At 31.8% G+C, this 57,671-nt stretch carries 64 protein-coding genes and 1 riboswitch (1 of these 65 running past the window's edge); of the genes, 9 read left to right on the top strand and 55 right to left on the bottom strand.

Annotation, left to right across the window (positions count from 1 at the left end; translation table 11 throughout):
- From HMPREF2578_RS00315 to HMPREF2578_RS00305, 3 genes are all read right to left on the bottom strand, one after another.
- Positions 1-954, bottom strand: the 5' portion of a protein-coding gene (locus HMPREF2578_RS00315) for a degradosome RNA helicase CshA (RefSeq protein ID WP_017174792.1). It extends 558 nt beyond the left edge of the window; the window shows 954 of its 1,512 coding nt (coding positions 1-954); the start codon lies at positions 952-954; its stop codon lies beyond the left edge, outside the window.
- A 231-nt stretch (positions 955-1,185) separates the two neighbouring features.
- The gene (gene murF, locus HMPREF2578_RS00310) at positions 1,186-2,541 is read right to left on the bottom strand and encodes a UDP-N-acetylmuramoyl-tripeptide--D-alanyl-D-alanine ligase (RefSeq protein ID WP_017174791.1); all 1,356 of its coding nucleotides are present in this window, start codon (positions 2,539-2,541) and stop codon (positions 1,186-1,188) included.
- A gap of 15 nt (positions 2,542-2,556) precedes the next feature.
- On the bottom strand, positions 2,557-3,627 hold the full coding sequence (locus HMPREF2578_RS00305; protein ID WP_017174790.1) for a D-alanine--D-alanine ligase: 1,071 nt from the start codon (positions 3,625-3,627) through the stop codon (positions 2,557-2,559).
- Positions 3,628-4,002: 375 nt separating this feature from the next.
- Between HMPREF2578_RS00305 and HMPREF2578_RS00300 the strand changes: the two genes are divergently transcribed.
- Positions 4,003-5,187, top strand: coding sequence for an FtsW/RodA/SpoVE family cell cycle protein (locus tag HMPREF2578_RS00300; RefSeq protein WP_017174789.1), 1,185 nt, complete (start codon positions 4,003-4,005; stop codon positions 5,185-5,187).
- 160 nt (positions 5,188-5,347) lie between these two features.
- Here the strand turns inward: HMPREF2578_RS00300 and HMPREF2578_RS10940 are convergent, their stop codons facing one another.
- From HMPREF2578_RS10940 to csoR, 3 genes are all read right to left on the bottom strand, one after another.
- Entirely contained in the window at positions 5,348-5,485 is a 138-nt protein-coding gene (locus HMPREF2578_RS10940; RefSeq protein ID WP_002437525.1) for an Lmo0850 family protein, read from the bottom strand.
- 112 nt (positions 5,486-5,597) lie between these two features.
- Positions 5,598-5,807 (bottom strand): putative copper chaperone CsoZ, encoded by a 210-nt coding sequence (locus tag HMPREF2578_RS00295; protein ID WP_017174788.1) that lies wholly within the window; start codon positions 5,805-5,807, stop codon positions 5,598-5,600.
- A 15-nt stretch (positions 5,808-5,822) separates the two neighbouring features.
- Positions 5,823-6,116 (bottom strand): copper-sensing transcriptional repressor CsoR, encoded by a 294-nt coding sequence (csoR, locus tag HMPREF2578_RS00290; RefSeq protein WP_002437530.1) that lies wholly within the window; start codon positions 6,114-6,116, stop codon positions 5,823-5,825.
- Positions 6,117-6,278: 162 nt separating this feature from the next.
- On the opposite strand from csoR, the gene cls reads away from it, so the two are divergent.
- Positions 6,279-7,763: a cardiolipin synthase gene (cls, locus tag HMPREF2578_RS00285; protein WP_017174787.1), complete on the top strand. Its 1,485-nt coding sequence runs from the start codon at positions 6,279-6,281 to the stop codon at positions 7,761-7,763.
- A 34-nt stretch (positions 7,764-7,797) separates the two neighbouring features.
- Entirely contained in the window at positions 7,798-8,445 is a 648-nt protein-coding gene (locus HMPREF2578_RS00280; protein ID WP_017174786.1) for an HD domain-containing protein, read from the top strand.
- 57 nt (positions 8,446-8,502) lie between these two features.
- Here the strand turns inward: HMPREF2578_RS00280 and yidC are convergent, their stop codons facing one another.
- The 7 genes from yidC to HMPREF2578_RS00245 form a co-directional block, all read right to left on the bottom strand.
- Complete coding sequence (gene yidC, locus HMPREF2578_RS00275) at positions 8,503-9,372, bottom strand: membrane protein insertase YidC (RefSeq protein ID WP_017175145.1); 870 nt, start codon at positions 9,370-9,372, stop codon at positions 8,503-8,505.
- Positions 9,373-9,461: 89 nt separating this feature from the next.
- Positions 9,462-10,100, bottom strand: a complete 639-nt coding sequence (gene thiE / locus HMPREF2578_RS00270; protein WP_017175144.1) for a thiamine phosphate synthase — start codon at positions 10,098-10,100, stop codon at positions 9,462-9,464.
- A gap of 2 nt (positions 10,101-10,102) precedes the next feature.
- Complete coding sequence (gene thiM / locus HMPREF2578_RS00265) at positions 10,103-10,891, bottom strand: hydroxyethylthiazole kinase (protein ID WP_017175143.1); 789 nt, start codon at positions 10,889-10,891, stop codon at positions 10,103-10,105.
- The gene (gene thiD / locus HMPREF2578_RS00260) at positions 10,884-11,705 is read right to left on the bottom strand and encodes a bifunctional hydroxymethylpyrimidine kinase/phosphomethylpyrimidine kinase (protein WP_070508187.1); all 822 of its coding nucleotides are present in this window, start codon (positions 11,703-11,705) and stop codon (positions 10,884-10,886) included. Before thiD ends, thiM begins: the two co-directional genes overlap by 8 nt.
- Positions 11,698-12,387 carry a thiaminase II gene (gene tenA / locus HMPREF2578_RS00255; protein WP_070508186.1) on the bottom strand — a complete coding sequence of 230 codons (690 nt, stop codon included), beginning with the start codon at positions 12,385-12,387 and terminating at the stop codon, positions 11,698-11,700. The genes thiD and tenA overlap by 8 nt, the downstream gene beginning before the upstream one ends.
- A 76-nt stretch (positions 12,388-12,463) precedes the next feature.
- Positions 12,464-12,566, bottom strand: a riboswitch (TPP riboswitch).
- Positions 12,567-12,778: 212 nt separating this feature from the next.
- Complete coding sequence (locus tag HMPREF2578_RS00250; protein ID WP_017175140.1) at positions 12,779-13,525, bottom strand: transglycosylase family protein; 747 nt, start codon at positions 13,523-13,525, stop codon at positions 12,779-12,781.
- Positions 13,526-13,928: 403 nt separating this feature from the next.
- Complete coding sequence (locus HMPREF2578_RS00245; RefSeq protein WP_017175139.1) at positions 13,929-14,324, bottom strand: single-stranded DNA-binding protein; 396 nt, start codon at positions 14,322-14,324, stop codon at positions 13,929-13,931.
- Positions 14,325-14,517: 193 nt separating this feature from the next.
- Here HMPREF2578_RS00245 and HMPREF2578_RS00240 point away from each other — a divergent pair, with 193 nt between their 5' ends.
- Positions 14,518-14,958, top strand: a complete 441-nt coding sequence (locus tag HMPREF2578_RS00240) for a YwpF-like family protein (protein ID WP_017175138.1) — start codon at positions 14,518-14,520, stop codon at positions 14,956-14,958.
- Positions 14,959-15,007: 49 nt separating this feature from the next.
- Here HMPREF2578_RS00240 and fabZ read toward each other — a convergent pair whose 3' ends face one another.
- The 27 genes from fabZ to fdaB all read right to left on the bottom strand — a co-directional run bounded on the left by fabZ (position 15,008) and on the right by fdaB (position 38,658).
- Positions 15,008-15,445: a 3-hydroxyacyl-ACP dehydratase FabZ gene (gene fabZ / locus HMPREF2578_RS00235; protein ID WP_002448673.1), complete on the bottom strand. Its 438-nt coding sequence runs from the start codon at positions 15,443-15,445 to the stop codon at positions 15,008-15,010.
- Positions 15,446-15,472: 27 nt separating this feature from the next.
- Positions 15,473-16,738: a UDP-N-acetylglucosamine 1-carboxyvinyltransferase gene (gene murA, locus HMPREF2578_RS00230; RefSeq protein ID WP_017175137.1), complete on the bottom strand. Its 1,266-nt coding sequence runs from the start codon at positions 16,736-16,738 to the stop codon at positions 15,473-15,475.
- A 106-nt stretch (positions 16,739-16,844) separates the two neighbouring features.
- Positions 16,845-17,075 carry a DUF1146 family protein gene (locus tag HMPREF2578_RS00225; RefSeq protein ID WP_017175136.1) on the bottom strand — a complete coding sequence of 77 codons (231 nt, stop codon included), beginning with the start codon at positions 17,073-17,075 and terminating at the stop codon, positions 16,845-16,847.
- A gap of 313 nt (positions 17,076-17,388) precedes the next feature.
- A complete protein-coding gene (locus HMPREF2578_RS00220; protein WP_002448708.1) occupies positions 17,389-17,790 on the bottom strand; it encodes a F0F1 ATP synthase subunit epsilon in 402 nt (133 codons plus the stop codon).
- Positions 17,791-17,811: 21 nt separating this feature from the next.
- A complete protein-coding gene (gene atpD / locus HMPREF2578_RS00215) occupies positions 17,812-19,224 on the bottom strand; it encodes a F0F1 ATP synthase subunit beta (RefSeq protein WP_017175135.1) in 1,413 nt (470 codons plus the stop codon).
- A gap of 21 nt (positions 19,225-19,245) precedes the next feature.
- Positions 19,246-20,112, bottom strand: coding sequence for an ATP synthase F1 subunit gamma (gene atpG, locus HMPREF2578_RS00210; RefSeq protein WP_017175134.1), 867 nt, complete (start codon positions 20,110-20,112; stop codon positions 19,246-19,248).
- Positions 20,113-20,143: 31 nt separating this feature from the next.
- A complete protein-coding gene (gene atpA / locus HMPREF2578_RS00205) occupies positions 20,144-21,652 on the bottom strand; it encodes a F0F1 ATP synthase subunit alpha (RefSeq protein ID WP_017175133.1) in 1,509 nt (502 codons plus the stop codon).
- 18 nt (positions 21,653-21,670) lie between these two features.
- A complete protein-coding gene (locus HMPREF2578_RS00200; protein ID WP_017175132.1) occupies positions 21,671-22,210 on the bottom strand; it encodes a F0F1 ATP synthase subunit delta in 540 nt (179 codons plus the stop codon).
- The gene (locus tag HMPREF2578_RS00195; RefSeq protein ID WP_017175131.1) at positions 22,210-22,740 is read right to left on the bottom strand and encodes a F0F1 ATP synthase subunit B; all 531 of its coding nucleotides are present in this window, start codon (positions 22,738-22,740) and stop codon (positions 22,210-22,212) included. The genes HMPREF2578_RS00200 and HMPREF2578_RS00195 overlap by 1 nt, the downstream gene beginning before the upstream one ends.
- 86 nt (positions 22,741-22,826) lie before the next feature.
- A complete protein-coding gene (gene atpE / locus HMPREF2578_RS00190; protein WP_002448651.1) occupies positions 22,827-23,039 on the bottom strand; it encodes a F0F1 ATP synthase subunit C in 213 nt (70 codons plus the stop codon).
- 32 nt (positions 23,040-23,071) lie between these two features.
- On the bottom strand, positions 23,072-23,797 hold the full coding sequence (gene atpB, locus HMPREF2578_RS00185; RefSeq protein ID WP_002448665.1) for a F0F1 ATP synthase subunit A: 726 nt from the start codon (positions 23,795-23,797) through the stop codon (positions 23,072-23,074).
- A 28-nt stretch (positions 23,798-23,825) separates the two neighbouring features.
- Positions 23,826-24,173: an ATP synthase subunit I gene (locus HMPREF2578_RS00180; RefSeq protein WP_017175130.1), complete on the bottom strand. Its 348-nt coding sequence runs from the start codon at positions 24,171-24,173 to the stop codon at positions 23,826-23,828.
- Positions 24,174-24,320: 147 nt separating this feature from the next.
- Positions 24,321-25,466 carry a non-hydrolyzing UDP-N-acetylglucosamine 2-epimerase gene (gene wecB / locus HMPREF2578_RS00175; protein WP_017175129.1) on the bottom strand — a complete coding sequence of 382 codons (1,146 nt, stop codon included), beginning with the start codon at positions 25,464-25,466 and terminating at the stop codon, positions 24,321-24,323.
- Between the two features lie 19 nt (positions 25,467-25,485).
- Entirely contained in the window at positions 25,486-26,115 is a 630-nt protein-coding gene (upp, locus tag HMPREF2578_RS00170; protein ID WP_054105567.1) for a uracil phosphoribosyltransferase, read from the bottom strand.
- Between the two features lie 24 nt (positions 26,116-26,139).
- Positions 26,140-27,378: a serine hydroxymethyltransferase gene (glyA, locus tag HMPREF2578_RS00165; protein WP_070436517.1), complete on the bottom strand. Its 1,239-nt coding sequence runs from the start codon at positions 27,376-27,378 to the stop codon at positions 26,140-26,142.
- Positions 27,379-27,402: 24 nt separating this feature from the next.
- Positions 27,403-27,927 carry a TIGR01440 family protein gene (locus tag HMPREF2578_RS00160; RefSeq protein WP_019835610.1) on the bottom strand — a complete coding sequence of 175 codons (525 nt, stop codon included), beginning with the start codon at positions 27,925-27,927 and terminating at the stop codon, positions 27,403-27,405.
- A 109-nt stretch (positions 27,928-28,036) separates the two neighbouring features.
- The gene (locus HMPREF2578_RS00155; RefSeq protein ID WP_017175125.1) at positions 28,037-28,453 is read right to left on the bottom strand and encodes a low molecular weight protein arginine phosphatase; all 417 of its coding nucleotides are present in this window, start codon (positions 28,451-28,453) and stop codon (positions 28,037-28,039) included.
- Entirely contained in the window at positions 28,450-29,490 is a 1,041-nt protein-coding gene (locus tag HMPREF2578_RS00150; protein ID WP_019835609.1) for an L-threonylcarbamoyladenylate synthase, read from the bottom strand. Before HMPREF2578_RS00150 ends, HMPREF2578_RS00155 begins: the two co-directional genes overlap by 4 nt.
- Positions 29,491-29,574: 84 nt before the next feature.
- Positions 29,575-30,411, bottom strand: a complete 837-nt coding sequence (prmC, locus tag HMPREF2578_RS00145) for a peptide chain release factor N(5)-glutamine methyltransferase (RefSeq protein WP_070436518.1) — start codon at positions 30,409-30,411, stop codon at positions 29,575-29,577.
- The gene (gene prfA / locus HMPREF2578_RS00140) at positions 30,398-31,474 is read right to left on the bottom strand and encodes a peptide chain release factor 1 (RefSeq protein ID WP_017175122.1); all 1,077 of its coding nucleotides are present in this window, start codon (positions 31,472-31,474) and stop codon (positions 30,398-30,400) included. Before prfA ends, prmC begins: the two co-directional genes overlap by 14 nt.
- Complete coding sequence (locus tag HMPREF2578_RS00135; RefSeq protein WP_017175121.1) at positions 31,474-32,073, bottom strand: thymidine kinase; 600 nt, start codon at positions 32,071-32,073, stop codon at positions 31,474-31,476. Before HMPREF2578_RS00135 ends, prfA begins: the two co-directional genes overlap by 1 nt.
- 174 nt (positions 32,074-32,247) lie before the next feature.
- Positions 32,248-32,505, bottom strand: a complete 258-nt coding sequence (locus HMPREF2578_RS00130) for a type B 50S ribosomal protein L31 (protein ID WP_002448672.1) — start codon at positions 32,503-32,505, stop codon at positions 32,248-32,250.
- Positions 32,506-32,620: 115 nt separating this feature from the next.
- The gene (rho, locus tag HMPREF2578_RS00125; RefSeq protein ID WP_017175120.1) at positions 32,621-33,937 is read right to left on the bottom strand and encodes a transcription termination factor Rho; all 1,317 of its coding nucleotides are present in this window, start codon (positions 33,935-33,937) and stop codon (positions 32,621-32,623) included.
- Between the two features lie 239 nt (positions 33,938-34,176).
- Entirely contained in the window at positions 34,177-35,604 is a 1,428-nt protein-coding gene (locus tag HMPREF2578_RS00120) for an aldehyde dehydrogenase family protein (RefSeq protein ID WP_061544547.1), read from the bottom strand.
- Positions 35,605-35,713: 109 nt separating this feature from the next.
- Positions 35,714-36,049 carry a winged helix-turn-helix transcriptional regulator gene (locus HMPREF2578_RS00115; RefSeq protein WP_002488141.1) on the bottom strand — a complete coding sequence of 112 codons (336 nt, stop codon included), beginning with the start codon at positions 36,047-36,049 and terminating at the stop codon, positions 35,714-35,716.
- Positions 36,050-36,136: 87 nt separating this feature from the next.
- Positions 36,137-37,408: a UDP-N-acetylglucosamine 1-carboxyvinyltransferase gene (locus HMPREF2578_RS00110; RefSeq protein ID WP_019835606.1), complete on the bottom strand. Its 1,272-nt coding sequence runs from the start codon at positions 37,406-37,408 to the stop codon at positions 36,137-36,139.
- 392 nt (positions 37,409-37,800) lie between these two features.
- Entirely contained in the window at positions 37,801-38,658 is an 858-nt protein-coding gene (gene fdaB / locus HMPREF2578_RS00105) for a class IIb fructose-bisphosphate aldolase FdaB (RefSeq protein ID WP_002448638.1), read from the bottom strand.
- A 161-nt stretch (positions 38,659-38,819) separates the two neighbouring features.
- Between fdaB and HMPREF2578_RS00100 the strand changes: the two genes are divergently transcribed.
- Positions 38,820-39,341: a DUF2529 domain-containing protein gene (locus tag HMPREF2578_RS00100; RefSeq protein WP_019835604.1), complete on the top strand. Its 522-nt coding sequence runs from the start codon at positions 38,820-38,822 to the stop codon at positions 39,339-39,341.
- A 116-nt stretch (positions 39,342-39,457) separates the two neighbouring features.
- Here HMPREF2578_RS00100 and HMPREF2578_RS00095 read toward each other — a convergent pair whose 3' ends face one another.
- The 3 genes from HMPREF2578_RS00095 to HMPREF2578_RS00085 all read right to left on the bottom strand — a co-directional run bounded on the left by HMPREF2578_RS00095 (position 39,458) and on the right by HMPREF2578_RS00085 (position 42,763).
- Entirely contained in the window at positions 39,458-41,065 is a 1,608-nt protein-coding gene (locus tag HMPREF2578_RS00095; RefSeq protein WP_019835603.1) for a CTP synthase, read from the bottom strand.
- 197 nt (positions 41,066-41,262) lie between these two features.
- A complete protein-coding gene (rpoE, locus tag HMPREF2578_RS00090) occupies positions 41,263-41,793 on the bottom strand; it encodes a DNA-directed RNA polymerase subunit delta (protein WP_049414159.1) in 531 nt (176 codons plus the stop codon).
- A 109-nt stretch (positions 41,794-41,902) separates the two neighbouring features.
- Positions 41,903-42,763: a GNAT family N-acetyltransferase gene (locus HMPREF2578_RS00085; protein ID WP_049414157.1), complete on the bottom strand. Its 861-nt coding sequence runs from the start codon at positions 42,761-42,763 to the stop codon at positions 41,903-41,905.
- A gap of 180 nt (positions 42,764-42,943) precedes the next feature.
- On the opposite strand from HMPREF2578_RS00085, the gene coaW reads away from it, so the two are divergent.
- A complete protein-coding gene (coaW, locus tag HMPREF2578_RS00080) occupies positions 42,944-43,744 on the top strand; it encodes a type II pantothenate kinase (protein ID WP_017175114.1) in 801 nt (266 codons plus the stop codon).
- Between the two features lie 69 nt (positions 43,745-43,813).
- On the opposite strand, the gene HMPREF2578_RS00075 is transcribed toward coaW, so the two are convergent.
- The 3 genes from HMPREF2578_RS00075 to HMPREF2578_RS00065 form a co-directional block, all read right to left on the bottom strand.
- Complete coding sequence (locus HMPREF2578_RS00075; RefSeq protein WP_017175113.1) at positions 43,814-44,479, bottom strand: DUF2750 domain-containing protein; 666 nt, start codon at positions 44,477-44,479, stop codon at positions 43,814-43,816.
- Positions 44,480-44,583: 104 nt separating this feature from the next.
- Positions 44,584-45,780: an L-aspartate--L-methionine ligase LdmS gene (locus HMPREF2578_RS00070; protein ID WP_070468325.1), complete on the bottom strand. Its 1,197-nt coding sequence runs from the start codon at positions 45,778-45,780 to the stop codon at positions 44,584-44,586.
- Between the two features lie 4 nt (positions 45,781-45,784).
- The gene (locus tag HMPREF2578_RS00065; RefSeq protein WP_017175111.1) at positions 45,785-46,960 is read right to left on the bottom strand and encodes a M20 family metallopeptidase; all 1,176 of its coding nucleotides are present in this window, start codon (positions 46,958-46,960) and stop codon (positions 45,785-45,787) included.
- Between the two features lie 258 nt (positions 46,961-47,218).
- Between HMPREF2578_RS00065 and HMPREF2578_RS00060 the strand changes: the two genes are divergently transcribed.
- Positions 47,219-47,689, top strand: a complete 471-nt coding sequence (locus HMPREF2578_RS00060) for an S-ribosylhomocysteine lyase (RefSeq protein WP_070508185.1) — start codon at positions 47,219-47,221, stop codon at positions 47,687-47,689.
- A 66-nt stretch (positions 47,690-47,755) separates the two neighbouring features.
- On the opposite strand, the gene HMPREF2578_RS00055 is transcribed toward HMPREF2578_RS00060, so the two are convergent.
- From HMPREF2578_RS00055 to deoC, 4 genes are read right to left on the bottom strand one after another with little or no spacing between them, the layout of a single operon-like run.
- Positions 47,756-48,106, bottom strand: a complete 351-nt coding sequence (locus HMPREF2578_RS00055) for a DoxX family protein (RefSeq protein WP_070508184.1) — start codon at positions 48,104-48,106, stop codon at positions 47,756-47,758.
- Positions 48,107-48,108: 2 nt separating this feature from the next.
- Complete coding sequence (gene deoB / locus HMPREF2578_RS00050) at positions 48,109-49,293, bottom strand: phosphopentomutase (protein ID WP_070508183.1); 1,185 nt, start codon at positions 49,291-49,293, stop codon at positions 48,109-48,111.
- 11 nt (positions 49,294-49,304) lie between these two features.
- On the bottom strand, positions 49,305-50,606 hold the full coding sequence (locus HMPREF2578_RS00045; protein ID WP_070508182.1) for a pyrimidine-nucleoside phosphorylase: 1,302 nt from the start codon (positions 50,604-50,606) through the stop codon (positions 49,305-49,307).
- 56 nt (positions 50,607-50,662) lie between these two features.
- A complete protein-coding gene (gene deoC / locus HMPREF2578_RS00040) occupies positions 50,663-51,325 on the bottom strand; it encodes a deoxyribose-phosphate aldolase (protein WP_070508181.1) in 663 nt (220 codons plus the stop codon).
- 145 nt (positions 51,326-51,470) lie between these two features.
- Between deoC and deoD the strand changes: the two genes are divergently transcribed.
- Positions 51,471-52,181: a purine-nucleoside phosphorylase gene (gene deoD, locus HMPREF2578_RS00035; RefSeq protein ID WP_049434884.1), complete on the top strand. Its 711-nt coding sequence runs from the start codon at positions 51,471-51,473 to the stop codon at positions 52,179-52,181.
- Between the two features lie 84 nt (positions 52,182-52,265).
- On the opposite strand, the gene HMPREF2578_RS00030 is transcribed toward deoD, so the two are convergent.
- From HMPREF2578_RS00030 to HMPREF2578_RS00010, 5 genes are all read right to left on the bottom strand, one after another.
- A complete protein-coding gene (locus tag HMPREF2578_RS00030; protein WP_017176090.1) occupies positions 52,266-52,706 on the bottom strand; it encodes a Dps family protein in 441 nt (146 codons plus the stop codon).
- A 210-nt stretch (positions 52,707-52,916) separates the two neighbouring features.
- Positions 52,917-53,312, bottom strand: coding sequence for a thiol-disulfide oxidoreductase DCC family protein (locus tag HMPREF2578_RS00025; protein ID WP_019835530.1), 396 nt, complete (start codon positions 53,310-53,312; stop codon positions 52,917-52,919).
- Positions 53,313-53,461: 149 nt separating this feature from the next.
- A complete protein-coding gene (locus HMPREF2578_RS00020) occupies positions 53,462-54,835 on the bottom strand; it encodes an EVE domain-containing protein (protein WP_049382646.1) in 1,374 nt (457 codons plus the stop codon).
- A 398-nt stretch (positions 54,836-55,233) separates the two neighbouring features.
- Positions 55,234-56,166, bottom strand: coding sequence for a type I phosphomannose isomerase catalytic subunit (locus HMPREF2578_RS00015; RefSeq protein ID WP_017176087.1), 933 nt, complete (start codon positions 56,164-56,166; stop codon positions 55,234-55,236).
- Positions 56,167-56,507: 341 nt separating this feature from the next.
- Positions 56,508-57,164, bottom strand: a complete 657-nt coding sequence (locus HMPREF2578_RS00010; protein WP_002448697.1) for an SDR family oxidoreductase — start codon at positions 57,162-57,164, stop codon at positions 56,508-56,510.
- 155 nt (positions 57,165-57,319) lie between these two features.
- Between HMPREF2578_RS00010 and HMPREF2578_RS00005 the strand changes: the two genes are divergently transcribed.
- Entirely contained in the window at positions 57,320-57,646 is a 327-nt protein-coding gene (locus HMPREF2578_RS00005; RefSeq protein ID WP_002448641.1) for an ArsR/SmtB family transcription factor, read from the top strand.
- Positions 57,647-57,671 lie beyond the last annotated feature (25 nt).

The following is a 57,671-nucleotide window of genomic DNA, read 5'->3' as shown; positions in this document are numbered from 1 at the left end:
AGGTATATCAAAATTATATACGTGACTTACACCTGAAATATCAAGACCACGTGCTGCAACGTCTGTGGCAACTAATATATCAATTTGATCGTTTTTGAATTTTTTAAGTACTTCTAAACGTTTGGCTTGTGTAATGTCTCCATGTAATCCTTCTGCTTTGTAACCCTTAGTAAGCAATGCACTTGTTAACTCATCCACACGACGTTTAGTTCTACCAAATACAATAGCTAACTCAGGTTGATGTACATCTAAGAAATTAGTAAATGTATCAAACTTTTCTAACTCTTTAACAATTGTATAGTATTCGTCGATTTGAGGATCAGACATTTCATTGTTTATTGTTTTAACAATTTGTGGTGACTTCATAAATTGTTGTACTAATGTCTGAATAGCTTTAGGCATTGTCGCTGAAAATAACATTGTTTGTCGTTGTTCAGCAGGGATTTTATCCATAATAAATCTCATATCATCAATGAAGCCCATGTTCATCATTTCGTCCGCTTCATCTAAAATTAAAGTATGAATATCATTCGTTTTTAATGTACGACGATTTAAATGATCGATAACACGTCCTGGTGTTCCTACTACAATTTGAGGCCCACGTTTTAACGCTTTAATTTGTCTATCAATTGGCATACCACCAAAGACAGTAACAACTTGAATATTTTGTCCACGACTGAATTCGCGTAATTGTTCAGCAACTTGCATTGCTAATTCTCTTGTAGGTGCTAAAATTAAAGCTTGAACGCCTGATTTTCCAACAACTTTTTCTATTAAAGGGATACCAAAAGCTCCTGTTTTACCCGTACCTGTCTGAGCTTGACCAAGGATATCTTTTCCTTCTAATGTATAAGGGATACTTTCTTTTTGGATCGGTGTTGGTTCTTTAAAACCCATTTCTTCTAGGGTTTTTACCGTTTTATCCGAAATCCCTAATTCTTTAAAATTTTGCAATATAATTCTCCTTTTAATTCTTTTATTTATCAATATACGTTTTTGTATATAAGGTCTTCTTATTACGTCAACTTCTATATAGTACCACCTAAAAATAGTTATAGCAATAAAGCAATTTTCATATCTACAGCAAATAACATTTTTAAGTAGAGTATTGGTTCTATTAAAATAATAAAAAGAAGTTGCTTTGAAACCTTTCATTTCTAAGCAACTCTTAATTATTATTAATAATTAAATTAAAGCATTTACTACTTCTTCAAGTTTATTACCACGTGACCCTTTAATTAACACTTTGTCATCAGGTTGTAAAATAGACTTTAAATAATGAGTCAGTTCATTTTTATCTGAAAAATAAGCTACATCTTCCACAAACTGGCCACCTGTACGACTTATAAACTTAGCATCATTACCGTAAGTAAGTAACGTATGAATACCTTTATTGTCCAAATAAGCACCTACATCTTCATGCATACGTTGACTATTTTCACCTAATTCTAAAGAATCAGCGAGTACAATGATTTTACGTCCATTCATATTACTTAACGTATCAATAGCAGCTTTCATACTTGTTGGACTTGCATTGTAAGCATCATTAATAACCGTAATTTGATTATTAGTAACATGTCGTTCCATACGCATACCTGTGAGTTGTACATTACTTATATTCTTTTGAATTGTGTCGTAATCTAAACCAAGTTCATGTCCAATTGCAATAGCGATAGTAGCATTTTTCATGTTGTGAATACCTAAAATTGGTAATTCATAATGTTCCTTGTTATTTATCGTAAATGCTATACCATCATTTTTACTATTTTCCACTTTACATACTAATGTATTGTCATGATTTAAACCAACACTAACAAGTTTAGCATCTTTCACATTTTCAACATGCGGTTTTAGAAGTGGTTCATCTCCATCATATATAAATGTGCCATCAGATTTAAGACCAATAGTAATTTCAGATTTGGCTTTAGCAATACCTTCTCTAGAACCTAAATCTTGCATGTGAGATTCACCAATATTTGTGATAACCGCAATATCAGGTTCCGCAATTTTAGATAACAATTCAATTTCATGGAATCCTGACATACCCATTTCCAAAATAGAAATTTCTGTGTCTTTGTCTAATTGAAGAATGGTTAAAGGTAAACCAATTTCATTGTTATAGTTACCTTGTGTTTTTTTGACTCTAAATTCGGTATGTAACACACTTTCAATCATATCTTTTGTTGTGGTTTTACCATTAGAGCCGGTCACTCCAATTACTTTTGGATTAACATGCTTTAAGTACGCTTTAGCTAATTGTTGTAAAGCAGTTAATGTATCATCTACCCATATAATAGGTCCTTGAATTGAATCGCTAATATCCTGTCCTTTTTCATAAAATGAAGCACCAGCACCATCTTTTAGTGCTTGTTCTACAAAACGATGACCGTCTACATTTTCACCTTTAAATGGAACAAATAACATCTCTTTTTCTACATGACGAGAATCGATAGTGACTCCTTTAATTTGATGTTCTAAATATGCTTCATCAATATCGCAAGATATCCATTTTTGAATTTGTTTTAAAGAAACTTCAATCATACTTAGGCTCCTCGCTTAATCGATAGTATATTTATTTTTCTTTTTATCTTCGTAACGTTCTTTAGCTAAATCAATTAGTTTAGTGATTAAATCAGAGTATGATAATCCCATATTTTCCCATAAACTTGGATACATGCTAAATGCTGTAAAACCAGGCATCGCATTTGTTTCATTAATGTAGATTTGATTATCTTCCGTCACAAAGAAATCGGCACGTACTAATCCAGAACAATCTGTAGCTTTAAATGCTTCTAATGCCATATTACGTAACGTCATTTGAACCTCTTCATCTAAATCTGCTGGAATTTGTAAACTGATTTTACCGTCTTTATATTTTGACTTATAGTCATAAAATTGAACATCTTTAATTACTTCTCCAGGCCATGTTGTTTCAGGATAATCATTACCTAAAACTGCGACTTCCACTTCACGTGCAATAATACCTTGTTCAATCACTAACTTACGATCAAATTGAAATGCTTCTTCAATCCCTTTTTTAAGTTCATCTTCATTATTACATTTACTAATACCCACACTAGATCCAAGGTTAGCAGGTTTTACAAATACTGGGTATGTTAATTTATCATTAACGAGTTTAATAATATTACCTTCATATTTTTCATATTCACTTCTTAAAAAACTAATATAAGGTAGTTGTGGTAAACCGCGATGTTCAAACAATTGTTTCATTACTAATTTATCCATCGAACTTGATGCAGCTAATACACCATTTCCTACATATGGTAAATCTAGCACTTCAAATAAACCTTGAATGGTACCATCTTCACCATTTGGTCCATGTAATAATGGGAAAATAGCATCATATTTACTTCCTTCCCCATTTTCTTTTAAAAGTAATGTAATTTCTCCAGGACTTATGTCTTCTAAATGTAATTCTTCAACAGTTTTAATATTTTTTGTAATATTTTCTTTTTTCTTCCATTGACCATCATTTGTAATATATATAATATCTACAAGATACTTGTCTTTATTAATCGCATTTAATACATTTTGTGCTGTTAAAATTGATACATCATGCTCAGCACTTTTACCACCATATACGATACAAATATTTTCTTTTACCATGTTTTATATCCTCCATCGAGAAAAATAATGACAAAAGCCATTTATAAATTGAAGTTTAATTACGCTTTTGTTTCTCTCATCATAATTATAATACTATAATGTATTAAGTTTAAATTGTTAATTATACTTTTCATTAACGATATGTAATTTAAATTATTCTTTCTAAATGTCCATATTATCACAGTATCAGTGTTTTTTGCATTTACCAATAAATAAAAATATGTATATTTCTTAAAGAATAGTCCATTCATGTTAATTGTTATTTTTTAGATTAAACTGCTTCGACTTTATATCATCTTCTATATTTTGTAGCATAATCATATAAAGTCATGTAAAATCTATATATACTATTCCATAGAATTTAAGGAGTTTTTTATGAAATATTCATCCCGTCAACAGCCTACAACACATTGGCTTCGAAAAATTGACTGGATACTTATAGCATTAATAATGATTTTAGCCATCATTAGTGTGACTACAATCAGTTCTGCTATGAGTGGCGGCCAATATAGTGCCAATTTTGGTATTCGTCAAATTATCTATTATATTTTAGGAGCAATACTAGCACTTATTGTGATGATTTTTTCTCCCAAAAAAATAAAAAATAATACATATATATGGTATATCTTCTTTTGTATCTTACTACTAGGTTTATTAATCATTCCTGAAACACCTATTACGCCTATTATTAATGGCGCTAAAAGTTGGTATGCTTTTGGTCCAATTAGTATTCAACCTTCAGAATTTATGAAGATTATTTTGATACTTGCATTGGCTAAAATCGTTTCTAATCATAATCGATTTACATTTAATAAATCTTTTCGTACTGATTTAATCTTATTTTTTAAAATCATTGGCATATCCCTAGTACCTATGATATTAATTTTACTTCAAAATGATTTAGGAACTACATTGGTTCTATGTGCCATTATTGTTGGAGTCATGCTAGTGAGTAGTATTACATGGCGCATTCTTGCTCCTATCTTTATTACTGTAGCCGTATTAGGAAGTAGCATTATTTTAGCCATTATATATAAACCCTCTCTGATTGAGAAAACGTTACATATCAAAATGTACCAAATGGGTCGAATCAATTCATGGTTAAATCCTTATGCTTATAGTAATGGAGATGGCTACCATTTAACGGAATCGTTAAAAGCTGTAGGATCCGGTCAATTATTTGGTAAAGGTTATAATCACGGAGAAGTATACATTCCAGAAAACCATACCGATTTTATTTTTTCTGTCATTGGAGAAGAAATTGGATTTATTGGAGCAGTGATATTACTTCTTATATTCCTAGCTTTAATTTTCCATCTTATCCGTTTAGCCATAAAAACAACTTCATCATTTAATAAGGTATTTTTAATTGGTTATATTTCTTTACTCGTCTTCCATATTTTGCAAAATATTGGTATGACAATCCAACTTTTACCTATTACAGGTATACCACTACCGTTTATTAGTTATGGTGGTAGCGCATTATGGAGTTTAATGCTAGGTATTGGTGTTATACTTTCTATTTATTACCATCAAAAGCCAGCGTCCAAAGATGCTTAGTAATAAATATATTTTAATTCAGTTAATAACATGAAAATAGTATAAAAGAGAATGAGACAAAACTCATTTTGACATTATCGTTCCACTTCGATAATGTATCTCCAACATATAAAAAAGTCTGAGACAACTAATAATGTCTCAGACTTTTTTCAATCACATATTATTTAAGTTCTTGAGTAACGGTTTTTGTGGTAGGCAAAGTATTAATAATGTCGAAACGAGATTTTGTTTTTTTGATATTGACGCCTAAAGATGATAATAATTTGACTACATTTTGTAACTTATCTGATTTGTTCATGGTATCTCACCTCGTTTTTTGACCTTCACTGATATACTACCCTAATTAGTCATGCTTTACTACCATATTTGAAAATTATTTTAAATTATTTAAGTTACACTAAAGCTTTTTATTATGAAAGTACTTTAAATCCAGCGTCATAAATTTCTTTTTCAATACTATTTAAATTAGTAGGTGTTTCATATTCAACATTAACCATATTTCTTTCTATATCGATTGATACCGTATGTACTCCAATCATATTTAACAAACGTTCATTTAACATTTGTGCTTGTTCCTTTGTTTCAATGTTATCTATAAATACAATATTACGGTTTAACATATTACAATCTCCTAACTAATCTTTCACTAGTTTTTGAAATGTCACTAGTAGTTCTTCCATTGCTTCTTCTTCAGTACCTTGATTTATTTTTTCCATAATACAACTTTTCATGTGATGTTCTAGTAACTTAGTAGCAACACTATTAAGTGCTGAACGTGTTGCTCTTATCTGAGTTAATACATCATCACAGTAGACGTCTTCATCAATCATTCTATTAATTGCTTTAACTTGTCCTTCTATTCGATTTAATCGAGATTTTAAATTTAATTTAACTTGCTCAGAATGATGGGCATGATTTTGATTTTCCAACTAATTCACCCTTTCAATAGCTTCTATATCATCGTATAATCTCCTCTTTATTACGTCAATTATACATTTTTATTTTAAAAATTAATCATACCATTTATTATAGTGCATGGTACAATATTTGTTAGTACATTAATTTTAAACGATTTAGGAGGTTCAATTAATATGGTAGAGATCGTGCAATTATCTTTCTCATATTCTTCTTTAATTATTAACATCATATTAATCACTGCCTTTATATTAAACTTGATTTTCGCATTTATCATTATCTTCATGGAACGTCGTAGTGCAGGTTCAATTTGGGCGTGGCTTTTAGTTCTTGTATTTCTACCGATAGTAGGATTTATTTTATATCTATTATTAGGGCGTCAAATACAACGCAAACATATTTTTAAATTAAAAAAAGAAGATCGTAAAGGTTTAGCTATGATCGTTGATGAGCAATTAAATGCGCTTGAAAAAGATGATTTTTCTAAAGGTAATCATCAAATTGTTAAGTTTAAAGAAATGGTGCACATGTTACTCTATAATAATGCTGCATTCTTAACTACTGATAACAGTATAAAAATCTTTACAGATGGTCATGCTAAATTTGACGCATTAATTGAAGATATTCAGAATGCTAAAGATTATATACATATTCAATACTATATTTTCAAAAGTGATGGTCTTGGACGTCGTATTTTAAAGGCACTCGAAGACAGACTTGAAGATGGTATAGAAGTTAAAATGTTATATGATGATATGGGTTCAAGAACATTACGCAAGAAAGATTTGAAACAGTTTAAAGACAAAGGTGGACACGCAGAAGCCTTCTTCCCTTCCAAATTGCCCTTAATCAATTTAAGAATGAATAACCGTAATCATAGAAAAATTGTAATTATAGATGGCAAGATTGGCTATGTTGGGGGTTTTAATGTTGGTGATGAATACCTTGGTAAAGATAAAAAATTTGGTTATTGGAGAGATACTCATTTAAGACTTGAAGGTGATTCTGTCAATGCATTAGAATTAAGATTCATCTTAGATTGGAATTCACAATCAACACGTGACAATATCAGATATGAAGATAGATATTTTCCTGATGTAGATTCAGGCGGCGAGATTGGTGTTCAAATCGCTTCAAGTGGTCCTGATGAAGACTGGGAACAAATTAAATATGGCTATTTAAAAATGATTATGTCAGCAAAACATTCTATTTATATTCAATCACCTTATTTTATTCCTGATCAAGCTTTTATTGATGCCATAAAAATTGCCGCTTTAGGTGGAGTTGAAGTTAATTTAATGATTCCTTGTAAACCCGATCATCCTTTTGTTTATTGGGCTACATTAAAAAATGCCGCTTCTTTATTAGACGCAGGTGTTAAAATTTATCAATATAATAATGGATTTCTACATTCAAAAACACTCATTGTCGATGATGAAATCGCTACTGTAGGTACAGCAAATATGGATAATCGTAGTTTTACATTAAATTTCGAAGTGAATGCGTTCATTTATGACGAAGATATTTCTCTTCAACTTAAAAAAGCATTTATTAAAGATATGAAGGTCTCATATGAGTTGACTAAAGAATTATATAATCAACGTAGTACTTGGATTAAGTTTAAAGAAGGCATATCTCAATTATTATCACCAATTCTTTAAACTCATTCAATACATGTTTTTAAAGGAGTAGTTTATGAATCAAGCAGAACAAATATTATTAGCTAAAGAATATATGTACCAATTTCATAAAAATGATTACTCTGGACATGATATTGCACATATTGAACGTGTCACATTATTAGCTAAATATATTGCCAAACAAGAACATCAAGGCGATTTTCTTACAATAGTATTGTCAGCTCTATTGCATGACGTCATAGATGATAAATTGACTGATAAACACCATGCTTTAAGCGAATTACATCAATTTTTTAAAAAAATAGAATTGGATGATACTGTTCAAAAGAATATTATTTTTATTATCAAACATTTGAGTTATCGAAATGGTAGAAATAACGATGTTACACTTCCAATCGAAGGACAAATCGTTAGAGATGCTGATCGCTTAGATGCAATTGGTGCTATAGGTATCGCAAGAACGTTTCAATTTTCTGGACATTTCAATGAGCCAATGTGGACAGAATCTCCCTATCACTCAATTCCTTCAGAAAAAGATATGGTTGATTTACCTCCTTCTGCTATTAGACACTTCTATGATAAGTTATTAAAATTAAAAAAATTAATGCACACACAAACAGGATCTCAACTAGCTGAAGAACGTCATCAATTTATGAAACTATTTTTATCTCAATTTTATAGCGAGTGGCACTTAGAAGAATAAAAAAAGTAGGAAAAGATAGATGATCTTTTCCTACTTTTTTATCGTATTATACTTATATTATTTTTTCTTCTTATTATTTTTAGAAACGACTTGCGTATTTTTACCTTTTTTATTTGAATTATTTTCTTTATGTGCCTCAACCATAGGTCCAATTTCTTGTTTTGCAACTTTTTCATAATGTTTATTTGCAAAGAATGTTTGAATAATTAAGAATGCCGCACTGACAGACCAATATAAACCTAGTGCCGAAGCTGAACTTAATGAAATCCAAATAATCATAATAGGTGAAACGATCATCATCATATAAGTCATTTGACGTTGTTCTTCAGGTATTTGTTTACTTGACACCCATGCTTGGATAAAGTATAACACACCGGCAATAATAGTAATCCAAATATCAGGATGTACTAAATTAAACCATAAGAAATGTGGATGTTCTGTAATACCGCCACCAATACGATAACGCAATACGAAATATAATCCCATAACGATAGGCATTTGAATTAAAACAGGTAAACAACCTAAAGCACTCTTCATAGGATTGATGTCATATTTTTTATAAACTTCCATCATTTCCTGATTAGCTGCCATTTTTTCTTCTTGAGTACGTGCACGTTTCACTTTTTCTTGTACACCTTCTACTTCAGGTTTAGCAATTTTCATTTTTTCACGCATCATATGACTATTTTTATAGTTTGATAGCATGAAAGGCAATAAGATAATACGAATAACTAATACTAAAACGATGATTGCAATACCATAATCATCATGAAAAACAGAATGGCCTAACCAATGTAGAATTTTAGCCATTGGTTCAACGAATGTATTGTAGAAAAATCCATTTCTATTACTAGATTTGGAATAGTCACATCCAGCTAAAAAGACCATTACCCCTAATAACAAAGGTAGTAGCACTTTCTTCTTCATTTTTACACCTCTATTGATATATTCACATAGAAATAATTTTATCATAGATAGGGTGTACTAGAAAACAAAAACTGAAAAAAAAGAGATATTTATTTGAAATAGTGCTTTAATTTATTAACAGTCTTGTCAATATTTTGACTATGTGTAATGACCGAAATAACTGACACACCATCAGCGCCTTCTTTAGCTATAGGCTCACAATTATCTTCAGTAATACCACCTATAGCAACCATAGGTAAGCTTGGATTAATATTTTTTAATGTTGCAATCATTTCAGGGCCTACAGGGGCACTTGCATCAGATTTTGAAGATGTCTTATACATTGGACCTACGCCTATATAATCTACGTGTTCTAAATCTGATTGTTGATATTCCTTTACGTTTCCTACACTTAATCCTATAATTTTATTTTTAAAACGATTAGCAAAAGAAGCAATTATTTCGTCATCTTGACCTACATGTATACCATCTGCATCAATCTTTTCAGCTAAATCCACATCATCATTAATGAGAAAAGGTACTTTATACTCATGGCAAAGTGTTTTCAATTCCTTAGCTAAGGCTTCTTTTTCATCCCCTACTAAAGCATTTGGTCCTTTTTCACGAAATTGAAATAAAGTAATTCCTGATTCTAATGCTGCTTTTAAAACATCTTTAATGTTTTGATCACCGATGATGTCTTGTGTTCCACATATAAAATAAACTTGTAAACTTTTTGAATCAAACATATTTAAACCTCTTCACGTTTTACAAATTGTTTATAAGTATCATAGTTAAGTTGATACATTTCATCAAGTAATTGAGATAAGAATGTTCCAGGTCCATTAACCTTTTCACTTTTTTCAGCAATCTCTGCGGCGATATTATAATAACTTACTGATTCTTCTAATACTTGTAATGATGGATGTGTATTTCTAAATAAAAATCCAGCAACTAAACCGCCTAATAAACAACCAGCGCCTGTGATTTTTGCCAGTAATGGAGAACCATTTGATAGTTTGACAATTTGATTATCTTGAATAATAACATCTTCTCTACCTGTAATAACAATTGCTGTTTGATATTTTTCATAAGCTTTTTTAGCAATTGTCACTACATCTAAGTCTGTTTCCCCATCAGTGCCTTTCATTGTAGTATTTGAATCTACTAAAGTAAGAATTTCAGATGCATTTCCTTTAATCACAGAAACATTTATTTCAGAAAGAAAAGTTTCACAGAATTGTTTACGATATGTTGATGCGCCTACAGCAACTGGATCAAATACAATGGGTGTACCTTGTTGATTAGCAATTTTTCCAATTTCTAAAATATCTTTCTCATTTGCTTTAGTTAATGTTCCAATATTTATAAGTAGTGCCCCTGCTACTTTATAGAACTCTTCTGCTTCTTCTGGAGCTTCACTCATTGCTGGACTTGCACCAATACTCAAGAGTCCATTCGCAGTGAAGTTTTTAACCACATCATTGGTATAACAGACTACTAGTGGATTCTCTTGTCTTATCTTTTCTAAACTATTCATCGTCTAAACCTACTTTCTTCATATAAGCAAAATGGTTTACCGGGCCGCATCCTTGACCGATTTCAGGTGTATGTTCAATACTTAATGAAATAAATTTTTTAGCTTTTTTTACAGCTTCATAAATTGTTTTACCTTTAGCTAGTTCGGCTGTGATAACAGCTGAAAATGTGCAACCTGTACCATGAGTATGTGGCGTATTAAATCGCTTCTCTTCAAAAGTATAGACATCATCTTTAGTAAATAAAAAGTCTTTAGCATTATTTAAATCAGCAGAATGACCGCCTTTAATTACTACACCTTTACTTCCTATTTCATTTATAAATATATGACCTGCTTTACGAATATTATCTTCAGTATCAATTTTCAAGCCAGTAATTTCTTCAGCTTCTGGAATGTTAGGAGTAACGACATCCGCTAATGGTAAGAGCGTTTTCTGAAGATGTTTTTTTGTTTCATCATCCATTAAGGAATCACCACTTTTTGCTAGCATAACTGGATCGATAACATAGGGAATATTGCTATGATTTTTTAAATACGTTTGAATCAGTTCCATCGTTTCATGTGTAGCAATCATTCCAGTCTTAATTGCGTGAGGTAATTCATCATCAAATACGCTATCTAATTGTTCTTTAACCCAACTAGTTTCTAGATTATGGATATGTTGAACTCCTTTAGTATTTTGAGCCACAATACTTGTAATAGCAGCCATTCCATATACGCCACAAGCATGGAATGATTTTAAATCTGCCATAACTCCTGCGCCACCAGAAGGGTCAGTACCAGCAATTGTTAACGCAATCTTAGGTTTATTCATGATTTGCTCCTCCAAAATCCCATTCTTCATCAATGTATGCCATATTAAAGAAGTGACGTTCATGTACAGTACTTTGTAAAAATGCTTCTTTAATTTCTCTTTTTTCCTGTTCGGTACAATGTTCTGTAAGTTCATTTAACAAACGGTCAAATACTTCAATTAAAGGTGCCATTTCAGTGCTATAAAAATCAAGCCACTTAGTAGTAAGTGCATCTCTATTAAGATTTGAATCTTCTAATCCCCATTTAGCAACCACTTCATATACGTAAGGACATGGTGCCATTGCAGCTATAGTGTATGCAGCATTTTCGTGTGTATAAGCATGATAATACATATGTTTAATGTAATGATCTCCACTAGGTGGCCACACTTTTTCTTTTACAATTTCTTCATAAGGTTCATTAATATAGTCCGCTAAAATTTCATGGGCTTCTACTTCGCCGTCTAACATAAATTCAATTTGCTCTACTAAGAATTTCACTTCTTTCATAGTAGGTGCTTTAGGAATAAGTAAAGCATATAAATTAGTAAATTCTTTTAAATAAGAAGCATCAGCACGTAAGTATTGGCGTACTGCTTGTTTTGATAATTTTCCCTTTAATAAATCTTGAATAAAACCATCATTATAAATCTCTTCAATAATTGGCTTTGACGCTTGCTTTAATTCATCTGAAAAACTCATTAACTATTCCTCCTTAAATAAAAAAACTACATTTCAACGTAGAAATGTAGTCAATATTCAAAAAAATAGAATGAATGAATATGTATTACTACTTTCCTACGTTGGCATTAACCAAATCAGGTTATAAGGGTCTGAATGCTTCATCTCAGCCATGTTCCATGGCTCCCCTAGTAGTCTTTAGTTTAATTTAACCATAACAAAACCATTGTTATAATTCAAATAAAAAAGATATTCATTGAAATAAGTTTAATTCATACAACTATTATTATAAATATAATAAATAAAGAATAGTACAGAAATCTTTCTAAATTCAGTCATTACTATCAATATATATAAAAATGCCTAAGACAACTCATATTGTCTCAGGCACTAGTAAATTATTTATTAAGTTTTACGCTGTAACCCATTGAGATGGACCTGCAGTATTATAAAGTTTTACTGCCGCAGCATCTTGAACACTTTCAGGTGCTTGTGCTGGTGATACACCTTTATATTGTGCTGGTGCTACTGAATCCCAAGTAGATTGTAAGAATTGATATTTACCTGCTGCACCAGAAGAAGGGTTGATGGCATGAATATCTCCACCTGATTCGCGTTGAGCGATTTGTTGTAAATGACTATTTACATTTACAGATGAACCACTTGTTGATTGTTTAGGTTGATTTGTAGTTGCATTAGCAGGTGCTTGTTGTGTTTGAGTTGCTTGTTTAGTTTGTGTTGTTTTTGGTGCTTGTTGTGTTTGAGCTTCATTTGCATAGTGTTGACTTACATTTGAAGTTGAAGCTGATTGATTTATATGATTATAATTATTATTTTGGAAAGATACATTTTGTGCTGATTGAGTTGAAGCTACATTTTGATTAGCACTATTTACAGTTGAACCGTTTGATGGATAATATTCCCATTTAAAATATGTTCCATCTGACCAAAAATGATAAGTTTTACCATTTAAATTAAATTGGTAATTATAAGCTCCTTCTTGAATAGGATGTTGATTTAATGATTGATCGTTAGATTCCGCTAATTGAGCTAATTTTTCTTTATTAATTTGATTTTCACTTGCATCAGCATGACTTACGTTTCCTGCTACTAATCCTAAGCCTACTGCTAATGAAGATGCAATAATTGTCTTTTTCATAATAGTATAATCCTCCTAAGTCATTTGTTTTCTTAAATATTTTACGGATACTACTCTAACATCTAAAAAAGCTTAGCAGGTTACAGTGAAATAAAAAAAATATACTTATTTTACATTAAAATTACATAGATTTGTAAATAATTTTTCTTATATATATACTATAAACACTTTAATGGCAGTGTTTATTAGATATATAATAAAAGAACCAACTGTAATTACTTTGTAATATTTCAGAAAAATACACTGTCTTTTTTATCATTCAATGAATGAGTTGTATCTAATGTCTTATACATAGTTAAAGAGGTCGGAATATTTATACCGACCTCTTGAGTATATTTGAGTATAATTGAAAGACTTATTTTATATTAATTGGAAAGGTTTGGAGTATTAAAAATAGAGAGTTTTATTTTATATTCATTAATTCGAGATTATCAAATGGATAAGTGTCTGTATTTAGTGAGCTATCTGAGAGTTTTTCATTATTTAATTTAGGGGACATAAATTTAATTGTTTCAACATATAATTCTGTGACAAAGTGAGTTTGTTTTTCCTTTTCATATTTACGAGAACGCATTTGGCCAGTAATACCTACTAAAGATCCTTGAGAAGTATATTTTTCAATGTTGCTGGCCATCTTACCAAATGCTTTACAAAATATATAATCACACGCTATTTCATCATTTTCATCTTTATAATTACGTTCAGTAGCCACACTAAACGTTGCGATTTTCACCTCCTCATTATCATAAATTTTTGCATCTTTAGTCATACGACCAACGATTACTATCTTATTTAACATGTGTCACCTCCTTATATCGTTATATTAAATAGAATTGAATATAACGTCAAAAAGCTATTTTTTTAGATTTCTTCCCTTTTTAGTATTAATATCTGATATATTTAAGAAAAATATTAAGATATGAGACGACTTATTTAACAAAAAAACAATAATCATATAATTTAAAAATGTTTAAGAGTATGGGAGACATGTTATGAAGACTTTTAAAGCAGTTCGATTCCAAATAGTAAGCGATGATAACAGGATTTCAGAATTTGAACTTTATGATGGTGTTATTATAAATAAAGAGAATAGTGGTACAGGTTGGCTCCTAGAAATTGTAATTTCAGATACACATTATGATATCATGCAAAAATTTTATGAATCACAAACAGTATTAGATATCAGAGTAGTGATTACTAGACCTTCTAACGATCCAGCATTGTTTGATGCAACAATAAAACATATCTCTCTATTTGAAAGGAAAATATCAATTATTTTCGAGTGTCATATTTATACACACCGTCAGGTATACGCAGAAACACTATTAGAACAACTTATTGATGAAGGATTATCTGGAGAAGAATTAAAAATTACATTTAACAGAATGATGCAATCTAAACCGAAATTAAAAGAAGAAAAATTTGAAAGATAAAAATAGAGTAGTAACGAAATGAATGATTTCGCTACTACTCTTATTTTAATTACGCATCTTGAATAGCAAAAGTAAGTTCACAACTACAAGCAAGTTGTCCATCAACAGTAGCTTTTGCTGTACCTTTTCCAATAGGACCTTTAATTTTTGTAATTTCAACTTCTAACATTAAAGTATCACCAGGTGTCACTTGTTTTTTAAATCTACATTTATCAATCCCAGCAAATAATGCAATTTTACCTTTATTTTCTTCACTATTTAACATAGCTACCGCTCCAGTTTGTGCCAAAGCTTCTGTAATGAGAACACCAGGCATAACTGCATAATCAGGAAAATGTCCTTGGAAAAACGGTTCGTTTCCTGAAACTTGTTTTAAACCTACACAACGCTTTCCTTCTTCATATTCAACAATACGATCAATAAGTAAAAAAGGTTGTCTATGAGGAATGATTTTTTTTATTTCATTATAATCAAAAATTGTTTCCATAACTATTACCTCAAATCTATTTAAAAATTAGTCATCGACTCTTTTGATATCTGCACCAAGTGATTTTAACTTCTCATGGAAATTAACATAACCACGATCTAAGTGTTTAAGTTCTGTCACTTGAGTTGTACCTTCTGCCACTAAACCAGCCAAAATAAGAGCTGCGGCTGCTCTTAAATCCGTAGCTTTTACTTGAGCACCTTGTAGTTGACTTTTACCTTCTATTTTAGCACTTCTACCTTCTACATTAATATTAGCATTCATTCTTCTAAATTCTGCAACATGCATAAATCTATTTTCAAATACTGTTTCAGTTACCACTTTATGGCCTTCAGCTGTTAATAATAATGCCATCATTTGTGATTGCATATCTGTAGGGAAACCTGGATGAGGCAGTGTTTTAATATCTACAGGTTGAAGTTCACCATTTGTAGTAACATGTACACCTTCCTCATTAAAATCGAGGTTAACTCCCATTTCTTCTAATTTATAAATTAAACTTGTCATATGTTCTTTAACAGCACCTTTTACAAAAACATCTCCTCTTGTAATTGCTGCTGCGATAATAAGTGTACCTGCTTCAATACGATCAGGTATAATTGCATGTTCAACGCCCGTTAATTTTTCAACACCATGGATAGTAATGGTATCTGTACCAGCACCAACAACGTTACCACCCATTTCATTGATATAATTAGCTAAATCTACAATTTCAGGTTCTTTAGCTACATTTTCGATAACTGTTTTTCCTTGTGCTAAAGAAGCACCCATTATAATATTTTGAGTTGCACCTACACTTGGAAAATCTAGATGAATATTTGCACCTTTCAATCCCTCTTTAGTGCTTGCGTATATATTTCCGTTTTCTAAATGAATTTCTGCACCTAAGGCTTCAAAACCTTTGATATGTTGTTCAATTGGACGAGCACCAATTGCACAGCCACCTGGTAATGCAACGATTGCATGACCTAAACGTGCTAATAAAGGTCCCATTACTAACACACTTGCTCTCATTTTACTCACATATTCATAAGGCGCTTCTTCATTTAGTGTAGCAGAAGCATCAACTGTAACTGATCCGTTTTCTTTATCATAATCCACTTTAGCATTTAAAGTAGATAAAACATTATTGATAGTAACAACATCACTTAAATCTGGCACATTGGTTAATTTACTTTGTCCTTCAGACGCTAATAACGATGCTGTAAGGACAGGTAATACAGCATTTTTAGCTCCTTCTACTTGAACTTCACCAGTAAGGCGATTGCCTCCATTTATAATTATCTTATCCATATTAATCCTCCACATTAAACTCCTATTTCTTATAACATTTCCCATTTTGAATTACTTATTTAATTAGTATATCTACATTTTTAGTTAATTAGTAGAAATTCATTTTTTAAAATAAATATTTAATTTGTGTAGAATACTGTAATAAATCCACGATAAAGTTACTTACTGCAGTACCCATTAAAATTGCTAAGAAAATCATACACACTTGTAGTTGTGTTGAATATCCTTTTTTAAAAAATTGATCTAATCTGAGAGAATGTAATGCCCAGTACGCAATACATATACATATTACATGTAAAAATAGATGTATTATTGCAAATTGTCCAACATATTCCATTCTTTTCTCTCCTTAAAGATTTCTGTAATATATTGTACATTAAAAAAGTTAATAATGATACATAAGAACGTTACGATATTTAATAAAAGTAACTAAAATAAAAATTTAAAGTTATTATCATTCTAAGTTCTTTTATGTACAATAAAAAAAGAGCTTGAAACACCATTAAATGTCTCAAACTCTTTTAATATATTAAGAATAATTAACTAAACCAATAATATTTTAATATCTGTTACTTTTTCATTAACCATTCTCACTAAATTGAAATAATATATTCATCATAAATATTATCCCACATCATTTAATTTAATCATTATTTTAATTCAGCTACACGCAGACGGTTTTCCGCTCTAGCTAATGCGCGTTTAGCTCGGTTAATGTCACTGTTATCCTCTTCATCTAAATGAGACTGAGCTCTTTGACGAGCCAACTTAGCTCTTTCTACATCAATCTCACTAGCTGTTTCAGCTGTTTGAACAATGACAGATACTTTATGTTGTCTAATTTCAACAAAGCCACCACTAACAGCTATATACTCAGTACCATTCTTAAACTTAACTTTAATATGGCCTATCTTTAATGCGGCAACTGTCGGAATATGTCCACTCATGATACCTATTTCGCCCGCAGTAGTTTGAAATACAACGAGTTCAACATCATCTTTTTCGTAGACTGAACCATTAGGAGTGACAATATCAAGATTTACTGTGTTCATTATCTTTACCTCCTAATTAGTTTAAACTTCAACACCCATATCTTTAGCTTTAGCAATAACATCATCCATACTTCCAACTAAACGGAACGCATCCTCAGGAATATGATCATATTTACCATTTAAGATATCTTTAAAGTCCGCTACAGTTGTTTTAACTGGAACATAAGAACCTTTTTGACCAGTAAATTGTTCAGCCACATGGAAGTTTTGTGATAAGAAGAATTGAATTCTACGCGCACGTTCTACTGTTAATTTATCTTCTTCAGATAATTCATCCATACCTAAAATTGCAATGATATCTTGTAATTCTCTGTATTTTTGTAATGTAGATTGAACTTCACGTGCAACTTCATAATGTTCTTGTCCAACAATAGATGGTTCTAAAGCTCTAGAAGTTGAAGCTAATGGGTCTACCGCAGGATAAATACCCATTTCAGTTAATTTACGTTCTAAGTTTGTTGTTGCATCTAAATGCGCGAACGCAGTTGCTGGTGCTGGGTCAGTATAGTCATCGGCAGGAACGAATACTGCTTGAATTGAAGTGACTGAACCTTTATTAGTAGATGTAATACGTTCTTGTAATTGACCCATTTCAGTTGCTAATGTTGGTTGATAACCTACAGCTGAAGGCATACGTCCTAATAATGCTGAAACTTCAGAACCAGCTTGAGTAAAGCGGAAAATATTGTCAATGAATAAAAGTACATCTTGACCTTGTTCATCACGGAAATATTCAGCCATTGTCAATGCAGATAAAGCAACACGCATACGCGCACCTGGTGGCTCATTCATTTGTCCAAATACCATGGCAGTTTTATTGATAACGCCACTATCGCTCATTTCATAGTATAAGTCGTTACCTTCACGAGTACGTTCACCTACACCAGCGAATACAGAAATACCACCATGTTCTTGAGCGATATTATTGATTAATTCTTGAATTAATACAGTTTTACCTACACCGGCACCACCGAATAAACCAATCTTACCACCCTTAATATAAGGTGCTAATAAGTCTACAACTTTGATACCTGTTTCAAGGATTTCTACTTCAGTAGACAATTCATCAAAATTAGGTTGACGACGATGAATTGGATCACGTCTAACAGAACTATCTATTTTTTCATTTAAATCTATTGTTTCTCCTAAAACGTTAAACACACGTCCAAGTGTTTCTTCACCTACAGGAACACTAATATCTTTACCAGTATTCACAACCTGCATACCACGTTGAACACCATCAGTTGAATCCATTGCAATAGTACGAACAACATCATCACCTAATTGCAATGCAACTTCTAATGTTAATTTGAATGTGCCATCATTTTTAGGGACTTCAATAATTAGGGCATTATTAATTTCAGGGACTTCATTATGTTCGAATCGAACATCAATTACAGGACCCATAACCTGAGTTACACGGCCATTACCCATGTTGTTTCCTCCTTTAAAATATTATTCAAGTGCGGCAGAACCACCAACAATTTCTGTAATTTGTTGAGTGATTTCAGCTTGTCTCGCTCTATTATATTGTAATGATAAGTCATCAATAAGTTCAGTTGCATTATCAGATGCATTTTTCATTGCAGTCATACGTGCTGCATGTTCACTAGCCTTAGCATCAAGAATCGTTCCATAGATTAAACTTTCAACGTATTGTGGAAGAATAACTCTTAAGATTGAGTCTTTATCTGGTTCAAATTCATATGACGACATTTGACCTTGGCCTTGACTAGAATCTTCTTGAGATAATGGTAGAACTTGTTTAACAGAAGGTTTATTTTCAAGAACACTAACATAGTGGCTATAATAAATCTTAAGTTCATCAATATGTTCTTCACTGAATAAGTCAATCGCATGCTTAGCGATAGCTTGTATTGATTTAAATGAAGGTTGATCAGGTACATCAACAAGTGAACTTTCAACTTCATAACCTCTATTTTTAAGGAAATCAACACCGGATTGACCTAAAACAATAATGCTATATTCATCACTATTTGTATGTTTTTCTTTAATGTCATTGACTAGTCGTTTAAGCACATTCGAACTATAAGCACCCGCTAATCCTTTGTCACTTGTAATAACCAGGTAACCACTACGTTGAATGTGTCTTGGTCTTAACATTGGATGACTTGAATTTTTACTTGCGCCTGCAATAGCAGTTATCGCATCTTGCATTTTTTCCATATAAGGTTCGAATTGCTTAGTATTTTTTTCAGCTCGACGTAATTTAGAACTTGAAACCATGTTCATCGCTTTAGTAATCTGTTTCATTTTTTTCGTCGATTTAATACGACTATCTATCTCTTTAAGAGAAGCCATTATCTCACCACCTTTTTGATTTAAAGTTTAGTTATTCAGACTTGCTAAAACTTTTCTTAAATTCATTAATAGCTGATTCAAATTTAGCATCATCAGGAAGGTTACCAGTTTCTCTGATTTCTCCTAATAATTCTGAAGCATTTGATTTAGACCAACTATTTAATTCATCTTCAAAACGTGTAATGTCTTCTACAGGAATGTCATCTAAATAACCTTTTGTTAAGGCATAAATAATTAACACTTGATTTTCAACAGGAAGTGGTTTGTTTTGATCTTGTTTTAAAACTTCAACCGTACGTTTACCACGTTCTAATTTTCTAGCAGTATATTCGTCTAAATCAGAACCAAATTGTGCAAATGATTCTAACTCACGATAAGATGCTAAATCTAAACGTAATGTACCGGCAACTTTTTTCATTGCTTTAATTTGTGCTGAACCACCAACACGTGATACAGACTGACCGGCATTGATCGCAGGTCGTACACCTGAGAAGAATAAATCAGATTGTAAGAAAATTTGTCCGTCAGTAATTGAAATTACGTTAGTTGGAACATATGCAGAGATATCTCCAGCTTGTGTTTCAATGATAGGTAAAGCTGTAATTGAACCGCCACCTAATGCATCGCTTAATTTAGCTGCTCTTTCTAACAATCTACTGTGTAAGTAGAAGACGTCCCCTGGATATGCTTCACGACCTGGAGGTCTACGTAATAATAATGATAATTCACGATAAGCTGCTGCTTGTTTAGTTAAATCATCATATACAACAAGTACATTTTTTCCATTAAACATGAACTCTTCACCCATTGTTACTCCTGAATAAGGGGCAATGTATAATAATGGTGCTGGTTCCGCTGCTGATGCAGATACAACAATTGTGTAGTCTAAAGCACCAGCTTGACGTAATTTTTCAACGTTTGCACGTACTGTTGAATCTTTTTGACCAATAGCTACATAAATACAAATTGTATCTAAACCTTTTTGGTTTAAAATTGTATCAATACCAATCGTTGTTTTACCTGTTTGTCTATCACCAATGATTAACTCACGTTGTCCACGACCAATTGGTACTAATGCGTCAATCGCTTTAATACCAGTTTGTAATGGTTCATCAACTGATTTACGATCCATAACACCTGTTGCTTTTTGCTCAACAGGGCGTGTCTTAGTTGAATTGATAGGACCTTGTCCATCAATTGGTTGACCAAGTGGATTTACAACACGTCCGATAAGTTCTTCACCTACTGGCACTTCCATGATACGGCCAGTACGTTTAACTTCGTCGCCTTCTCTAATTTCACTATAAGGTCCTAAGATTACGACACCCACATTTGATTCTTCAAGGTTTTGTGCTAAACCAAGCACTCCATTTGAAAACTCTACAAGCTCACCAGCCATACAATCATTTAATCCGTGAATTAATGCAATACCATCACCAATTTGAAGGACGGTACCTACATCATCAACAGACATTTCTGACTCATAGTTTTCAATTTGTGAGCGAAGTAATGCACTGATTTCTTCAGCTTTGATGGCCATCTATGTCACTCCTCTTTTTTAATTAACTCTTTTAAATTTACGCTCTATTTGTTCTAAATCATTTTTTATACTGCCATCTAATACAGTAGTCCCAACTTTTGCTCTAAAACCGCCAATTAAGTTAGGATTTATTTTAGTTGTAATATGTACTTTAGACAATTTAGTTTTGTTAAGAATTACTCTTTCAATACGAGATAATTCTTCTTCATTCAATTGATATACAGATTCAACCAAAGCATCACCTTGATTATAATGATGGTCATACAAATGTTTAAATTCTTTAAAGATAGAATGGATAAGCGCTAAATGACGATTATTTGCTAAAATCATTAGCATATTTTTTAAGTAATAGTTCGCATCCCCAAATACAATACCTGCGAATTTACGTCGTTCAGAAGCAGGCTGATTAGGATTTGAATCAATTGCTTTTAAATCATCAATGTAATTTAAAGTTGCATGACTAACTTCTTGTAATTCTTCATACATTAAATCTAATCGATCTTTATCTATAGAGACATCAAATAAAGCTTTAGCATATTTTTTTGCTACATCTGCCATTATTTATCGCCTGCCTCTTTAAGATACTTATCAACGAGACCTTTTTGATCTTGTTCTGAAATTTCTTTTTGTAAAACTTTAGAAGCTATTAAAACAGATAACTCAGAAACTTGATTATTAATATCTGCAAGAGCGCGTTCTTTTTCACTGTTGATTTCACTTTGTGCTGTTTCAATCATACCGTTTGCACGTTCATGTGCATCTTTAATAATTTCTTCATGTTGTTTACGTGCTTGAATTCTTGCATCTTCAAGAATATGATGAACTTCATCTTGTGTTTCTTTAAGTGTCTTTTTATTTTCTTCTTCAAGTTTTTGTGCATTCAATTTTGCTTCTTCAGCTTCGTCAATATCTCTATTGATATCGCGTTCACGTTTATCCATTACTTCTTTTAATGGACCCCAAGCAAATTTTTTCAATAACGCTAATAGGATTATAAATGTAATAATTGTAACAATTGTTGTTCCCCATTCAACGCCACCTGTAGTTGCACCTAAAACAAATGAATTAGTTAATGCGTTCACTGGCATTTGACACTCCTTTCATTATTAATCATCACTTTGCCACTAAATAAAACGAATGGCGAAGATCAAAGAGACTTCGCCTCGAACATTTCTTATCTGAATAATGTCATGAATGAGATAACAACGCCGATGATTGGTAATGCTTCAACTAAACCAATACCAATGAACATAATACTCATTAATTGACCACGTGCTTCTGGTTGACGTGCTACACCTTCAACTGTTCTAGAAACAATAAGACCGTTACCGATACCAGCACCTAATGCTGATAAACCGATTGCAATTGCTGCTGCGATTAAACCCATATTAATAATTCCTCCTAAAATGTTTGTTTATGTTAATGTGCGTCCGCAACTTTATGGGACATGTAAACCATAGATAGCATAATAAAGATATATGCTTGGATTGTACCGACAAAGATTGAGAATCCTTGCCATATAATTAAGCCAGGAATACTAATTATCCAGCCCCAGCCGTTTTGGAAAAACAGGCCAGCTAATAGTGATAATAGTAACTCACCAGCAAAAATATTACCGTAAAGACGTAAACCTAGTGTTAATGTTGAAGAGAATTCTTCAAAGACATTAATAATTGCTAATGGCCAGAAAGGTTTAAAGTAATTACCAACATATGCTTTTGTTCCACGCATTTTAACACCATAGTAATGTGTTAATAAAATCATCATCGTAGATAACGTCAACGTTACAGTCGCGTCAGCAGTTGGAGATTTCCACCATAAATAATGATCATGTGTAACAATTGCAAATGGTAAACCTAGCATATTGGCAACAAAAATAAATAAAATTAATGTTACCGCCAAGAAGTGAAATTGACCACCTTTTTTCCAAGCCATGTTACTCTCAATAATGCCTCTTACAAAATCGAAAATCCATTCGATAAAGTTTTGTTTGCCACTAGGTCTTTTCTTAAGATTACGCGTACAAACAATAGCTATTATAAAAACAATAATAGCAGTAATAATAAGCATCATAATACTTGCTAAGTTGAAAACAATATCAAATCCAAACACATTCCAACTTACGAGTGGGGATTTGTGATCCATGTACTCACCTCTTTCTGTATATAGTTTACTATTTTAGCAAGAGAGGGCGAAAAATGATTAATACATAAGAAATCATAAGGCCTATCATTATACCAATGATATTTACATTCTCTTTAAAGACAACCCATACTATACATGCAATAATTGCGACTAAGTATCTCCATACATTACCTGTAGAAATATGTATATTATCTGGTTGTTTTGCCCTAGAAAGATATATCTCAAAAATGTATGTGTTGATTAGAGACCCAAGTGTCCCAATTATTAAGCCTAATAAAAAAGAATTAGATTTAATAAAATACAAAATACTTAACAATATTAAAAAATAAATGTAATATTGAATGAATTGTCTAAATATGATGCTGAACCGTTTCATTCTTTGTGCCTCCAAAACTTATGACAATCATGGAAACCGTTCCACTCATACAATTTCAATAATAATATAGGGTAATTTATGTGTCAATTCTATTCAAATTGTTGTTTAATTTAACACCAATATTGTCATAAAATGTTCACAAATAAATCAACAATTTTTTAACTTTTCAAATTCTTTAGGTATTTCTTCAGTTAATCCTAAATAGTATTTAATACTATCACATATACGTTCAGATGCCTTTCCATCTCCATAAGGATTTTGAGCATAGGCCATATTATTATAAACTTGTTTGTTCTTTAATAATTTTCTTATTTCTTGATACACATGTGTATACTCTGTTCCAATTACTTTTAATGTTCCAGCTTCTACACCTTCAGGTCTTTCAGTTACATCTCTAAGAACTAAAACTGGTTTATTTAATGATGGTGCTTCTTCTTGAATGCCTCCAGAATCAGTCAAAATTAAATAAGCATGATTAGCAAAATTATGAAAATCGACAACATCTAATGGTTCAATAAGCTCTATCCTTGGATGATTTTCTAAATAAGCGTATGATAGTTTTCTAACTTCGGGATTCATATGTAAAGGAAAAACTACTACAACGTCTTCAATATCTTCAACGATATCTCTAACTGCTTTGAAAATATGTTCCATAGGTTTTCCAATATTCTCTCTACGATGAACGGTCAGCAATACAATTTTTTTATTTTTATGCTTTTCTATCAACTCAGAAGTATAATTTTTATTAATTGTAAAATTTAGTGTATCAATGGCAGTATTGCCAGTAATCACTATAGATGTCTTATCTTTATTTTCTTGAATTAGATTGCGTTTTGCACCAATAGTAGGAGCAAAGTGTAAATCGGCAATGTTACTAACCATCTGCCGATTTATTTCTTCTGGAAAAGGCGCATATTTATTCCCACTTCTAAGACCAGCTTCTACGTGGCCTACAGAGGTATGATTATAAAATGCTGCTAATGCGCCAGAAAAAGTAGTTGTTGTATCACCATGAACAAGTACCATATCTGGACATTCTTTTTTCATAATTTGCTCAAGTTGAATAATAGATTTAGCTGTTATTTCTGAAAGAGTTTGCCCTTTTTTCATGATATTCAAATCATAATGTGGTTTTATGTTGAATGTTTTTAAAACTGAATCAAGCATTTCTCTATGTTGAGCAGTTACAACAATAATTGGTTCTAGCATTGAATCTTTTTCAAGTGCTTTAACTAAAGGTGCCATTTTAATTGCTTCCGGTCTTGTACCAAAGACTGTCATAATCTTTCTCATAATATTTACTCCTATAGTACTATTTAGTACCAAATAATCTATCCCCAGCATCTCCTAAACCAGGTGTAATATATGCTTTTTCATTAAGTTTTTCATCTAAAGCTGCAATATAGATATCAACATCTTCATGAGCTTCTTGCATTTTTTCAACACCCTCAGGTGCGGCAATTAAACACATAAAACGAATATTCTTTGCACCTCGATTTTTTAGTGAATTGATTGCTTCGATTGCTGAAGCGCCTGTAGCTAACATTGGATCAACTACTATAATTTCACGTTCATCGATATCTTGAGGTAATTTAGCAAAATATTCTACTGCTTTTAATGTTTTAGGATCACGATACAAACCAATATGTCCTACACGAGCAGCTGGAACTAAGTTTAATACACCATCTGTCATCCCTAATCCTGCTCTTAAAATAGGTACAATTGCTAATTTTTTTCCAGCTAATCGTTTTGCTGTCATAGTTGTTACAGGTGTTTCAATTTCTACATCTTGCAATTGTAAATCTCTTGTAACTTCATATGCCATTAGCATACCTACTTCATCAACAAGCTCTCTAAATTCTTTTGTTCCAGTATTTTTATCACGAATGTAACTCAATTTATGTTGAATGAGTGGGTGATCAAATACATGTACTTTACTCATAATTCATTTCCTCCATTTATGTTGTTATTCATATAGCGGATATTGGTGAGTCAATTGTTTTACTCTATCACTAGCTTCTTTCAATTTTGCTTGGTCAGTTGAATTTTTTAATGCTGTACTGATAATTAAAGCTACTTCTTTAAATGCTACTTCATCAAAACCACGCGTCGTTGCAGCAGGAGTGCCTAGTCTAATTCCACTTGTAACGAATGGTTTCTCCTGATCAAAAGGTATTGTATTTTTATTACATGTAATACCAATTGAATCTAATGTTTCTTCAGCCTGTTTACCCGTTAAATTAACTGATTGTTTCACATCTACTGAAATTAGATGATTATCTGTACCTCCTGAAACAATTCTAAATCCTTCATTTTGAAGTGTTTCAGCTAAAGTTTTAGCATTTTTAATGACTTGTTCTTGATACACTTTGAAATCTGGTTCTAAAGCTTCTCCAAAAGCAACAGCTTTTGCAGCAATCACATGTTCTAGTGGTCCACCTTGAATTCCAGGAAATATTGTCTTATCTATCTCTTTTTTATACTTTTCCTTGCAAAGAATCAGGCCTCCACGTGGTCCTCTCAACGTTTTATGAGTTGTACTGGTAACAAAGTCAGCATATTCTACAGGATTAGGATGTAATCCAGTTGCTACTAAACCTGCAATGTGTGCCATATCAACCATTAATTTAGCACCAACTTCATCAGCAATTTCTTTAAATTTCTTAAAATCTAATTGTCTAGAATACGCTGACGTACCAGCTACAATTAATTTAGGCTTATGTTTCTGTGCCAATTCACGAATTTCATCATAATTAATTCTTTCAGTTTCTTTATCCACGCCATAATCGATAAAGTTATAAAACTTACCACTAAAATTAACTGAAGCACCGTGAGTTAAATGACCACCATGACTTAAATTCATTCCAAGCACAGTATCTCCCATCTCTAAAGCAACTAAATACACTGCCATATTAGCTTGAGAACCTGAATGGGGTTGTACATTTGCATGTTCAGCTCCGAATAAAGCTTTGATACGTTCAATAGCTATTGTTTCCGTAACATCAACATATTCACAACCACCATAGTAACGACGACCTGGATAGCCTTCTGCATATTTATTTGTCATTACAGATCCTTGCGCTTCCATTACCGCTTCTGAAACGAAGTTCTCTGAAGCAATGAGCTCAATATTATTGTTTTGACGGTTGTATTCATTTTGAATCGCTTCATAAATAATGTGATCTTGTTCTTTAATATAAGACATATATTCCCCTTCTTCCTTTAGAACTTATTCATATTTAGCTCTTTCTCCACCAATTTTTTTTGGTCTTGAAGTAGCGATTGTAACTGTAGCTTCACCAACTTTTTTAACGCTTGTTCTCAACGGAACACAAACATGATTAATGTGCATTCCAATAAGCGTTTGACCAATATCAATACCTTTAGGCACTTTTATATATTCAATGACTATTGGATCTTTCATATGTTGATAGGCATATGTAGCAAGACTTCCTCCTGCATGAACATCTGGTACAACAGTTACTTCTTCCATAGTAAATGGATTATAATCTTCACGCTCAATTGTAATCGCCCTATTAATATGTTCACAACCTTGAAACGCAAATGAAACGCCCGTTTCACGTTTTATACGTTCCAATTCATTAAAAATAGTTTCAGCAACTTCCATTGAACCAACTGACCCAATTTTTTCCCCAATTACTTCAGAAGTTGAACATCCTATCACACAAATCTCATCTTTTTTGAAAAACGATTGAGTTTTCAATTCATCCAGTAAAGTTGTAAGTTCTTGCATATTATTTCACCTCACTTGCAAAGATAAAAAGAAGCATAGCTGACAAGCTATACTTCTTTATTATAACTTATTTATTACTCAACTTATACTATTAGCGTAATATTTCTCTTTATTCTTCGTGTTTCAATTTGCTAATAAGAGAATATAATTGATTAAATGTGTGACGATAGGTATCTATGCTACCGCCAAATGGATCATCTATTTCACCTGTTTCTGATACATACTCACATAATGTATAAATAGGATATTCTGTCCCAAATTGACTGATTAACTGTCGTTTATGACTATTGGTCATCGTTAAAATTAAATCACTTTTTAAGTCATCTTGACTGAATATTTGAGATACAGAGGGTTCTGGTAAATTATTTTCTAAAATAACTTCTAATGCTTCAGGAGTAATGGATTGTCCATTCATTGCAAATAATCCACGTGATTGAATAGAATCGTTAGGTAGAAGCGCTGTAGCTATACTTTCAGCAATAGGACTTCTACAAGTATTTCCAGTACATACAAATATTATCTTCATAATTCTCTTCCTTTAACTATTTGATTTCCCGTTGCTTTTAGCATACGATTCATAACTGCTTCAGAACCTTCAATATTATCAAAAGTATAAATAAATGCTTTTTTTATTCGTTCATCATCATCAATGTCATGTAAAATTTTATATAAGTTATGATTAGCCCCTTTAACATCTCTTTGATTTTCACAAAGAGAGATAAATATACCATCTTTAGGTACATACTTTTTCATACTAGAAGGTAAAACAAATGCTAACCCTGATTCATTTAACTCAGAAATAGGTTGTGTCAATTCAGTTAACATATATACAGGTGTTTTAGGTGCATAGTGTTTATATTTCATACCTGGTGCTATGGGACGTTCTAATTGATTATAATCATATTGAATGACGCTGTGAGGTACCACCTGATTAAGCATTGTTTGAGTAATTGATCCTGGTCTTGCTATTCTAAAAGGAAATTGGGTACAATCTAAAACTGTACTCTCCAAGCCTTCTTCACTTTGATCGCCATTCACAATACCATCTATTTTTCCATTTAAATCATTATAAACATGTTGAAATGTCGTTGGAGAAGGTCTTCCACTTATATTTGCACTGGGTGCTGCGATTGGTAAATCAACATATTCTAATATTGCTCTTCCAATTGGATGACTTGGCATTCTTACAGCAATAGAATTAAGACCACCTGTCACTTTCTCACATAAATATCCTTGTTTTAAAGGAAGAATAAACGAGATTGGGCCAGGCCAAAATGCATTCATTAATTTCTTAGCTTCCTTAGGGATAGTTGATACAAATGCATCCATTTGTGATTGCTTGTAAATATGAACAATCAGTGGGTTATCAGACGGGCGTCCTTTGGCTTTATAAATGTTTTCTACTGCCTGTTCATTTTTAGCATTGGCACCTAAACCGTACACTGTTTCAGTAGGTATCGCAATTAGGCCACCATTTTCATAAATAGTTTTTATTTCTGCTAATTGAGAAAACGTGTGGGGATCTTGACTATAATCTTTCATATTCCATATATTTGTTTTCACTTTGATCACACCTTTCACATATGTGAAATTATTAAAGAAAAAGAAGTGGGTTAGAAAATAATACATTTCTTTCCCACTCCACTATTACCACTTAAATGAAATCATTCTATTTAATCCGTTAATATCTTTCAAGAGATTTACATTCACATGCGGATATTTATTTATAATACGTGCTTTTAATATTTCTCCTTGATTATATCCAATTTCAAAAGTTACATAAGCCCCTTTATTAAGTACTTTTGGTAAATCATCTAGAATCATCTCATAAATTTCATACCCTTCATCCTCAGCAAATAACGCGATATGAGGTTCATACTTTACTACCGTATCTTCCATATCTTTCATCTCAGTTTGATCAATATAAGGAGGGTTTGAAATTAAGCCATCTAATTTAATATTTTCTTTAATAAGTGGTTTAAGGGCGTTACCTTTTAGAAATCTGATATCCGTTTTTAATTGATGTGCATTATCAGATGCTACCTCTAGAGTATCTTCAATAAGATCTGTGGCTATTACATTTAAGGTTGGATTTAGTTTTTTAAGTACAATTGCAATCGCTCCACTGCCTGTTCCTATATCAGCAATTGTACTTCCATCTTTACAATGCTCTAAAAAATGAAGCATAACTTCTTCTGTTTCTGGACGTGGAATAAGACATTGAGAATTTACTTGTAATTGATATCCATAAAATGATTGAAAACCAACAATATATTGAATAGGCTCTCCTAATAACATACGGTCTAATGCAAGTGAAAATTTTGCTTCTTCAGCTTGAGACATCTCATCATACATATGCATTAAATAATCAGTCCTAGACCATTTAAATAAGTCTAACATCAGCCATTCCGCTCTAGATTGCTCAAATCCTTTTTCTTTTGTTAATTCAATCGCTTCTTGTAAGGTATCTTTAAAGCTCGCCATTATTTAGTTCTTTCAGTTTTTCAGTTTGCTCAGAAAGTGTTAATGCATCAATAATTTCATCCAATTTACCTTCCATAATTTGGTCGAGCTTTTGTAAAGTTAAACCAATTCGATGATCTGTCACACGACTTTGAGGATAATTATAAGTTCGTACACGTTCAGAACGATCTCCTGTCCCTACAGCTGATTTACGTTGAGCTGCATACTTTTGTTGTTCTTCTTGTAATTTCATATCATATAATCGTGCTTTTAATACTTTTAATGCTTTTTCACGGTTTTGAATTTGTGATTTTTCTGAAGACGTTGCAATAATACCGGTTGGAATATGTGTAATACGCACAGCAGAGTCTGTAGTATTAACGTGTTGACCACCAGCACCACTTGAACGATACGTATCAATTTTCAAATCTTCATTACGCACTTCAATTTCTACATCTTCAACTTCAGGTAATACAGCTACAGTCGCTGTAGATGTATGAATACGTCCTCCAGATTCTGTTTCGGGCACACGTTGTACACGATGAGCACCATTTTCAAATTTCAACTTACTATAGGCACCACTACCTGAAACTGAAAAACTGATTTCTTTATATCCACCATGATCACTTTCTGCCGCTTCAACAATTTCAGTTTTAAAATTTTGAGATTCCGCATATTTTGTATACATTCTTAATAAATCGCCTGCGAAAATAGCTGCTTCATCTCCACCAGCTGCTGCTCTAATTTCGACAATAACGTCTTTTTCATCGTTTGGATCTTTAGGAATTAACAAGAATTTAAGTTGTTCTTCTAATTCAGGAAGTTCACTTTTTAATCCAGATGCTTCTTCTTTTAACATTTCAATTTCTTCTTTATCATCTGTTTCAGTTAGCATTTCATCTATTTCTGCTACTTCTTCTTTTTTACTTTTGTAATCTCTATAAACATCTACTGTTTTCTGTAAATCAGCTTGCTCTTTAGAATATTTTCGTAATTTATCTGGATCGTTGACGATTTCTGGATCACTTAACATTTCATTTAACTGTTCATATCTTTCTTCAACAATATCTAATTGATCAAACACTATATTTCCTCCTTGTCATTGATGCTAGGTGCTACAATATGATGTGCTCTGCATCTTGGCTCATAACTTTCATTTGCTCCTACTAATATAATTGGGTCATCAATTCTTGCTGGTTGTCCATCGATTAAACGTTGCGTCCGACTTGATGACGAACCACATACTGCACAAACGGCTTGTAATTTGGTCACTTGTTCACTTACAGCCATAATTTGAGGCATGGGGTCAAAAGGTTCACCTCTAAAGTCCATGTCTAAACCTGCTACTACAACTCTATGACCCTCTTCAGCTAGCTTTTCTACTATATGTACAATTTCATTATCAAAAAATTGAATTTCATCTATCCCTATGACATCAAATTGAGATAAATTTTGTAATAGTATTTCTCTAGCTGTTGAAATATTAATGGCTTCTAGTTCATTACCATCATGTGATACAACTTTTTCTTTATGATACCGGTCATCAATAGCCGGTTTAAATACGATTACTTTTTGTTTAGCATAAATTCCTCTTCTTAATCGACGAATTAATTCTTCCGATTTACCACTAAACATACTTCCAGTAATGCATTCAATCCAACCAGAATGGTAAGTTTCATACATTATAAGTTCCACCTTTTTCAAAACATAATCGCTTAATTATATCATATTTTCGTTTATTATAAATGAGTTTATTACTGGGTTATCATTGAACAAATGAATAAAATAGTTTAGAAATAAAAAAATACCTGCTTAATTCTATACATAATAGATTAGGCAGGCATTTTAAGTTCAAAATTAATTGTTGTTTGATTTGAGACCAAACTTTTTGTTGAAACGTTCCACACGACCATCCGCAGCAGCGAATTTTTGACGTCCTGTGTAGAATGGATGTGAATCAGATGATACATCTAAGCGAATAACTGGGTATTCGTTACCATCTTCCCATTCCATTGTTTCTGAAGAAGTTTTAGTAGAACCACTTAAGAATTTAAAGTTAGTTGTTGTATCTAAAAAGATGACTTTGTGGTAATCAGGATGAATTCCTTGTTTCATTTTTTTCAGCTCCTTTGCCCTGAACCATCTGGAACAGAGTTATTTGTGAGTTTTTACCCAATACTGTGTAATTATAATAGTTATTGAAGGAAAACGCAACCCTCAATCATATATTTTAGATAATTGGTTTTCCTGTTTTTGTACTTTCAGCGGCTGCCTTTTGCAATTGTTCAAAAAATTCTTTGTTATTTTCTGAACGTTTTAATTTTCTTATAAAACGCTCTGTAAAATCGGTAGAATCAGTAAACATATTTCTAAGTTGCCATAATGAGTCTAATTCGGACTTGCTAATTAATAATTCTTCTTTACGTGTAGAACTACGTCCAATATCAATAGCTGGGAATATTCGACGTTCGGATAATTTACGATCAAGATGAAGTTCCATATTACCTGTACCTTTGAACTCTTCATAAATCATATCATCCATACGTGAACCTGTATCTACTAAAGCTGTTGCTAAAATAGTTAGGCTACCACCTGCTTCAATATTACGCGCAGCACCGAAAAATGCTTTAGGCTTATGTAAGGATGCTGGATCCAAACCACCTGACAATGTTCTACCACTAGGCGGGATAACAAGATTATATGCTCTTGCTAAACGCGTAATAGAGTCCATCAAGATAATGACATCTTGTCCTATCTCTACAAGACGTTTTGCTCTTTCTAGTAATAACTCTGCTACCTTAACGTGGTGTTGAGGAGGTTCATCAAAAGTGGAATGTACTACTTCTGCTGACTCTACTGAACGCTCTATATCAGTTACCTCTTCAGGTCGTTCACCTACTAATAATATAAATAATTTAGCATCTGGTTTATTTGTACTAATTGCATTTGCAATTTCTTTAAGTAATGACGTTTTACCAGCTTTAGGAGGAGCAACAATAAGACCACGTTGACCTAAACCAATTGGAGTAACTAAATCCATAATTCGAGTAGAATAGTTTTGAGGCTCTGTTTCAAGAATAATTCTTTCCTCTGGGTATAACGGAGTAAGTGCTTGGAAATGAGGACGTTTTTTTACAACTTCTGCATTTTCATCATTAACAAAGTCAACTTGTAGAAGTCCATAGTATTTTTCATTGTCTTTAGGCTTTCGTACTTTTCCAGTTACTTTATCGCCTCGTTTAATTTCAAAACGTCTAATTTGACTCGCTGATATATATATATCTTTTTCACCTTTAGAATAATTAACGGTTCTTAAGAAACCATATCCATCAGGTTGTATATCATCTAAAACACCCTCCATATAGTAATTTCCATCTTTTTCCATTTGAGCTTCCATAATTGCCAAGACAAGCTCACTTTTATTCAATTTACTATAATTAGTTAGTTTTAATGATTTTGCTTTTTGCGTAAGTTCTTTTGTCGTATAATTTTTATACAATTCATGAAAAGATTCATATTGTGGTGATGTTCGTTCTCTTTCAGGCATAAATTGCACCCATTTCTTATATTTTTATAAAAATCATCTAGCTACTAGCATTGTCAAATCATCTAAATGATTATAACTTAAATGTTTTAAACGTTAGCATCTTAAATACTAGAATTAATATAGCAAATTTTTAATTTAATTACAAAATGATTTTATTAAATTTCAAAAAATAAAACAGCTCATGGAACTAAAACAATTCCATGAACTGTATTTATATTAAAATATTTCATTATACTTAATTATTTAAAATAACCAGCAATTGATTTTACTTCTAAGAACTCTTCAATTCCGTAGTCGGCCCATTCACGACCGATACCAGATTGTTTATAACCACCAAATGGTAAATAAGGTTCGTTTGGAGATTCATTAATTTGAATTCTACCTGCCTCAATTGAACGTGCTACTTTTTGAAGCGTTTCTTTATCTTTACCAATTACATATCCTGCTAAACCATATTTAGTATCATTAGCAATTTCGATTGCTTCGTCTAAATCATTATATGTGATTACTGAAACAACTGGACCAAAAATTTCTTCTTGTGCAATAGTCATATCATTTTTAACATTTACAAAAATAGTTGGTCTAGCAAAATAACCTGTATCTAATCCTTCTGGTTTACCTGGACCGCCATATAATAATTCAGCGCCTTCTTCAATACCTTTATCAATATAAGATTGTACTGTGTCGAATTGTTTTTTACTAATGATTGGTCCTACTTGAGTATTTTTATCAAGTGGATCGCCAACTTTAACATTACTAAACTCTTCTTTTAAGGCAGTTAAGAATTCTTGTTTAATACTTTCTGGAACTAAGATTCTTGTTCCTGCAGTACATACTTGACCAGTATTATTAACAACCTTTCCAGTTGTAGCTTTTGCAGCTTCTTTAATATCTACATCGTCAAGTACGATATATGGTGATTTGCCACCTAATTCAAGAGATACTTTTTTGATATCTTTAGCTGCTTTTTCCATAATTTTAGAACCTGTAGCTCCAGAACCAGTGAATGACATCATTCTAACTTTAGGATGTTCGCTTAATGGATTACCTACACCTTCACCATCACCATTAACTAAGTTAAATACACCTTTAGGAACGCCTGCTTTTTCAAAGATTTCAGCTAAAATTATTGCAGCAAATGGTGTTTCTTCAGAAGGTTTTAACACAACTGGACTACCTGCAGCAAATGCTGCTGCTAATTTAAGAGATGTTTGATTAGTTGGGAAATTCCATGGTGTAACTAATCCAGAAACGCCAATCGCTTCTTTAGTTACCAAATCATCTCCACGACGTTCTTCAAATTCAAATGAATCTAAAGCTCTACGTGCTTCTGAAAAGTGTTGTAAACCCATTTGATAATGAACATTTTCTGAAACAGTTAGTGGAGCACCTAACTCTGCAGTAATTGCTTCAATAATATCTTGTTTTCTATTTTTATATTCTTCTACTATTCTATCTAGTAGTTGTTTTCTTTCTTCAACTGAACTATGGCGAAATTCTAAATATACGTCATGAGCAGCTTGAACCGCTTTTTCTACGTCTTTTTCATTACCTTTTGCAACTTTTCCAATAACTTCTTCTGTTGCTGGATTAATTACATCAATTGTTTCGTTACTTTCACTATCAATCCATTCACCATTAATATATTGTTGAGTATAATTTCTCATCAATGATTCACTCCTTAAGAATGTGTATGTCTAATATATATCCGATTTGATGTTATTTAAACATAATTAAAAGGTTAAAGTTTATATAAACTCCAACCTTTTAACTATATTATTTAACTGAATCGTTATGTTCTAATGTGACGTAATCTCTAGCCCATGCTTCAATTGGTCTTAAAGCCTCAGCAAGTGCTTTTCCTTTATCGGTTAACTCATAAACGATAGAAACAGGACGTGTAGAAATGACTTTTTTGTCTACTAATTCCCACTCACCTAATTCTGTAAGCTTAATACTTAATGCACGTGGAGTAATTGTTTTTAAATCCCTTTTCATATCGGAAAAGTGTGCAGTATAATCAGCGCATCGAGATAGGTAATTAATGATTAAACCGTTCCAACTTCTACCAACAATTTTAAAGGTTTCTTCGAGATATGGACAGATTTCCATTGTCTTCACCTCTATTCAAAACTTCTTAAACATTGCAGGTATTTAATATACTTCAGCAATTAATATATTTAAGTATATCAAAAATAATTAAACTTGTTCAGTCCAAATATCCGCACCTAAATCTTTAAGATGTTTAACGATATCTGTATATCCTCTATAAATATGTTTAACATTATAAATTGTTGTAACACCTTCTGCTAGTAATCCAGCAATAATCAAGCAAGCTCCTGCACGTAGATCACTCGCATATACTTTGGCACCTTGAAGTTTAGAAGGTTTAATTGTTGCAGTACCAGTAGACGTATCTGCTTCAATACTAGCTCCCATATTTTTGAGCTCTTCTACATGGCGGAAACGAGCTGGATATATCGTTTCTGTAACGAAAGATGGACCATCTGTCATAAATAATAAAGGCGTAATAGGTTGTTGTAAGTCAGTAGCAAATCCAGGATATACTAATGTTTTAATATCTACATTTTTATATGATGATTTACCTTTAATTACTATTTGTTCTTTATCATCATCGATATCAATATCAACACCTAATTCATTTAGTTTAACTGTGAGCGCTTCTAAATGTTTAGGTACAATATTTTTAATTGTTACTTCGTCACCACAAGCAGCGGCAATACACATATACGTTCCCGCTTCAATTCTATCAGGAATCACTTGATATTCAGCTCCATGTAACTCTTCAACACCACTGATTTTTAGAGTACTCGTACCGGCGCCTTTGATATTTGCGCCTAAGCTATTTAAAAAGTTTGCTACATCTACTACTTCTGGTTCTTTGGCAGCATTTTCAATCGTTGTTTGCCCTTTTGCATGAACAGCTGCAAGCATAATGTTGATGGTTGCACCAACACTTACCATATCTAAAAAGATGTTGGCTCCGTGCAATTCTTTTGCTTCTATTTTCATTGATGTATCACTTGATTCATCAATTTCAGCACCTAAAGCTTTAAATCCTTTAATGTGTTGATCAATTGGACGTGGGCCCAATGGACAACCACCTGGTAAACCAATCACACATTTTTTAAAGCGACCTAACATGGCTCCCATCATGTAATAAGAAGCACGTAAAGATTCAACTTTGTTATTTGGTAACGGTGCATTTTTAATGTCTGTTGTATCAACTTCTAATGTTTTACCATTAAGATTTGTTTTAATATTTAAATCTTCTAATAAACTCACTAGTGTTTCAACATCTGAGATTTGCGGTAAACCGTCAATTTTCACTTGTCCTTGCGCTAATAGAGTAGCTGGAATAATAGCTACGGCACTATTTTTTGCACCACTAATTGTAACTTCACCCTTTAGTGGTTGACCACCTCGGATTTTAATTACTTCTTGACTCATTTATTTTTTCTCCTTTATTCGCCTTTTGTAAAATTATACATAATTCGCATTATAAATTATATATTATTTATTTGTAAAATACTAACTTTTAAAAAAACTTAGCAATTATAATATTAATATCCAAAAATCTAATATTTCATATAACGGATTGATAACACTATTATAAATCAATTTATACAATTATTTAATTCTGTTTTTTCATAAATTTTAAAAAGAGATAATTTATTTTTTATAAATCATGAGTCAGTAATTGATTAACATTCAGCATGACTAACTTTATACAAATACTTTAATAATATATCGTAAAATTTTTGTATAAAATAAAAAAACTGTCAACAAAGCGAACACTTTGCTGACAGTTCAGGTTGCCTTAACCTTTAATAATAATTATTTTATTTAGCGCGATTAGACGTACCAAACTCTCTAATTTTGCCTTTTACTGTTTCTTTAATAGCTTCACGTGCTGGACCTAAGTATTTGCGAGGATCGTAAACTTCTTTATCATTGTTCAATACATCTCTAACAGCTTTAGCTGAAGCAATTTGATTTTCAGTATTTACATTAATTTTTGCAGTACCATAAGGGATTGCTTTTTGAATATCTTTAGTTGGAATACCTGTACCACCATGTAAAACAAGTGGCAATCCAGTTGATGCACCAATTTCTTCCATTTCTTTGAAGCCTAATTTAGGTTCGCCTTTATAAGGACCATGTACTGAACCTAATGCTGGTGCTAAAGTATCAATACCAGTTCTTTCGACTAATTCTTGACATTCTTTAGGATCAGCATAGATGATACCGCCTACAACATCATCTTCTTGTCCACCCACTGTTCCTAATTCAGCTTCAACTGACACGCCATGTTGATGTGCATATTCTACTACTTTAGAAGTAATTTCAATATTTTCTTCAAATGGACTATGTGAAGCATCAATCATTACTGAAGTAAATCCAGCATCAATAGCTTCTTTACATTTTTCAAAACTTGAACCATGATCTAGGTGGATAGCTACTGGTATAGTAATGTTTAAATCATGCATTAAACCTTCTACCATTTTAACTACTGTATAAAAACCACTCATATAACGTGCAGCACCTTCGGAAACACCTAAGATCACTGGCGCGTTCTCTTCTTGAGAAGCTTCTAAAATAGCTTGTGTAAATTCTAAGTTATTTAAGTTGTATTGACCAACCGCATAACCATTTTCTTTCGCATCGATTAACATTTCTTTCATTGAAACTAATGGCATGAAAGTTCCTCCTTGTATCCAATTACATAAATTTTCAAAAATTATTATAGCAGATAATATTTTTTATTGCATGCTTAATTTAAAAATAATTGATAACTTTTGAAGCTTCATTGCATAAAATATTATATTTCATTACAATACTAATGAAATGGAGGATAATCATGTCAAAGATACTACAAACACAATTAACGGGTATATTTAATCGTTTAGAAGACCAAGCGTTAGACATACAAATGGCTGCTCAATGTTTAATCCAAGCTATTGGTGGAGAAGGATATGTATATATTAATGGTTATGGAGATTTAAAATTTTTTGAAACTTTTATATTAGAAAGTGATGAAAAATTAAATTCTAGTAAAAAATTGAGTGAATTAAACAGTTTAAATGATTTAGACACAACTGATCGTGTATTTTTATTCTCTCCTTTTTATACTAAGGAGGTTGCTCAAGATGTTCAACAATTAATAGACAAAGATATTGATTTTGTATTAGTATGCAATCGTCCTAAACAAGAAGATTTCCCTGAACATCTTATGCATTTTGTAAACTTATCAACTCCGCGTCCGATTGTATATACTGAGGATTACGATAAAATTGTACAACCTCATACAATGGCGTTTAATTACATTTACTATGATATATATACACAAATGATTGAAATGACTAGAGACTTGGAATTATAAATTAACTTTATAATCATTAGCGCCTAACATGTACAACCTTTATCTTCTATATAAATTGATATAAATGAAGCGGAATAGACTACTTTTAAAGTCTATTCCGCTTCTATTTTGATATTTTAATTTTGTTGGTGTTTATAAGCAGCTTCTACAAAAGCTTTGAAAATTGGCTGTGGTCTATTAGGTCTAGATAAGAATTCCGGATGGAATTGACAAGCAATGAAGAAATCATTTTCTGGAATTTCTACCATTTCCACTAAACGACCATCTGGACTAGTACCAGAAAAGACCATTCCTTTATCTTCTAATTGTTCTCTATAAGCATTATTAAATTCATAACGATGACGATGACGCTCTTCAATATTTGTTTCATTATAAATGTCATGTGCCAAAGTATGATCTTTAATAGTACATGGATAAAGACCTAAACGTAATGTGCCACCTAAATCTTCGATATCTTTTTGTTCAGGTAACAAATCAATAATTGGATATGGTGTATTTGGATCAAGTTCTGCTGAATGAGCATCTTTAAGTCCTACAACATTTCTTGCAAATTCGACAGTTGCTAATTGCATTCCTAAGCAAATACCAAAATAAGGTATATTATTTTCCCTTGCATATTTGATAGCTGAAATTTTACCTTCACTTGCTCTAAAACCAAAGCCACCAGGAACTAAAATTCCATCAACATCACTTAAATAACTCTCTACATTTTCGTCTGTCACTTCACTTGAATCAATCCATTTTACTACAACATCTTTTTTCAATGGATAACCTGCATGTTTTAGTGATTCCACCACTGACAAGTATGCATCTTGTAAACTTACATATTTACCAACTAAGCCAATAGTAATCGTACCATCTAATGAATTAACGGTATCTAATAAATATTGCCATTCATCTAATTGTGTATCGTATTTAGCATCTAAATCTAAGCGTTTAATTACAATATCGTCCATATTTTGAGCACTTAATTGTAATGGGATTTCATATAATGACGATGCATCTCTACATTCAATAACACTTTCTTTATCTATATCACAGAATAAAGCAATTTTATCTTTTAAATCTTGAGTCATTTCATATTCTGTTCGAACAACAATTAAATCAGGTTGAATACCTAAACCACGTAATTCTTTTACACTATGTTGTGTTGGTTTAGTTTTCATTTCTCCAGCTGCTTTAATGTATGGAAGTAATGTACAATGAACATACATAACATTCTCACGGCCAAGGTCACTTCTAATTTGGCGAATAGCTTCAATAAATGGAAGAGATTCAATATCACCTGTTGTACCGCCTATTTCGGTAATGACCACATCCGCATTTGTACTTTCTCCAGCTAATAATAAGCGTTCTTTAATTTCATTTGTAATGTGTGGAATCACTTGAACTGTTCCACCTAAATAATCTCCACGACGTTCTTTTTTTAGCACATGTGAATATACTTTACCTGCAGTGACATTCGAATATTTATTTAAATTGATATCTATAAAACGTTCATAATGTCCTAAGTCCAAGTCAGTTTCAGCGCCATCATCTGTAACAAATACCTCTCCATGTTGATAAGGACTCATTGTACCAGGATCAACATTTAAATATGGATCAAATTTTTGAATTGTTACTTTAAGTCCTCTGTCTTTTAACAATCTTCCTAGAGAAGCGGCTGTAATACCTTTACCTAAAGATGAAACTACTCCGCCGGTTACAAAGATAAATTTTGTCATTGTCTGACCTCCTAATTTATTAAGGGTTGCTTCCTTACTCTATCTCTACAAAATTTAAACATTTCCTAAAAATAAAAAAATCGCTCCCTCTCACAAATTTGTAAGGGGAGCGTATAACATTTATACACGTGTCCTAATTAAAGGAGCCCGAATAAAATTTTAACATTTTTCATTCAAAAGTCAATTAAAACTAATATTTAGTCATTAAAATCTTCTGCGTCTTCAAATGCTTCTTCTTCACCTTCAGCGATGTCATCATCTTCATCTTCTTCAATAACGATATCTGAACCGTCAATATCTTCTTCATCATCATCAGCATTATCTAATGTTTCTTGGTCATCCGTTTGAGCTGGAATATCATCATCATCATCCATTTCATCCTCACCAAGTAACTTAAGATTTTCATCTTCTTCATCATCGTCATCAAGAATATCAAATTTTTGAATTGTTGGTGCAATTTTTTCTTCAATATCATCTACTGAATACCAATCACGTAATCCCCATTGATTTTCACCAACATTTAAGAAACGTCCATCTGTATTTAAGTCAGTATAAAATTGTACAATACGATTTTCAATTTCATCATATTCATAATTACCGAGACTTTTAAATTCGTCAATAATATCATAGAGATTCATTGTTGACCCTTTATCGTGTAATAAAGTATAAGCCATATCGATAAATGATTTTTCATCAACCATTTCTTTAGTATAATCTTGAATTTTCATTATAACTAAACTTCCTTTCAAAGGATTTTATTATCTTTACATTGCTTTTATTAATAGTAACAAAGATAAATTATAAATGACATTTTATGATTTCGCAATTGCTATTCAATTAGTAATTAATATATTTTTTGAAAATAACTAAGTCATCTGATTGATCTGTCTCAACAAAGCCGCTACTAATACATAATGGCTTAAGTTCATTATTTTCCCCAAATAATGTAATACCTATACTTCTTATTTCTTTAAAATGTTTACGTACATATGTAGGAAGTTGTCTTAAAGCACTCCCAGCAATCCCCTCTTTTCTTTGATCTTTATAGACTTCTATTGCAGCGATGTTTAGATGAGTATCTAGATGTTCGAGTGCAATAAATCCAACTTTTTGATCATCTTTTAATAAATCAATAATTTGATACATTGCAATATTTGAATTTTTATTCTCAACTAATTTCAATGACGATACATGTTTAGAATCCAAATCTAAATAGTATAAACGTTCTTTACCGATGGGTCCTTCTTCTTTAGTAGCAGTATGCATGAATCCAGCACGTTCATATACATTCCATGCCCCTTCATTTTCAGTATCAACAACTAAATATAAATGATTGAAATCTGGAAATAATAGTTGAACATATTGAGGTAAATACATCATCATAGTTGTACCATAGCCTTGTCCTTGAAATTTTTCATTAATAGACAATGATCGAACATAAACGACATGCTCAGGTGTATCATATCCTTCATGTTGATAATACTGATGAAGTATGAAGAATCCTACTACATCTCCATTTTCATTAATGGCAATATTAGCTACTCGATTTTCATCTTTTAAAGCATCTTCTAATACAGATTTAGGTAATGATGAATAAATTTGTTGTCGTTCGCTTAATTCAAAGTTTAAGACATCATCGCGATATTGTTCTTCAAATTCCTGAATTGTAATATTTTCAAATTGCTTTACTATACTCATAAAATTAACCCCTATATCTCAAAGTTGTTTTAATAATATCATATATAACCTTTAAATCTTATAAAATAATCTATTTACTCTAATATTTACTATTTATTTTATAATATTGTAAAATAATTGCAATTCGTCAAAATTATTATAGTATTAACATGTCATATATTAATTTTAGAGGTGAAAAAAATGAGAGTAGGTATCGATGCCGGCGGTACATTAATTAAAATAGCAATGGAAGATGATACACACCGTACATTGTCAACTGAATTAACAACAGATATAAATAAAGTCATTCAATGGTTAAACCAAAATGAATTCGAAAAAATCAATTTAACAGGTGGTAACGCAGGCGTTATTGCTGAAAACATCAAACAATCATCCCAAATATTTGTTGAATTTGATGCTGCTTCAAAGGGATTAGGTATTTTACTTAAGGAGCAAGGCCATCATATTAATCAATACATATTTGCAAACATAGGTACTGGTACATCTTTACACTATTATAATGGTCACCATCAAGAACGTGTAGGCGGAATTGGTACGGGTGGCGGAATGATTCGAGGTTTAGGTTATTTATTGACTGAAATATCTGATTATGAAACACTTACAAATCTCGCTCAATCTGGAAATAGAGATATTATCGATTTAAAAGTTAAACATATATATAAAGATTCTGAACCGCCTATTCCTGGTGAACTCACTGCTGCAAACTTTGGCAATGTACTAAATAATATGAATGAACATTTTACTAACTCAGATAAATTAGCATCTGTCGTGGGTGTCGTTGGCGAAGTGATTACAACGATGGCGATTACAGTAGCTCGTGAATGTCAAACAAAAAATGTTGTTTATATTGGGTCTTCTTTTAATAATAATCCCTTACTACGAAAAGTTATTGAGGATTATACTGTTTTACGAGGATGTCATCCTTTTTATATTGAAAATGGTGCATTTTCAGGTGCAATCGGTGTCCTTCATTTAAGCTAATTCAAACTAAAAACATTAACATAAAAATCCCAATAGATTTCTTAAAAAAGAAACCTATTGGGATTTGATTTAAAATGATAATTCATTAGATACTTTTTGTGGAGAAACAATGGTGCCTACGACTCCAGGTTTTAAGTCTACTGCGACAGCTTGATCATTATCTCTTAATTTATCAAGCCATTCACTAAATACACTACCTTCAATTTCGATTAAATCACATTCTTCAAAATCTTTATCACGAACTTTTCGTGCCCGATTTTTAATACTCCATACAGGCATAATATTAGGTTTTTGATTTTCTTTATCACTAATAAGAATAAATCTTTTTTCCCCTTTACGTGTTAAGCCAAAAACATGATTTTCTTTTGAAATATCTTTTGCAAATTCTTTAAGACGAATTTTGTCTAATTCAGACATGAGTTCATTCATCATGTCTACAACTTTGACAATATGTCCCTCTTCTTTACTTGAAGTATTGATTAAAATTTTATCACTTTCATCAAACAATTCATCCATATCATACGTAACGAACGTATCAATATCAATATTTAATAGTCGATCAAATTGAATGTCTGAGTGATTTAAATACTCTTTTGCGATGTCTTCATTCGTCCACATTCCTGTGTAATCACCATCTTCATGATGAATACGAATTAATTTTTTATTTTTACTAGCCAAAATAATGACTTCATTAATTAATATCTCTTTGAAATAGTCATTATGCTTATATTCCATTACAAACCCTCTCTCTTAATATACTAATTAAATGTTAAATTATATTAAAATTAACGTCAAACATCCATATTCTTTTTTATAATTAATTTAACCTATACTCTAACTTAATTAGTATCATCAAGTTCACTAATAAATGCTTGTTCTAATTGTTCAACTTCTTCTTTAGAATCAGCATTCCATATACATCCAAAGCGAGAATTCACTTCATCTTTACCAAACCAATCACCGTCATAATACGAAAGAGGATAAAGCACGCCTTGTTTAACATATTTTAAAATAACATTGAAGAAACGAGTATTATCTCCTCTTGAAAAATAACTATAAAATTTTTGATAGTTAGGATTTAATTCATCTTGTAATAGTAGCATGCTTGTCGAACCATTTTGTCTAAAATTCAAATCTATAGCAAATACATTATCATTTTCATCTAATAATAAATCAAATCCTGCCACACCAATAAAGCCTAAGTTCACTCCATTTTGCATAATTTCACGACCAGCTTGAATCACTTTTTCTGGAACATCATGCACATTTTCATTTCCTGCGTATAGACCATATTTATCAGTAATTTGATGGGCAGTACCTAGATAGGTGATACCTATTTCTTTAGAATATGCAAATTGGACACAATAATTTTTAACTGCTTCTATTTTTTGTTCAATGATTAAATTATCGGTAGCATGGGCCGCTTCAAATATTCGTTGAGTTGCTTTTTCTAAGTCTTCATCGTTATAGCAAATCATTACGCCATAACCACCTGCAGTTGGTAATTCATCTCCTGGCTTAATTACAAAAGGATAATCCCAATCTTTGATACGACCTTTGAAATCTCTAATTGACACAATTTCACGGTCTGGTAAATATTTATGATTTGTCCATTCAGGAATACGTGATTTATTATTTAAAGCTACAAAAACGTCTTTATCAATGGCATACGCTTCGTCATCTACTATGTCATTGTTTTCGATATATTGAAAATATATTTTTTTCCCTTCTTTATTGATAATCTCTTGTAACAAGCGTTCATACGTTTCACGATCTCTAAATGTATAAAGATGCTTTGGTATTTTTTTACCAATAAGATCAAATAGTTGTTGTAATTTATCTGTAATACTCGCTTCGTGTACAACAATCGGCATATCCTTAGCGATGATCATTTCACGACCAGTCAAAAAATTAGACTGATGCTCTTCTGTTGTGAGCCAAGGATTCAATGCATAAGAAGGTCTTGAATTATATACAATATTTTCATCATACAAATCACTTAACGTTAACTTTGGAACATTATATTCATTTTTCATTTTTTTACCCCTTTATTTGAGAATGTTGCTCCACAACCTCATCAAATAGTTTTTTATTTTCAATTAATTCTAGTCCCATAAGAGCAATAATTTTTGCGCCACGAATCAAAGCTTGATCACCATGAACACTTGCAGCTGCTTCTCTAAAACGGTGTGTATGACCTACTAAATTTCTTGAGCCAATTTTAACATGTGGATGAATTGTAGGAACTATATGACTAACATTTCCCGTATCTGTCGAACCAAAACCAAAATCATCATAACTTACTTCTTCGCCAACTTCTATGGCATATTTTTCAAATAATTCATCTAGTTTAGGTGTTTTTATAAATTCATTTACACCATTTTGAATAGGACCAAATTCATAGTCACAACCCGTTTGGATGGCTGCACCCCTTGCAATTTGATTAACACGTTCTGTTAAAATATCAAGTTCTTTTCTAGTAGTGGCACGTGTATAAAATCTCGCATGTGTATAGTCAGGTATAATATTAGCAGCTTTACCTCCATCTAAAATTACACCGTGTACACGATGACTTTTCTTAATATGTTGACGTAATTGAGCTACACCATTGAAATAAGAAATCATCGCATCTAATGCATTTAAAGCCTCATCCGCATTTTCTGAAGCGTGGGCGCTTTTACCATAAAATTTAATATCAAGCACATCAACGGCTAATGTATTTATCGTTGGATATGTTTCATTTCCAGGATGAATCATAAGTGCAATGTCAATATCATCAATCACACCGGCTTTTACATATGAAGCTTTTGCACTTCCATTTTCTCCACCTTCTTCGGCAGGACATCCTAATACAACTACTTTTCCACCAACATGATCGATGACTTGTTTAAGTGCTATTCCTGCTAATACACTTGCTGTCCCAATGATATTGTGGCCACATGCATGACCTAAACCAGGTAAAGCATCATATTCAGCTAAATATCCTATAGTTGGTCCTTCTTTTTCAGACTGGTAAGTTGCAATGAACCCAGTAGCATGTCCGGCAATATCTGTTTCTATCTCAAAATCATTTGCTCTTAATTGATCAATCAATGTTCTTGATGCAAATATCTCTTCATTGCCTAACTCAGGACGCTCGTGTATACGATGGCTTATTTCGACATAATCGTACTTTTTATTCTCTATATAGTCTAATATCTCTTGTTTACTACTCATCAATCTATACTCCTTTTATACACGAATATTAATATCTATATTTATTTAGACATCAAGTCAATCAATTTCTTGATGTATCTTTAAATTTAATTATTACTTATTTTATCGGATTTACTATAGATTGTCATCACATTCATTTGAATTTACAAAATTTTCTTACAATAAGCATTTGAATCACTTAATTAAGAAAATTGTAAATGATTGGCACTCTTGTTACAATCATATTATTCAAACAATGTATTTATAGGAGGAAATAATATGACTAAAATGAACGTTGAAAGTTTTAATCTTGACCATACAAAAGTAGTTGCTCCATATATTCGCTTAGCAGGCACAATGGAAGGGATTAATGGAGACGTTATCAAAAAATATGATTTACGTTTTAAACAACCAAATAAAACGCATATGGATATGCCAGCGCTACATTCATTAGAACATTTAATGGCTGAACATATCAGAAATCATTCTGATAAAGTTGTAGATTTAAGTCCTATGGGTTGTCAAACTGGTTTTTATGTTTCATTTATTGATCACGATGACTACGAAGATGTATTAAATATTGTTGAAAAAACTTTAAATGATGTGTTAGAAGCTACAGAAGTTCCTGCTTGCAATGAAGTTCAATGCGGCTGGGCTGCTAGTCATTCTCTTGAAGGTGCTAAAGCACTCGCAAAAGAATTCTTAGATAAACGTAATCAATGGAACGACGTTTTTGGTGAAGGCAAATAATTAATAATTAAATAAACCATACCCTACCTAAAGCATTTAGGTAGGGTATGGTTTATTTAAATTTTATTATAATTTTTTTACGATAGCTATTAAAATGAATTGAAGTGGTAATCTTAAGTATAATGCCCACTTAGGAACAGATTTATTTCCTAATGGTAATTGCTTTCTTGCCATGTAAACGTTTGCTGGTAAAACTGCAAGTAAAAATGCATTAATACCTTTTTTCAACCAATCCGCAGGTCTTTTGGCTAATAACATAACTCCAAAGAACATTTCAAATACGCCTGTCACTAAAACTGCTGTTTTTCGTAATGGTAAATACTCCGGTACAATCGATCTAAATTGACGTTCATTTGTAAAATGTAGTATTCCTGCTGTTCCAAATGCTAAACCTAGTAAATATCTCATTATTTTCATAATTATTCAACTCCCATTTCTTTTAAATAACTTTTTCCGTATTTTGGCAATTCAACATTGAAATTATCTGCTATTGTTGCACCAATAGAACTAAATGTTGTATCACCTGATAATCTATGATAATTATTAATTTTAGGACTAAACATCAATACAGGAATATATTCTCTAGTATGATCTGTTCCCTCTGCAATTGGATCATTACCATGATCAGCAGTAATAATTACTAAATCGTCTTCTTGAAGGTTGTCGATTAACTCAGGCAAACGTGAATCAAAATCTTTAATGGCTTGTGCATAACCTTCTTTATCACGACGATGACCATATAAAGCATCAAAATCAACAAGATTTAAAAAACTTAATCCATTAAAGTCTTTTTTGACAACTTCTATTAACTTATCCATTCCATCCATATTATTTTTTGTACGAATGGCTTCAGTTACACCTTCGCCATCATAGATGTCATTGATTTTACCAATAGCAATAACATCATAATCATTATCTTTTAATGTATTCATAACAGTTTTACCAAATGGTTTTAAAGCATAATCATGACGATTAGATGTACGCGTAAAGTGTCCTGGTTCACCAACATATGGACGTGCAATAACACGGCCAATTAAGTACTTAGGATCTTTAGTTAATTCACGAACCTTTTCGCAAATATCATACAATTCTTCAAGTGGGATAATATCTTCATGTGCAGCAATTTGTAATACAGGATCTGCACTTGTATATACAATTAAATCACCTGTTTTCATTTGATGTTCGCCCAATTCATCTATAATTGCAGTACCTGAAGCAGGTTTATTTGCTACAACTTTTCGACCTGTCATTTCTTCAATCTCTTGAATTAATTCATCAGGAAATCCATTTGGATAAACTTTAAATGGTTGCATGATATTTAGTCCCATAATTTCCCAATGTCCTGTCATCGTATCTTTTCCAACAGAAGCTTCACTTAATTTAGTATAAAAAGCACCTGGTTGTTCAACTTTATTGACCACTGGCAAATCTTCAATATTACCTAATCCTAATTTTTCTAAATTAGGTAATGATTGGTTAAAACCTTCTAACGTGTGTTTTAATGTGTGTGAACCTTCATCATTAAAAGCTGCAGCATCAGGTGCTTCACCAATACCTACTGAATCCATGACAATTAAATGCACTCTTTTAAATGGTGTCGTCATATTTAACACTCCTACTCTGTAATTATTTTATGAATTAATGTTGGTGTTTTTGCTTGCGCTTTAATTTCGATACTTTCGTCAAGTTTCTTAATTACATCATCAACATTTTCACGATTACTGTGAATCGTTAATAAAGATTCTCCTACATTGACGTTGTCTCCTACTTTCTTATTCAACACAATGCCAACACTTAAATCTATGTCATCTTCTTTCGTTTGTCTTCCCGCACCTAACATCATTGAAGCAACTCCAATTTCATTAGCAATAAGCTCTGAAACTACACCACTTGATTTTGCTTTATAATCAATTTGATATTCGGCAGTCGGTAATAACTCCGGTGAATTGACAACTGAAGCATCTCCACCTTGATTTTCTAAAAATGTTTTGAATTTATCTAATGCTGAACCATTTTCAATGGCTTCATTGAGCAATTGACGCGCCTCTTCAAGTGTATTTGCTCTTTCAGCAAGTACGACCATTTGTGAACCAAGCGTTAACACTAGTTCAGTTAAATCTTCAGGTCCCTGACCATTTAAGGTATCAATCGCTTCTTTTAATTCTAAAGCATTCCCAACCGCACGACCAAGTGGTTGGCTCATATCTGAAATAATAGCCATTGTATTTCTACCAACATTATTTCCTATACTAACCATAGCATGTGCTAAAGCCTCGGCATCTTCTAATGTTTTCATGAATGCACCATTTCCAGTTTTAACATCTAGGACGATTGCATCAGCACCCGCGGCAATTTTCTTACTCATGATAGATGATGCGATTAAAGGAATAGAGTTAACTGTTCCTGTAACATCTCTTAATGCGTATAGTTTCTTATCTGCAGGTGTTAAATTGCCTGTTTGTCCAATCACTGCAACTTGATCTTCATTAACAAGTTTAATGAAGTCCGCTTCAGAGATTTCAACATGGAATCCATCAATAGATTCTAACTTATCAATCGTACCCCCCGTATGTCCTAAACCACGGCCACTCATTTTGGCAACTGGCACTCCCACTGCGGCTACTAATGGTGCCAACACTAATGTCGTCGTATCTCCAACGCCACCAGTTGAGTGTTTATCTACTTTAATACCATTAATTTTTGATAAATCAATAACATCACCTGAATTAACCATTGCCATAGTTAAAGCTGCACGTTCTTCTTCATTCATATCTTGGAAAAAGATTGCCATCGCTAAACTAGAAGCTTGATAATCTGGGATATCTCCATTGGTATATCCTTCTATGAAAAATTCGATTTCTTCTTTAGTTAATGTCTGTCCATCACGCTTTTTTTCAATGATGTCTACCATTCTCATTGTGCTATCCCCTTTCTCGGTTGTTGCATTTCTAAATGATGTTAAAAAATATATTATTAATAATCAGAATTTGATTCTAAACCTTTGACAATTTGAACACCAGCACTTGCTCCAATACGTGTAGCACCTGCATTAAGCATTTTGTGAAAATCTTCAAGATTACGCACGCCACCTGAAGCTTTAACCTCTAATTCGTCTCCCACAGTGTCTTTCATTAATTTCACATCTTCTGGTGTAGCGCCTCCCCCAGCAAAGCCAGTTGATGTTTTAACGAAATCTGCACCAGCAGCTTTTGCTAGTTCACTTGCTTTCACTTTTTCATCGTCTGTTAAAAGAACAGTTTCAATAATAACTTTCACTATTTTTCCATTAGCTGCGCCAACTACGCCTTCGATATCTTTTTGAACGTCTTCATATCTTCCATCTTTAAGTGCGCCTATATTGATAACCATATCAATTTCAGACGCGCCATTTTTAATCGCATCTTCTGTTTCAAAAATCTTTGTAGCAGTTGTTGTAGCTCCAAGTGGGAACCCAATCACTGTACATACGAGTACATCAGAATTCACAAGTTGTTCAGAAGCATACTTAACGTGGGTCGGATTGACGCAAATCGATTTAAAATGATACGCCTTAGCTTCAGAAATAATTTTATCAATCTGTTGACGTGTTGATTCTGGTTTTAAAAGTGTATGATCAATATATTTTGAATATTCCATAAAAATTTCCTCCAATGTATTGCTCGAAAGCCAACTATATTAACATAATTTATATGTTTCTCTCATTTATATAGTACAAAAATTCGCAAAAATTTTAAACAAATGTTATCTTTATTTTGAATAAAATGTTAAGGAGAAGATATTCATGACAAACGGTACACCTCATATTCAACCTAATGGAGCTAAAATTGCTAAAACAGTATTAATGCCTGGGGATCCATTACGCGCAAAATATATTGCTGATCACTTTTTAGAAAATGTTGAACAATTTAATGAAGTACGTAATATGTTTGGATACACTGGCACTTATAAAGGTAAAGAGATCTCAGTAATGGGTTCAGGTATGGGTATTCCAAGTATTGGAATTTATTCGTATGAGCTTTATAATTTCTTTGATGTTGATACAATTATCCGAATTGGTTCATGTGGTGCATTACAAGAGAATGTGAATTTATATGATGTCATTATTGCTCAAGCTGCTTCAACTAATTCAAATTATGTAGATCAATTTAATATTCCTGGTCACTTTGCTCCAATTGCAGATTTTGAGTTAATTACTAAAGCTAAACAAGTTGCTGATGATATCGGGGCAGTTACACATGTTGGAAATATTTTATCATCAGATACATTTTATAATGCCGATAAACATTTTAACGATAGTTGGAAGAACATGGGTATCTTAGGTATTGAAATGGAATCAGCTGGCTTATATTTAAATGCGATTCATGCTGGTAAAAAAGCATTAGGTATTTTTACTGTAAGTGATCATATCTTAAGAGATGAAGCTACATCAGCTGAAGAACGTCAAACATCATTTACTCAAATGATGGAAATTGCTTTAGAAATCGCTGAATAATCACTTATCAATGTTACTATTAAAAGTTAAAGAGCCATTGTAGACGTTTTATCGTCCACAATGGCTCTTTTTAAAATAGAATACTTAAACTAAATAAGATTTAAACATCCAATTATGTTTATCTACTGATGTTTGCATACCAATAAACATATCTTCTGAAACATCGTCTCCTGCTTCTCCTGCAACTTCAATTGCTTTTCCAAGTTGTTTAGAAATTTGAGTTAAATCTTCAGAGAAAGCTTTAACCATTTCTTCAGCAGTGTAATGTGTCTCTGCTTCTTTTACAATTGAAAGTTCTAAACTTTCTTTTAATGTTGCTACTGGGTTACCTCCAATTGCTAAAATACGTTCTGCTAAATCGTCTACATATTGACTAGCTTCATTGTATAATTCTTCAAATTTTTCATGTAATGAGAAGAAATTAGGACCTTTAACATACCAATGGAAGTTGTGTAATTTTGTATATGCTACTGTCCAGTTTGCTACTTGTTGATTTAATTCTTTTACTACATCTTGTTGAGTCATCGAATCTCTCCTTTTTTGTACTTTTATACAGCCAAGTCTCTCTTTTACAATCATAATTATATTATAATAATTATAATCTGTAAAGTCATTTTACACACGCAACTTAAAAACACTAATATTTATGAATAAATATATAGAATCATTATCAAAAGTTTTATAATATATAATCAAAAAATATAGATATTATCAATTAAAAAATAGTTTTCTCATTTATTGTCTATCATCATCAATAAAGAATGATTTTTCATATGCGTTTGGTTTATGCCAATGTGTTTTCCACATTTTATCTCTATTATTAGCAAACAGTCGATAACCTAAATTTCTTATTGGTAATGGCATTACTCTAAGTAGTATGCCTAACCATTTTTTACTACTTAATGTTGTGATTAATTTTGCTACTGCAGTAGTCTCGTAATATAAACGATCTCCTTCTTGTAGTATCACACTATTTTTATTTTTAGCTTCGGGATGTTGTTTAAATAAATGTTGTCCCGCTTCTCCTTTTAACGTCGCAAACTCATAATTTTTAGGTAAACCATGTTGTATTAGCCAAATACAATAATTATAACAATACACACAATTTCCATCGTAATAAACGATTGGCATGTTCCGTCACCTTCCTTTTTAACCTATTTAATATATTCCTTTTACAAGGACTCATTAAACACAAAAAAGTGGATATAGAATTTATTTCAAATTCTATATCCACTTTAACTAATTATACATTATGCTGTTTTTATCTAACTTGTTTGACATTATGCATCATGGTTCACTTTTACAATACGTGTATATTTTAAAAATTGTTGTGAATATTTATTTTTGATATCTTCTAACTTTTCGTATGTTACGCCAATAATATGCCAATTAGGATTAAAATGATAAAAAGAATTTTTTTCACGAGACCAAGTAATCATGTTACCGTCTTTATTATATCTAGGTAATGTAACTTCGTACCCTTCTAAAACATTAATATAAGTTTGAAATATATCTGGATCAAGTCTATTAAAGTTATCAATCACTAAGTAACTTTTGTCATTTTTAGGCATAAGTTGTGTAATAAAACCTTCTCTATAATATAAGGCACCTGTCTCATTAGGTAGATATTTGCCATATAACATATCTTCACTAAAGTCAGGGTGACCACTAGTAATAACTGGATTAGCATTCGTTTTTTGTAAAAGATTATTGGCTGCTTTCAAACCTTCTTCACGTTTATCTACAACGAGTAAAATAAAAGGTTTAATGGTCTCATCATGATCCGTATTGAATCCTGGTTTTTTAATAGTCTCAAATGGTGTTCTAATCCCATCATTTTCACTCATGTCTATAATAGCATCGTATTGTGCTTGACTCATACTTGCTATTGCTTGCTTAGCATTTTCTTGTAAAAAGTATAAGTTCTTTAATTTAGGATGTTTATTTAGTGCTCCTAATGTAACAGGAGTGATATTCTTTTCATAATAAATCTCAATTGCAGTACTATTAGTACGACCAGGAATTGGAGGTTTTTCATGAATATGACGAGATACTTCACCAATTCCTACGACCGATTGATTACTATTCTTATCATAAAATATTAAATTATCCCCTACTTCTAATTGGTTATAAAAATGATAACCATTCCGTTTAATTCCATTATAAGTATGTGTAAAAATCGTATAATGGGTATCAGGTTCAAATTTTTCAGTTTCAGATAAAAAGAAATATCGAGGTAATTGAATGTTACCTTTTCCTAACTCAACGATTAATTGAAACTCCTCTTTTGTGAGTTGATTTATTAACGTTTCTCGCATATTATTCATTCGATAATCTAGCACTTCACTACGTTTTAAATAGTCAGTAGTTAAAGGCTTTAACTCTTCATTAAATTTAAATTCAACTCTAATTTTATTTTGTGCTCCTGTTTGAACACTAATAATTTCCCCAATTCCTAATAATCCAGTATCTGTTTGTACTTGATAAAAAATCACTTGATCGCCAATTTTAGCTTTTTTGAACGCTCGAAAACCCTGAGTAGGATTGAACTGTGCTCCAGACTCAAATAAAGTTGTTTGTCCAACTAATGGTTCATTATGGTTCCATCTTGTATATCCACAATTTAACCAAAAGTAATTTACTTCTTCTGCCATCTAGAATCTCCTTCTTACTTATTTTAAATTTAGCATCTTTATTCATGTATATATTAATATTAATTTTAGCACCTATTAGTCATTTTTAGATCGCTTAAATTTAAATATATGAATAGTCTATAAGATTTCGTTTTTTTTATTTTATCATATTTTTTTAATAGAGTTGACGTATTATTAAATCACTTTTTAAATTCAAAAAAGTGAAATAGAATCATATGAATCCTCACAAAATTCCATTTCACTATTAAAATATACTATCTCATTATTTAAACATTATTAGATTTCCGATTAACAGGAAGCGGAAGATAAAAAACTTCTAGATTCAGCTATCACACAAGAAAATCATGCTAGATATAGAAATTATTCCAACACGTCTGCTTATAAATTAAATTGATTAACTAAATATAACTTATAATTAGAGTGAACTCTCCTTCAAATACGCTATCTAAATCTTCAGAAGTTAAAATAAAATTAGATCCCTTTTCTAGCTTAAAGATTTCACCATCTGTAATCACTTGTCCACGACCTTCTAATACAGAAATAAGACAAAATTCACGAGGCTTCATATAATTAAGCGTTCCACTTATTTCCCATTTAACCATTGTAAAAAAGTCATTAGATACAATTTGGCTACGTTTATGATTTTCTACAATTGTAGTTTCAGGTACTATAGTAGGTGCATTTGCAGTAAATTGAATCACGTCTAATGCTTTGCTAACTTCTAATGATGATCCATCAGTTCGATTACGTTCATAATCATATACTCTATATGAAATATCAGATGATTGCATTGTTTCATATACTAAAACGCCAGAACCTATAGAATGAAGCATTCCAGCTGGTATAAAATAAAACTCACCTGGTTTAACTTTGATTCTTTCTACTGCATCCAACACCGCGTCTTCTTTTATCTTATTCTCAAATGTTTCTTTTGAATCAGCAGAAGTACCGAGTATAATTTCAGCGTCTTCTTCTGCATCAATAATATACCAACATTCAGACTTACCATATTGACCATTTTCAAATTCATATGCATACGAGTCGTCAGGATGAACGTGAATAGATAGAGGATGTCTTGCATCCACTATTTTACATAATAAAGGGAAATCTTTACTTGGAAAGTCTCCAAATAATTCTCTATGATCATTCCATACTTGATCTAATGTTTGACCAGCATACTGACCATTTTCAATCATATTTTTTCCATTCGGATGTGCAGAAATACCCCAGCATTCTCCAGTTTGTTCACTTGGTATGTCGTAATTAAATTGATTTAACTTATTACCGCCCCATATTTTTTCAAAGAAAATAGGCTTTAAAAATAATGGCATGATTGCACCTCCTAAAACACGGTTATTGCTTCTCTCTTTATTTTAAAGTGAAATATCGTATTTAAATGATTATGTATAATTAGAACAATTGATGACCCATTTTATCTTTAAATTACTATCTATTTAAGCTTTTAATATATCAGATAACTAATTCTATATAAATGCTATTTCGCTTCTATAGTTAAATAAAAATTTTCACTCATATGTTTATTATATCAATTTCATTATTAATTTAATAGAAATTATATATATTAATAAAAAAGAATAGAACAGCAAGTTTTAAAACTCACTGTCCTACTCTAACACAGAACTTTTCATTTGTAATTAATTATCTAACTTAACTACTCAAAACGAGATAATGCTTCTTGAATAGATTGATGCCCTGAAAGAATTTGAAATTCTTTATTTTCAAATTTATTTTCAGAAGTCGCTACGTGTTTTAATACAGAAGCCACATCTTCGCGTGGAATTGTACTTCCTTCATCAAAATACAAGTCAGCTTTAATTTCACCAGTACCTGATTTATCTTCTAAACCACCTGGATGAACGATTGTATAAGTTAGTCCAGAATTTCTTAAATGATTATCTGCATAGTGTTTTGCAATTGTATAAGGTTTTAAATCTCCACTTGCATCAAATGCTTCACGACGTGAATCGTAAGTAGAAACCATTACATAATGTTTAACATTTGCTTTTTTACTTGCTTCAATCGTTTTCACTGCACCATCTAAATCAACAATGATTGTTTTATCAGCACCTGTGCTACCACCTGAACCAACTGAGAAAATAACTTTATCAAAGCCTTTGAATTTCTCAGTTAAATCATCAATACTATCTTTTTCTACATCTATTAAAATGGCATTAACACCTTGATCTTTTAACGCACTTTCTTGTTCTTCTTTACGAACACCGGCTGTAAAATCAACTTGATCTTCTTTTAATTGGTTAACCAATTTAGAACCTACGCCACCATTAGCACCAATAACTAATATACTCATAAACTTATTTCCTCCTTCAATTCATTTCATAGTTTATTAATACCACTTAGTATCATTTTTAAACTTATTTACTATATATCATTGACACTTAGACAAGGACACTATATATTAATATATGAATATATATTAATATATTAAAGAGGAGGTCTCATGTGATGTCCAATACAAATAAAGATAGAGATATATTTATAGATGAATACATGCTTAACCGTTTAACTGAGACATTTAAAGCGTTAAGCGATTATAACCGTTTACGTATTTTAGAATTGTTATATAAAGGTGAAGCTAGTGTTGGGCATATTACGCATACATTAAAATTAACTCAATCAAATGTATCGCATCAATTAAAGAGTTTAAAACAAGCAGGCCTCGTTAAATCGTCACGTCATGGACAATCCATGATTTATTCTATAGACGATCAACATGTTTCTACTTTATTAAAACAAGCCATTCAACATGCTCATCATCAAAGAGGTGAATAATAAATGTCTAATCACACACACCATC

Origin of the sequence: Staphylococcus sp. HMSC072H03, from assembly GCF_001809305.1 — a bacterium.
GTDB classification, from domain to species: domain Bacteria; phylum Bacillota; class Bacilli; order Staphylococcales; family Staphylococcaceae; genus Staphylococcus; species Staphylococcus hominis.
The sequence above is the reverse complement of the archived record's forward strand: the minus strand, read 5'-3'. Positions and strand labels throughout refer to the sequence as shown.

Coding starts and splice junctions, on each gene's coding strand:
- murF (WP_017174791.1), bottom strand. CDS start 2,541: ATGATTGAAGTTTCTTTAAAACAAATTCAAAAATGGATATCTTGCGAT.
- HMPREF2578_RS00305 (WP_017174790.1), bottom strand. CDS start 3,627: ATGGTAAAAGAAAATATTTGTATCGTATATGGTGGTAAAAGTGCTGAG.
- HMPREF2578_RS00300 (WP_017174789.1), top strand. CDS start 4,003: ATGAAATATTCATCCCGTCAACAGCCTACAACACATTGGCTTCGAAAA.
- HMPREF2578_RS10940 (WP_002437525.1), bottom strand. CDS start 5,485: ATGAACAAATCAGATAAGTTACAAAATGTAGTCAAATTATTATCATCT.
- HMPREF2578_RS00295 (WP_017174788.1), bottom strand. CDS start 5,807: ATGTTAAACCGTAATATTGTATTTATAGATAACATTGAAACAAAGGAA.
- cls (WP_017174787.1), top strand. CDS start 6,279: ATGGTAGAGATCGTGCAATTATCTTTCTCATATTCTTCTTTAATTATT.
- HMPREF2578_RS00280 (WP_017174786.1), top strand. CDS start 7,798: ATGAATCAAGCAGAACAAATATTATTAGCTAAAGAATATATGTACCAA.
- yidC (WP_017175145.1), bottom strand. CDS start 9,372: ATGAAGAAGAAAGTGCTACTACCTTTGTTATTAGGGGTAATGGTCTTT.
- thiE (WP_017175144.1), bottom strand. CDS start 10,100: ATGTTTGATTCAAAAAGTTTACAAGTTTATTTTATATGTGGAACACAA.
- thiM (WP_017175143.1), bottom strand. CDS start 10,891: ATGAATAGTTTAGAAAAGATAAGACAAGAGAATCCACTAGTAGTCTGT.
- thiD (WP_070508187.1), bottom strand. CDS start 11,705: ATGAATAAACCTAAGATTGCGTTAACAATTGCTGGTACTGACCCTTCT.
- tenA (WP_070508186.1), bottom strand. CDS start 12,387: ATGAGTTTTTCAGATGAATTAAAGCAAGCGTCAAAGCCAATTATTGAA.
- HMPREF2578_RS00250 (WP_017175140.1), bottom strand. CDS start 13,525: ATGAAAAAGACAATTATTGCATCTTCATTAGCAGTAGGCTTAGGATTA.
- HMPREF2578_RS00245 (WP_017175139.1), bottom strand. CDS start 14,324: ATGTTAAATAAGATAGTAATCGTTGGTCGTATGACTAAAGATGCAAAA.
- HMPREF2578_RS00240 (WP_017175138.1), top strand. CDS start 14,518: ATGAAGACTTTTAAAGCAGTTCGATTCCAAATAGTAAGCGATGATAAC.
- fabZ (WP_002448673.1), bottom strand. CDS start 15,445: ATGGAAACAATTTTTGATTATAATGAAATAAAAAAAATCATTCCTCAT.
- murA (WP_017175137.1), bottom strand. CDS start 16,738: ATGGATAAGATAATTATAAATGGAGGCAATCGCCTTACTGGTGAAGTT.
- HMPREF2578_RS00225 (WP_017175136.1), bottom strand. CDS start 17,075: ATGGAATATGTTGGACAATTTGCAATAATACATCTATTTTTACATGTA.
- HMPREF2578_RS00220 (WP_002448708.1), bottom strand. CDS start 17,790: ATGAACACAGTAAATCTTGATATTGTCACTCCTAATGGTTCAGTCTAC.
- atpD (WP_017175135.1), bottom strand. CDS start 19,224: ATGGGTAATGGCCGTGTAACTCAGGTTATGGGTCCTGTAATTGATGTT.
- atpG (WP_017175134.1), bottom strand. CDS start 20,112: ATGGCTTCTCTTAAAGAGATAGATAGTCGTATTAAATCGACGAAAAAA.
- atpA (WP_017175133.1), bottom strand. CDS start 21,652: ATGGCCATCAAAGCTGAAGAAATCAGTGCATTACTTCGCTCACAAATT.
- HMPREF2578_RS00200 (WP_017175132.1), bottom strand. CDS start 22,210: ATGGCAGATGTAGCAAAAAAATATGCTAAAGCTTTATTTGATGTCTCT.
- HMPREF2578_RS00195 (WP_017175131.1), bottom strand. CDS start 22,740: ATGCCAGTGAACGCATTAACTAATTCATTTGTTTTAGGTGCAACTACA.
- atpE (WP_002448651.1), bottom strand. CDS start 23,039: ATGGGTTTAATCGCAGCAGCAATTGCAATCGGTTTATCAGCATTAGGT.
- atpB (WP_002448665.1), bottom strand. CDS start 23,797: ATGGATCACAAATCCCCACTCGTAAGTTGGAATGTGTTTGGATTTGAT.
- HMPREF2578_RS00180 (WP_017175130.1), bottom strand. CDS start 24,173: ATGAAACGGTTCAGCATCATATTTAGACAATTCATTCAATATTACATT.
- wecB (WP_017175129.1), bottom strand. CDS start 25,466: ATGAGAAAGATTATGACAGTCTTTGGTACAAGACCGGAAGCAATTAAA.
- upp (WP_054105567.1), bottom strand. CDS start 26,115: ATGAGTAAAGTACATGTATTTGATCACCCACTCATTCAACATAAATTG.
- glyA (WP_070436517.1), bottom strand. CDS start 27,378: ATGTCTTATATTAAAGAACAAGATCACATTATTTATGAAGCGATTCAA.
- HMPREF2578_RS00160 (WP_019835610.1), bottom strand. CDS start 27,927: ATGCAAGAACTTACAACTTTACTGGATGAATTGAAAACTCAATCGTTT.
- HMPREF2578_RS00155 (WP_017175125.1), bottom strand. CDS start 28,453: ATGAAGATAATATTTGTATGTACTGGAAATACTTGTAGAAGTCCTATT.
- prmC (WP_070436518.1), bottom strand. CDS start 30,411: ATGGCGAGCTTTAAAGATACCTTACAAGAAGCGATTGAATTAACAAAA.
- HMPREF2578_RS00135 (WP_017175121.1), bottom strand. CDS start 32,073: ATGTATGAAACTTACCATTCTGGTTGGATTGAATGCATTACTGGAAGT.
- HMPREF2578_RS00130 (WP_002448672.1), bottom strand. CDS start 32,505: ATGAAACAAGGAATTCATCCTGATTACCACAAAGTCATCTTTTTAGAT.
- rho (WP_017175120.1), bottom strand. CDS start 33,937: ATGCCTGAAAGAGAACGAACATCACCACAATATGAATCTTTTCATGAA.
- HMPREF2578_RS00120 (WP_061544547.1), bottom strand. CDS start 35,604: ATGAGAAATTATACTCAACAATATATTAATGGTGAATGGATTGATAGT.
- HMPREF2578_RS00115 (WP_002488141.1), bottom strand. CDS start 36,049: ATGGAAATCTGTCCATATCTCGAAGAAACCTTTAAAATTGTTGGTAGA.
- HMPREF2578_RS00110 (WP_019835606.1), bottom strand. CDS start 37,408: ATGAGTCAAGAAGTAATTAAAATCCGAGGTGGTCAACCACTAAAGGGT.
- fdaB (WP_002448638.1), bottom strand. CDS start 38,658: ATGCCATTAGTTTCAATGAAAGAAATGTTAATCGATGCGAAAGAAAAT.
- HMPREF2578_RS00100 (WP_019835604.1), top strand. CDS start 38,820: ATGTCAAAGATACTACAAACACAATTAACGGGTATATTTAATCGTTTA.
- HMPREF2578_RS00095 (WP_019835603.1), bottom strand. CDS start 41,065: ATGACAAAATTTATCTTTGTAACCGGCGGAGTAGTTTCATCTTTAGGT.
- rpoE (WP_049414159.1), bottom strand. CDS start 41,793: ATGAAAATTCAAGATTATACTAAAGAAATGGTTGATGAAAAATCATTT.
- HMPREF2578_RS00085 (WP_049414157.1), bottom strand. CDS start 42,763: ATGAGTATAGTAAAGCAATTTGAAAATATTACAATTCAGGAATTTGAA.
- coaW (WP_017175114.1), top strand. CDS start 42,944: ATGAGAGTAGGTATCGATGCCGGCGGTACATTAATTAAAATAGCAATG.
- HMPREF2578_RS00075 (WP_017175113.1), bottom strand. CDS start 44,479: ATGGAATATAAGCATAATGACTATTTCAAAGAGATATTAATTAATGAA.
- HMPREF2578_RS00070 (WP_070468325.1), bottom strand. CDS start 45,780: ATGAAAAATGAATATAATGTTCCAAAGTTAACGTTAAGTGATTTGTAT.
- HMPREF2578_RS00065 (WP_017175111.1), bottom strand. CDS start 46,960: ATGAGTAGTAAACAAGAGATATTAGACTATATAGAGAATAAAAAGTAC.
- HMPREF2578_RS00060 (WP_070508185.1), top strand. CDS start 47,219: ATGACTAAAATGAACGTTGAAAGTTTTAATCTTGACCATACAAAAGTA.
- HMPREF2578_RS00055 (WP_070508184.1), bottom strand. CDS start 48,106: ATGAAAATAATGAGATATTTACTAGGTTTAGCATTTGGAACAGCAGGA.
- deoB (WP_070508183.1), bottom strand. CDS start 49,293: ATGACGACACCATTTAAAAGAGTGCATTTAATTGTCATGGATTCAGTA.
- HMPREF2578_RS00045 (WP_070508182.1), bottom strand. CDS start 50,606: ATGAGAATGGTAGACATCATTGAAAAAAAGCGTGATGGACAGACATTA.
- deoC (WP_070508181.1), bottom strand. CDS start 51,325: ATGGAATATTCAAAATATATTGATCATACACTTTTAAAACCAGAATCA.
- deoD (WP_049434884.1), top strand. CDS start 51,471: ATGACAAACGGTACACCTCATATTCAACCTAATGGAGCTAAAATTGCT.
- HMPREF2578_RS00030 (WP_017176090.1), bottom strand. CDS start 52,706: ATGACTCAACAAGATGTAGTAAAAGAATTAAATCAACAAGTAGCAAAC.
- HMPREF2578_RS00025 (WP_019835530.1), bottom strand. CDS start 53,312: ATGCCAATCGTTTATTACGATGGAAATTGTGTGTATTGTTATAATTAT.
- HMPREF2578_RS00020 (WP_049382646.1), bottom strand. CDS start 54,835: ATGGCAGAAGAAGTAAATTACTTTTGGTTAAATTGTGGATATACAAGA.
- HMPREF2578_RS00015 (WP_017176087.1), bottom strand. CDS start 56,166: ATGCCATTATTTTTAAAGCCTATTTTCTTTGAAAAAATATGGGGCGGT.
- HMPREF2578_RS00010 (WP_002448697.1), bottom strand. CDS start 57,164: ATGAGTATATTAGTTATTGGTGCTAATGGTGGCGTAGGTTCTAAATTG.
- HMPREF2578_RS00005 (WP_002448641.1), top strand. CDS start 57,320: ATGTCCAATACAAATAAAGATAGAGATATATTTATAGATGAATACATG.